Below are 55,559 nucleotides of genomic sequence, written 5' to 3'. Positions count from 1 at the left end.
GTCACATGCAGAAGAAGCCACTTCCAATGCCTGTGCAAAAGATCGTGAAACTTTGTGTGGTAATGTCGAACCGGGTGCCGGGCGCATGATGAAATGCATGCGTGATAACAAGGATAAACTTTCTGCTGAGTGCAAAGCGCATCACGCAAAAATGAAATCACACATGAAGGCGGTGAAAGAGGCCTGTCATGATGATGTCGAAAAAGTTTGCGGCGATGTTCAAGGTGGCAAAGGCCGCATCATCAAGTGCATGCATGACAATAAAGATAAACTTTCTGAAAGCTGCAAAGCTGAAATGGCAAGCGGTAGAAAAATGAGAAAGGGTCACTAGATTCACCCATGCGCGAAAGAAGTTTAAGGCTCAGTCTTTTTGATGCCTTCTTATGTTCACTGATGATTGGAGCTGGCGAGACGTACTTGCCAGCTTATTCTTTATCCATCGGCATGGGGGAAATCTTCGCGGGGATTTTATCCACGCTTCCGATTGTCAGTGGTGCGTTCTTACAGCTGATCACGCCGCGCGGGCTTCAGCGCATTCGTTCACATAAAAATTGGGTTGTGGCTTCGGCGACATTGCAGGCGTTAACATTCCTGCCGTTGATATATTTCTCTGCCACGAAGGCGCCGAATTTTTGGATGCTGTTTTTGATTTTATCCCTGTACTGGGGTTCGGGGTTTGCGGCGGGACCGGCCTGGAACTACTGGATGGGGCGACTGGTGCAGGTGGAAGAGGGCAGTCGTTATTTTGCCAAACGTGCACGAGTTTCCCAGATCGGTATTTTATTGGGCTTAATTGGCGGGGGAGTTGCTCTTCACAACAAAGTGGAGCTGGGACCGTTTTCCTCTGTCTTTACCATGCTCTTTGTTTTTGCATTTTCCTGCCGTTTGCTTTCATCTTTCATTTTGTCGTCACAGTATTTTGATCCCAACTGGAATAAAGAGCCCAAGATTGGTTTCCGTGCTTCGTGGAAAGTGTTCTGGGCGAACACCAGTAAACGACAGTTCTTCTTTTATCTTGCCCCTTTTCAGGCCGCCGTCTTTGTATCTTCACCCTTCGTGACGCCTTATATGCTGGCGCAGGTGAAAATGGACTATGGTGCTTACATGACAGCGATCGGGGTTTTATTTGTCGGAAAGATTCTGACGCTGACGTTGATAGACCGCTTCCGCCAGCAGGCTTCGGGATTTAATTTGCTGATTTTTGGGGCCGGGGCGATTGTTCCGCTACCGGCATTGTGGGCCTTTAGTGCAGAACCTTATTTTATTTTCTTCCTGCAACTGATCAGTGGCATGGCGTGGGCCTTTGTGGAAGTGGGCCTGTCTTTGATTTTCTTTAAAGACCTGAAGCAAGAGGAAAAAGTTCCGATTCTGACAGTATATAATCTATTGAATTCGCTGGCGATCATTCTGGGAACATACATCGGTGGTAAAGTGCTGTGGGTGTTCGGGGAAAATGTTACCAGCTATTATGCCGTGTTTGTTCTGGGCAGTGTTGCCCGGGGGTTTGGCTTTTATCCTCTTTATCGTTATGCAAGAACCCAGGTCTGGCAAGGCGGAGAGGCCAAACCCGCTATGGATTCTACGGAAAAAGCTTCTTAAATTCCCGGTGCAGATTCTTATCCTGATAAGTGTCTTCAGAAACCGCCAGATCGTGTTCTGAATAGCCGGAAAAGATTTTCATCACACTGATGTGTTGTTCTTGAATTTCAAAATAGGCGCGCCACGTGCGATAGGCGATCACAAAGCCCTGGCCTTCAGGTTTTACGCGTTTTTTTCGTGAGTTGTCTGGTTCAAACTCCAGTTGATGCAACAGGAAACTGCGTAATTGTTGCAGCCCCTGAAGTTCCAGCCATTGGATTTCTTGTTGGGCTTCCAAAGAAAAATCAATCACGAACTTTTCAGCGTTCTTCAGCCAATCGGGTTCAATGCCGGGGAATGAATCCGCATAAGCCACATAGGGTTTGATATCCAGAATAGGGCTGCCATCCAGAAGGTCTGCGCCTTCAACAAAGATTTTCAGCTTATCAATGTGTTTGATTTTTACACAGCTAATACCCACCGGGTTGGGACGGTAAGGGGATCTGGTGGCAAAGACGCCCAGTTTTTTCTGACTGCCCCGCGGAGGCAGCACCATCGGATTCCAGTGGTCATTGTGATGAAATAAAAACACCACCCAAATACGCTCGCAGCCTTCAAGGCCGGTCAGGGCTTGCTCAAAATTATGGCCACAATTGAGCTCGATATAGCCTGCGGAATGAAATTCATCAGGCTGTCTGCCGGCTTCGTAGGGGTGCACTTGGGGGCTGTGAAAGGTGCCAATGGCAGTAAACTCTATTTTTGACGCCATTGTCTTAACCATTCAAATCCTGCGACAGCCGCAGTGACGCCGACGTTCAAAGAGTTTTTGCGTCCCCGCAAAGGGATGATGCGAACCTCATCAATGACTTTTAAAACCTCTGGATCAAGACCAAAACGCTCGTTACCTAAAACAAAGGCTGTGGGTTCCATATCAAACGCCTCATAAAGATCCGTGGCGCTGGCTGCGGTTTCCAGGGCGACGATGCGATAGCCCTCGTCTTTCAGTTCCTCCAGGCATTCAAGCAGCTTTGGTGCTTCTTCCCATTCCAGATATTCTTGCGTTCCCATGGCGGTTTTTTCTACCTTCCACTGGGTTGGTAACGGCGTGTACCCGCATAGGTATATCTTGCTGGCACCCAGGCATTCCGCCGTGCGGAAGATCGAGCCGACATTGAATGCTGAACGGATATTGTCCAGTACAAATACCAAGGGAAGTTTTTCCTGAGGCGTGGCGTCCTTATCGTTTTCAATAACCAGAAATTCGTCGTCCTGAAGGTTTTTGTGCAGCAACCTTTCAAACGGGATGGAATAACTGACAAAATGTTTCAGAGTCATAGAATCGGTCAGATGTTTTTCCAAAGGGGAAAGGCGAGAAACATCAGGATTTCCCGAAGCCGAAAGGGCCAGGATCTTGGCTTTAAGCTCCTTCAATGCAGAAGCCTCAAAAGAAAAATCCCCCGAGGATTTTTCCAGCTTTAGAAAAAGCTGATGAATTTCTTCGAGGGATTTCTTGTCTTGAGCTGAAAGGCTCATTATTTCACTCTCTGGCCAACCTGTGCGCCGTCATCTGCTGACAGAACAAACAAGTCGCTGCCACCGGTGCCTGCTGCCAGGATCATGCCTTCGGACATGCCAAACTTCATCTTGCGGGGTTTTAGGTTTACGCAAACCAAAACCTTGCGACCCACCATTTGTTCTGGTTTGTAAGCGGCCTTGATGCCGGAAATGATCTGACGAATCTGACCTTCGCCGATATCCACTTTAAGTCTAAGCAGTTTGTCGGCTTCTTTGATTTCTTCAGCCTCAATCACCTGACCAATGCGCAAGTCCACTTTGTCAAAATCAGCAAATTCAATTTCCGCAGGACGAACTTCCACTGTCGCAGCCGCCGGTGCTGCTGCTGCTTTCGGCGTCGCGGTGGACGCGGCCTTTTTTGCGGCCTGAAGTTCTTCATTGATCTTCTTGCCTTCTTCGATCATCGCCTTCACCTTGTCCGCTTCAATACGGGTTGCGAGATGTTCGTAGTCATTGATCGGGCAGTTGGTCAGAACTTTGTTCAGGTCCGACCACTGGTAAGAGGATTCATTCAAAAGCTTTGCCACCTTGTCACTGTAGTAAGGCAGTACAGGTTTTAAATAAATCGCCAGTAAGCGGAACATATTCAAGGTCGTTGTGATGACTTGCTTGGTTCCCGCGGGATCCGTGTCAAGGGTCTTCCACGGCGCTTTTTCATCGAAGTACTTATTGGCATCATCCGCCAGGCCACGAATTTCAGTCAGGGCTTTGGCGAAATCACGGGCCTCATAGTGGGCGGCGATGGCTTCCGCTGTTTTTTGTGCGTGTGCGATCAGCTTCTTGCCTTCAGCATCCGGCTCGCTCATCACGCCATCCATTTTCTTTTTCAGCATTTGACCGCCACGGGAACCCAGGTTTGTGATTTTACCCACAAGCTCGGAATTCACACGTCCGGTGAAGTCCTCCAGATTCAAGTCAATATCATCCACAGAGCTGTTTAACTTTGTGGAATAGTAATAGCGCAGATATTCCGGGTTCAAATGGTTCAGATAAGTTCTGGCAGCGATGAAGGTCCCTTTGGACTTGGACATTTTTTCGCCATTGACCATCAAGTGACCATGAACAAAAACCTGGTTCGGAGAACGGAATTCCGCCGCCTTCAGGAATGCCGGCCAGAAGATCGTGTGGAAGCGGGCAATGTCCTTACCGATGAAATGATAAATCTCACGGCTTGGGTCCTGCCAGATATCCTTCAGTGTTTTTCCTTGAGCTTTGGCCCATTGTTCTGTCGTGGACATGTATCCCATTGGAGCATCCACCCAGACATAGAAGAATTTCTTGTTGTTTGTTCCCGGGATGGCAAAGCCGAAATAAGGCTCGTCACGGGAAATATCCAGATCCTTCAGATCCTCATTGAACCATTCCAGCATTTTCTTGGAAATCTCGCCAGAGCAGTGCTTGGGAATCCACTCTTCAAGATAAGCCTTAAAGTCATTCAGTTTGAAGAAGATACTTTCTGAATCCTTCAATACGGGGGCATTGCCGCACATTGAGCAATGCACTTCCTTCATATCGCTCGGGGAATAAGTCGAGCCGCACACGTCACAGGAATCACCATACTGCTCTTTGGCGCCGCACTTAGGGCACGTTCCTTTAACGAAACGGTCCGGCAGGAACATCTTGTCGTGATTGCAGTAAAGCTGTTGAATCAACTGCGTGCGAGTGTGATTGCCTTCCTGCATTTTTTTGTAGAAGTATTCACAAAGAAGACGATTTTCCTCCGAGTTGGTGGAACCGAAGTGCGCAAACTGCACCTGGAAGTCCGCAAAATCCTGAGTGTGCTCTTTATAGCTTTGTGCGATCAGGGCTTCCGGAGTGATTTTCATCTCGCGGGCCTTAACCATGATGGGAGTTCCGTGGGTGTCATCTGCGCAGATGAACACGCACTCATGGCCTCTCATGTTCTGAAAACGGGCCCAGAAATCGGCCTGAAGATATTCCACAAGGTGACCCAGGTGGATGTATCCGTTTGCGTAGGGAAGAGCACAGGTGATCAGAATCTTACGTTTGTCGGTCATTTATCGAAACTCCACATTTCCGGCTTCAAGGCTATAGACAGCCTTGACAATCTTTACCTCACCAGAGGCCACAGCGTCACGCAGGATTGCAGAGCGTTCTAGCAGATCATTGCCCAGTCCTTCGGCAGCTGTCAGGTCACCGCAAGAGTCAGAACCCAGCAGTACCACCAGATTGGTGCCCAGTGTGCCGACAGAGTATTCCAGACTTTCCTGAACATTTTTGTCCAGAATCAGCTCACCCGTGCGAACGACGTAAATTTCGCCCAGTTTTTGATCGAAAATGATCTCTGGCGATACTCTGGAATCACTGCAAGTGTAGATTGCGGCATGGGGACGCTGCAAAGTGGCAACACGACGGCGGTCCTTGGCGGAAGCACCATCATTGCGGAGTGTGCCGCGAACAAATCTTGTATTACCATTTTTCAACCAGCCCAGGGATTTTTCTGCCGGAACCGGGCCTGCCTCGCGCGGCAATTTACCATGTGTATCCTGGATATGTTGGGCAGCAGCAGCCACGGCCTCTTTAACTTCGGCGGCATGCGCTTGTGCTTCAGCATCATCGCCAACTTGCACCGGAGTCATCTCTTTTGCGCCGCCTGTACTGGTGGCCTGCGCCGGAGCTTCCTTCACATTGCCTTGAGCATCTTTGAGATAAACTTTGGTTTCCTGATTCGGGGTGCGGTCACGGGTGAACGAGGCGCAGGCCGTCAGGTTTAAAAGCAAGAGTGATGTGAAAAGATATTTTTGCATGGAAGCCTCCGTAGATCTTATTGTCAGGACCTCCATTGAGTTAGGTCAAATTAAAAACAAAAAAACTACCTTCGCTTCCGCCAAGTATCTAGAATGGAAAAATCATCGTTGAAGCGAGGGCCTTATGACATTGCCGATTCTTTCCCCTAGTGAAGTTCAAAAACAGCTTTTACAGCGCCAATACGCCGCTCAGGGGACGTATCTTGCGATGTACAGCTCGTGGCTTGGTGGCATTATCAAAGATCCGGGGTTGATGATGGTGCCGGTGGATGATCATCTGGTCCATCGCGGGGACGGGGTTTTTGAAGCGATCAAGGTCGTCGATGGTCAGGTATTCCTGATGCAGGAACACCTGGAGCGGTTGGAGTCCTCGGCCGGTCAGATAGGGCTGCCGCTGCCACATTCCCTGGCGGATATGAGAAATATTATTTTGGAGACCACAAAAGTTTCCGGCGCACGCTTTGCGGTTTTGCGCCTGTATATTTCCCGTGGGCCGGGGTACTTTACGACGAATCCCTATGATTCCATCAGTTCGCAGATGTATTTGATTGTGACCTCTTTCACACCCTTTACAGACGAAAAATATCTGAAGGGTGTTAAAATCGGGCGCAGCCAAATTGCCCCGAAAGATCCGTGGCTGGCCAGAATCAAAACCTGCAATTATCTGCCAAATGTGTTGATGAAAAAAGAAAGTGTCGATCGAAAAATTGATTTCACCATCGGGATTGACGGGCAGGGGTTTGTAACTGAAGGCAGCACAGAAAATATTGTTCTGATTGATCAGGATAAAAATCTGATCCGTCCCAAGTTGCGCCAGATTTTAAAAGGCACCACCATGATGCGAACCTTTGAACTGGCAGAAAGTCTTCTGGGGGAAGGCCTGTTGAAATCCATTCAGGAGCGCGATCTGACAGAACAGGACATTGCATCTGCATCTGAGGTGATGATGATCGGAACCACCTTGGATGTTCTGCCAGTGGTGGAGTATGAAGGGCAAACGATCGGGGTGGGGCAGCAGGGTCCAGTGGCCTTCCGTCTGTTGCAGCTTCTGCGCGAGGATATGAAAAAGGGGCCGAAAACGACCCCTGTGAATTATTAAACTTCCAGTTGAATTTTATCCAGCAGTTCTGGATCGCTCAGGACTGCTTCGCCACCTTTGGCAATCGCGGTCAGCGGACTTTCCGCTACGCGCACTTGCAGGCGGACTTCGTTTTGAATGCGCAGATCAAAATCGCGAATCAAAGCGCCGCCACCAGCCAGCGTGATGCCTCTTTCGATAATATCGGACACCAGTTCCGGAGGAGTGTGCTCCAGAGCTTTGTGAATTGCATTGATGACTTCCTGAATGCAGCCATTCATCGCAAGACCGACGTCTTCTGAACTGACCTCCATAGAGCGATTCATGCCTGTGTCAGCATCGCGACCGGAAATCGTGACGCTGCGGATGTCTTTTTTAGGAACCGCTGTGCCGATGGTGATTTTTAGGTATTCCGCTGTAGTGTCGGAGATATTCAATTTTTTGTATTTCTTGAAGTAATCAATGATCGCATCGTCCAGACGGTGACCACCCACGCGAACAGCTTCGCAATACACAATATCAGCCAAAGCAATCACGGCAACTTCCGTGGTGCCTCCGCCGATATCGATGATCATGTTACCTTCGGCGGATTTTACGTTCAATCCAGATCCGATCGCAGCCGCCATGGGTTCATCAATCAGGAAAACTTCTTTGGCGCCTGCCGCTTTACAGGAATCAATAACGGCTCTTTTTTCCACCTCAGTCACACCATAAGGCAGAGACACGACGACGCGCGGGCGGGAAAAGACATTTTTAACACCGGGTTGGCTTAGGAAATGTTTTAGCATGACTTCAGAAGTTTCAAAGTCCGCAATCACTCCGTCGCGAATGGGTTTTTGCGCGAAGATGTTTCCGGGATTGTTAGCCAGCTTTTCCTTGGCGTCACTGCCCACGGCGATCACACGTTTTTTGCCCGGACTTGTTTGCTGATAGGCAATCAAAGAGGGTTCATTCAGAATGATCCCTTTTCCGCGCGCTGCGATCAATGTGTTGGCCGTTCCCAAATCTACGTAAAGATCGGCAGCGGTACCGGTATCGTCCTTAAAGAACCATGACAACATATTTACTTACCGAATCCTTTGTGGCTTTCAAATGGGAAGCTGATGAACAGGGAAATGTAAGAGTAGGACTTGTTCAGATCCACTCCCAGCTCTGCGCCCAGATTCACTTCGTTCCAGTCAACATAGTGGAACTCTGTCCCGATGGCGATATTGCTGGCGACGATATTTTCCTCTTTGGTGTTCAGGAATGTAAACGGGATTGCCACATAAGGCACCGTCAGGCCGTAGTCCGTGTCCACGCGCTTGGAAACCATCGGAGCCAGTTGTAGTTGCAGCAGATTTTCGTCCTCGTCGCGAGCCAGTCCCGCGCCAAAGCGCAAGCCCATCGCAGGTTGGTTGTCCACGTCGGGAATTGGAATCCACTTCACGCTGGCAAAAGCATTAAAGTCCACAGCTCCGGCACCCATGCTGATGCGTGCGCTGGTGGATTCGTTGATGGAGGTATCCAGAAAGACGTTGAAGTTTGCTCCGCCGCCCTTGTTTGTCAGGATTTGGGGTTCCGCGCCCAGTTGGTACTTGCCCGGAGCCAGAACTTCCCCGGATTCAGCGATGCTTAAGTACGCATGCGCTTGCGAAGATAAAAACAGAGCAAAAACGAAGTATTTAGCAAATTTCATGGATAAAAACCTTTCGATTCAAAAAATCGTAGCGAGTCGCGAATCGTTTGACAAGACTTTGATCCAAAGAGACTCTGATTAGGTGACAAAATTGCCGATTTCTCTCGTGATCATTACTTTGAACGAAGAGGCGCACATTGAGCGCTGCATTCGCTCGGCCCCTTTTGCAGACGATGTTGTGGTGGTGGACAGTTTTTCGACGGATCGCACCGTTGAGATTGCTCAAAAATGCGGCGCCCGCGTGTTTCAGGAAAAATGGAAAGGTTTTGGTCCTCAGAAGGCTTTTGCAGCGGCTCAGGCGAAAAACGGGTGGATTTTGTCTTTGGACGCCGACGAAGCGCTCAGCCCAGAGTTGGCGGAAGAACTTTGTCAGGCATTTGCCTCTTTGGATCGCGAAGCAGGATATTTGTTCCCCCGCAAGTCCTACCATTTGGGGCGATGGATCACTCATGGCGGGTGGTATCCGGATTATCAGCTCCGTTTGTTTAACAAAGCCGAGTCCCAGTGGAATGCGGCTGATGTTCATGAAAAGGTCGAAGTTAAAAGAAAGCTCAAAGTGAAGCACGACTTGCATCACTGGGTGTTCGACAGTCTTAGCGACCAAGTGGTGACCAATGATCGGTATTCCACCTTGGGGGCGAAACAGCTGATGGCGTCGGGAAAGAAGTTTTCCTACTTTAAGTTCTTCACGAAGCCTTTTTCCAAATTCATTGAAACGTATATCGTGAAACGCGGATTTATGGATGGGCTCCCGGGTTTTATTATCGCGGTGGGGGCGTCTTATTCCCTCTTCCTGAAGTTCGCCAAGATGTGGGAGGCCGAACGTGTTCAGAAAAATTCCAACAGTTAAAGTTCTTTCTTATATTTTGATTTTCATGGTCTTTGCTTTGAAAGCCGAGGCTGTGGCGCCAAAGTACCCAGCGGTCAGGGAAGTGCGTGGGGTGGCGTGGTTGACGGGGAAAGATGGCAAGCGCCTGTCTTTGCGAAGACCTGTCGTGTTGCGTGAAAAAGCTCTTCTTGAAACCTCATTGGATGGGGAAGTTAAAGTACAACTTGATGAAAAGCGAGCGATCACGTTGTTGGGTGCAGGCGAGCTGGCCATCCCGGTGATTTCCTGGGAAAGTGGTGAGGCTCCAGTGGTGATTCTGAAGACCGGGCAGTTGCACTGGCAACAAAAGCTGCAGGACAAGGCGGCTTACAACATTGCTTTGCGTTCGGACCTTTTTGAGTTCATTGCTCCGCCGGGTGATTATGTTTTGAGTATTGATCCGTCCAAGGCCGTGGCCGGGGTGAAGATGTTTGAAGGCTCGATGGAGTTTTCGGCCTTAAACGGCGAAGACAGCGCCAAGGTGCAAAGTGGACAGCAGGTTAGTTTTCAGGGTGTTTTGGAAGGCGGCGAGATTACCTACGATATTTTGCTAAAAGGGAAAAAGATCCCGCGCGGTCGATTGACAGCGGTGACCTCGTTGGACCTCAAAGAATTATCCAAAGCCAGCGAGGCAGAAAAGTTACGCCTGAAAAAAGAGAAGCTTGAAAAAGATCGTTTGGCAAAGGCCAAGGCTTTGGCGGCAAAAGAAGGGGCGATTTGCCAGCGCCCTTCCGGGCGTTTTAACGAGTGCTCATGGACTTGTTTAAGCAACCCGAAGAAAGAGAAAAAGGCCTGTTTAGTGGCGGCTTCGGGTGTTTCTTGTGTGCGTCATCGCTGTAATGCCAACGGGGAGTGGGCCGAGGAAACGGTTCTGGATGCCGAAAAAGGTGGCAGCATCTGTAAGGCGCAGGTTGTCGTAGGTCCTTGTGATTATTAGTACTTTTTAAAATCCTTATTACGGGGTCATTTTCTTGCTTGCACTTTGTTCGGCAAGGCCCTATAAAAGATCTTCCTTTGTGGTGGGTATAGCTCAGTTGGTAGAGCATCGGATTGTGATTCCGAGTGTCGCGGGTTCAAGCCCCGTTACTCACCCCAATTTTCTTTCCTAGGAAATTGAATAAGGTCCTCCAAAAATCATAAATAGCTGAAAATTCAAATCAAGTGGTTTCAATCTCCTTCGAGAGATCGCCTCTATCCGTTCTACAGTCGTCCAGACGACTGTAATCTTACAATTTGCCTGAATGCTCAATAAATAAACATAATCAAATTGTCATATAGGAGTCGATTTATGGATCTTTTGTAGGAATCAAGCGGCAACCATGGCTTTTTGCCTTCTCTTGGTCAGGGCAATCAGTTTAAGACCATTATCGAATCCGTGCCCGCGGGAATTCTGATGGTGAACAGTGATGGACTGGTGGTTCTGTGTAACGCTGAACTGGAAAGGATGTTCGGATATTCCCCCGGAGAGATTGACGGGATTTTACTGGAACAACTCGTTCCCGGTCGTTATCGGCAAAATCACCCGGGCTATCGCAAAAGCTTTATGCAGCATCCAAGCAAACGTCAAATGGGCGCCGGACGGGAACTGACAGCACTGTGCAAAGACGGTCGTGAGATTCCGGTGGAGATTGGCTTAAATCATATCGAGATCGACGGCTTTGAAAAATTCTGGCAGGCGGATTCGGGAATCAATCGCCGCAGAATGGGCTTGGGATTGGGGCTTTCCATTGTCAAACACATAGCAGAGCTTCACGGCGGAACGGTGTCCATCGAAAGTCCCGGGGTCGGTCAGGGAACCGTTTTTCATGTGCGTCTTCCGGTGAACAGCGCGGTCTCTAGCGTCTCGTCTGCATTTCCTTCTTCTAAACGACCTTCTGATTTCTACGAAAACATGGCGGCTCGTGATGTCTCACTGGACGGGTTGAGTATCTTTTTATTGGATGATTCCGAAGACACTCTGGCATTGCTAAAACGTCTTTTGGAAAAGCAGAGTGCGGCGGTGACAGAATGTTCTCTTCCGAAAAAAGCACTGGAGATGCTGAAGGTCGGGGATTATGACCTTTTAATTTCCGATATAGGAATGCCCGAAATGGATGGCTACGAGATGCTAAAGAGTCTGCGCAAATGGGAGAAAAAATTCCACCCGGGAAAACATATTCCGGCGATCGCGTTATCCGCCTACAGTGCAGACGAGGATATTCAAAAAGCCAAAGATTCAGGGTTTCACTTATCAGAACGGCGACAAGTACGAGGGCTTTTGGAAAGACAGCAAAATGAACGGCTATGGACTTTTTACGTTTACTCAAGCAAAAGCCACCTATGACGGAGACTGCCCCGGCTCATCATCAGGCTGGTTTTATCGGCAAAGGCGGTCGTGCGCAGAACCTCTTTGGAAGGTGAACAATGGCGGCTGTATTTGTAGGGTGTACCACCTCGGATCAGGCGAATGCTTGTCAGGATGCCTTCGGGGCCACCAGCCGCACCGGATTCAAATGCCAGAATAGTTTTATCTGCGCCCCGATAGCAGACTCCACGGGTCAGATTGCCAGCAGGCCCTTCTTGAAAGACATAGGCGGTCCCCAAAGAGGCTTGAACACTTTGAAGATTGGCAATTCCAATGGCATGCCCCAGAACGGTTTGTGCTCCTAAATTAAGTTCTTTTTTGTTGTTTAAAAAACCAAAAGTGGAATCCTGATTTGCTGGAGTCGTCACGCAGCCCACGGCCGCTAAAGCAGAAATGAAAATCAGAATTTTGTTGAAAAATGCCATCTTACTTTCTCCTTAGATCTTTTATGTTCCTGACGGAGCCGGTGATAGTCCATCAAAAAAGATCGTAAAGGCGGCCTGTTCCAAAATTTTTGAAGACCTTTGCGGGGACATCTTTGCTAAGCGTGAATTATAGCTTTGCAATCCTGAGGGATTTGACGCTGCAAAATCTCTAAAATGTGCCGCTCAGGTCCAATAAAGGCATGATTTTCCTTGATCATGCTTTCGGGGCTCTATAATTCTGCGCTTCTGATTATGACAGAAACTCAGGAGCTTCCATATTTTGCAAAAAAGCTGACCGAGCTTTTTGAGGTCAAAAAGACCAAGAACAGACGCTATTCTTTGCGCGCTTACGCAAAGTTCTTGTCCATGAACCCGGGCACTCTTTCCGCCATTATGAAAGGAAAGAGAATGGTTCCTCTTCAGGATGCCGCCAACGTGATGTTAAAGCTGGAACTGCCACCCTCCGAACAAGAGCAGTTCCTGCTAAGTCTTGGTGTGAACAAACCACCTGCGGAATCGGCCTACAAGCTGGACGCCAGCAAGTACGGGATTCTTTTTGATGAATGGGAATACTTTGTAATTCTCGCAGTGTTTCGTCTGCCTGACTTTAAAAGCACAACGGCCTGGGTTGCACAGAAAACAGGGATCGCGAAAGATCGCGTGGAAACCTGTCTGCAAACTCTCGAAGAGCTCAGTATGATTGAGCGTCCTTCCGGAGCCCCCTGGCAGCGACAGCATCGGAATCTCTACTCGTCCCATGATATTTCCTCCAAGTCCATGCAACGGGCCCATTTAAACACGCTGGACATGGCCCGGGAACGACTGCCGGTGATTCCGGTGCAAGAAAGAGATTATTCATTTGTCACTGTTGCTTTGGATGAAAAGCGGTTTAAAAAGCTAAAAAAGCTGGTGTTGAAATTCCGCGATGACGTTTTTGAACTCGACGAACAATCCAAGGGCGGAGAGCTTTATCGCGTGGCCTTGCAGTGCTTCCCCATTTTGAACAAGAACGAATAGGAGCCCGAGATGTTAACTGTTTTAAGTATCATTCTGTCCTCTTCTTTGACTTTCGCTGGTGGTGACTGGGTGGGGAATGGTGGAAATGTACTTGAATGTGCCTCAGGATCTCAGGTGCAGCTTTTGGATTACTATGAAGGCCAGCAGCAACGGCACATTCCGGTGAATCTGGGGTCCGGTGTCTCCTATCACGAAAAAGTTCTGTTTGTGCTTTCGCGTTTGGAAGTCATCAATCCCAGCCGGGCGGATAAATATAAAAACTGGTTTGCGACGTTCGATGCGGAAACACAGTGGTTCTCTGAAGGAAAGTTTTTGCCGATTCGCGACTCCGGCGCGGTGATTATTCCCACGGACTGCGAGATCCGCCAGATCGCGATTCAGCGCCCTCAGGATTTGATCATGCCGGGGGATAAGCGCTATCTTGTTGATTTGCGCCTTTGGAATCGTCTTTCTGAACAGGACAAGGCCGGTCTGATTCTTCACGAACTGATTTATCGTGAGGGCATTGAAAATGACCAGTCTTCATCTCCGCGGGTGCGCTACTTCAATCAAATTCTCAGCTCGGTGGCAGTTGCCTCCTATTCCAGTCAGCAACTGATGGAGCTGGTTAGGCAGGTGGGCTTTAGCGAAACGGATTACATGGGTGTCCCGGTAAATATAAAACACGCGACTTACCATGACAGTGGTGCTCTTCGGGGAGCTTTAGGAATTGCCGGGGCCTGGAAAAACATTGGTTTCAGAAACAAATGGATTGGTTTTTTTGAAAGTGGCCGACTGGAGCACATTTCTATGGACTCTTTGGTCGGAATTACCGTGGAACTCTTTGGACAGAAATTGGAGCTGAAAGGCGAAAGATCTTTGGCTCCGGTGTCGCGGATTTCATTCTATGAAGACGGATCTGTTGCCGCGATCCCTTTGGTGGGCTCCATGGAAGTCATCCTGCAAGGGCAAAAGGTGCGAGTTGCCAATGTTCATGGTGCTGTATCTTTTTGGCCGAATGGTCAATTGCAGGCGGGAACTCTTTTGGATTCATGGGCGTACAGTGAAAATGGCAGGACTCAATCGGTGAGCGGGGCTGTAGAGCTGGATGTAACAGGTCGTCTGATTCCTAACTCTTATCATTTGTTCTTAAAGACTAATTCGGCTGAACTTGAGCTGTACCGTCTTCAGATGTGATCACATACACGGTGTAAGATCCGTTGTGAACAGGCAGGCTTAGCAGGAACTGACGTTCGCGGTGTGCCAGTTGGTCCGTGTAGAACTCCAGAACCACTTGATGAGTGTAACGATTTACACGCGCAATAGTCGGCTGGGACACGATAGCATTTTCACCATTCATATCCTGCAGGCTCGGAGTAAAGAAATTATTGGAAGGCGACGGAACAGGTTTGCCATTGATGCAGTCAGCATCAACCAAGGAAAGGATAACTCGAGTTGTGTTCGCTTTTTTGATGACCAGGTTTACATTCAGCCACAATACATCATATGCAGTCCCGCGGGCTGCACAGTGAACTTTTGCCACTTCCGGAGCATCCAACTTAACGGATTGAGCCTGGCTCGCGAATGCCGTCATAAAGATAGCAAGAGACAATAGAATACGCATAAATCCTCCTAAATTTTGTAAAGAGGGGATAACCAGAAATTTGATTGGTATAAAGATTAAAAGACCCGGACAGCGTTCTTCTTGTTGCTGATATCCTTCCACTGCAACGAAACCATTAAAAATGGGTCTGGCATAACTTGACTTCCGTGCCGCATCCTTCGGGCCGCGAATATCTCATTTGTTGTCCGGACAGTTTCTTGCTGCTAGTTTTCCGCGCCTATGTCACCAGCATTATTATCCGTTCGTCAGCCCGTATTTATCATGTCCCTGGTTATTCTTATGCTTACTTTGGGAGGCATTTCTTTAAAGAATCTTCCGATTGATTTGTATCCGGATGTCACACTGCCGACCGTGGTGGTGGTAACCTCTTACGCCGGGGCCGGTCCTCAGGAAATCGAAACCGAAATCACCAAGATTCTTGAAGATCAGGTTTCCACCATTTCAGGTGTGCAGAAGGTGTCCTCCCAGAATATGGAAGGCGTCAGTATTCTTAGTATCGAGTTTTCTTTGAAAACCAATCTGAATTTTGCAGAGCAGGAAGTCCGCGCCAAAGTGCAGAATTCCATGCGGGAACTGCCTGACGATGTGGACGAGCCGGTCATTCGTAAAGTAGGCCCTTCTGATGCGCCGATCATGTATATTTCCCTGCAGGCGGATATGGAAGACGGGAAGCTCTACGACCTGGCCAAAGAAACCATTTCACCGCAGTTTGAACAGGTCTATCAGGTTGGTCAGGTAGAAATTCTTGGCGGACGTAAGCGTGAAATTCATGTCAGCCTGAACCGCGATCGTCTGAACGGAACAGATGTCTCTGCCTCCAGTATTGCAGAGGCTTTGCGCAGCGGTGGTCGTAATATCCCTGCCGGCAAGATTGATGTGGGCGAAACCCAGTTTTCATTCCGCACTTTGGGGCAATATCAGTCTGTGGATGAAATCGGCTCCACAGTGCTGCGTTTGGCTGATGTGTATCATCCGATCACCATTGGCACGGTGGCTAAAATTCAGGATACGTTGCAGGATGAAAAGTCGCGCAGCCGTCTTAATGGCAAGAAAGCGATTAATTTTAGTATCTACCGTCAATCCGGGGCGAACTCGGTCAAGGTCGCCGACGATATCGCCAAAAAAGTGGAAAAGATCAATGCAGACTTCAAAACCCAGGGGGTTGAAGCGCAAATGAAGATCGTTCAGGACACCAGTAAAAAGATTCGCGCCAACGTTTACGACGTGTACGAGTCTATTATATTTGGTGTGATTCTGACGGTTATCGTCGTTTATTTCTTCCTGGGCAGTATGAAGTCCACTTTGATTACCGGCTTTGCCCTTCCGAACTCCCTGTTGGGGGCCTGTATCGTGATGGGGATCTTTGGTTTTTCCATCAATATTATGAGCCTTCTGGCAATGAGCTTGGTTGTGGGGCTTTTAGTGGATGACGCCATCGTCGTGCGAGAAAATATCTTCCGTAAATTAGAAATCGGAATGTCTCCGAAAAAAGCCGCTGTCGTGGGAACCAACGAAGTGACCATGGCGGTTGTGGCGACAACTCTGACAATTCTGGCGGTGTTTGGGCCAATTGGAAATTTGCAGGGGATTGTAGGGCAGTTCTTCAAGCAGTTTGGTCTGACCATTTGTTTTGCCATGATCGTGAGTTTGTTTGACGGTCTGTTTGTGGCTCCGGCTTTATCGGCTTATGTGGCAGGCGAACATTCCCATAAGCCACCGACTTCGCGTTTCGGCCGTTGGAACCAGTCGGCGTTGAAGGCCTTTGACCGCTTTCAGACACGTCTTGAACAGTGGTATGTTCGGACCTTGACGTGGGCGTTGGCGCATCCGATGAAAACGATTCTGGGGTCTATCGGTATCTTCATTTTTTCACTCTTTATTGCCACCCGGGTTCCATTTACTTTCCTGCCTGCGCAGGATAACGGTGAATTCTTCGTGCAGTTTGAACTTCCCCCGGGCGCCAGTCTGGATGGGACGGATGAAGTGGCCAAAGAGATCGAAATCCGTACAAAAAAGTTTTCCGAGATCGAGGATATTCTGACCTTCATTGGCTCCGGTAACGGGGAAAGTCACAAGGGCAGTTTGTATATCCGTCTGGTTCCGTCCAAAAAACGCAGCCTGAATACGACCCAGACCAAACAGGCTTTGCGTGAAGCCTATAAAGGTTTGGAGAAATACAACATCATCGTGACCGACAATCCCGGTCAGCAGAACAGCCGTCAGTTCAACTTGAATATCGTCGGGCAAAATATGAATGACCTGATTCAGTATTCGGAAAAAGTTCTGGCGAAATTAAAAACTGAACCGGGTCTGCAACAACCAGACACCAGCTATCGTTCAGGGAAGCCTGAATTCCAAGTGCAGCTTCAGCGTGGCAATGCGCAAGCTTCCGGGGTGTCTTTGACAGGTATCGGGATGGAGCTTCGTACTCTGATCGAAGGTCAGACTCCGGCTATTTATCGAGAAAATGGGGTTAACTATGATGTGCGTGTGCGTTTGCAGGCGGATCAGCGTGATCTGCGCGAACAGTTCCCCTCATTAAAGGTGCCAAATCTCAGTCAGCGCATGGTGCCGTTGGCCAATGTTTCCACTTTGAAAGAGGCTCAGGGGCCGTCAGTGATTTTGCGTGAAAATCGCAATCGCTATATTCAGCTGTCCGCCGATATCACTCCGGGCGGCAAGGGCCTGGGCGGTGTGATGGCAGAAATTACAGCTTTATCCAAGACAGAATTGAAACCGCCTCCGGGTGTTTCTTTCAGTTTTGTTGGGGAGGCTGAACGTTTTGCAGAACTGATGACCAACATTTTGGTGTCATTGGGGCTGGGAGTGATGTTCATCTTTCTGGTTCTTGCCAGTTTGTATGGTTCATTTATCACGCCATTTACGATTATGTCGGTGATCCCGTTGGCGGCATGCGGGGCGTTTATCTCTTTGTTTGTGACTCGTTCCAGTTTCGATCTGTTCTCGATGATCGGTTGCGTGATGCTGATGGGGCTAGCCACAAAGAACTCGATTCTTTTGATCGATTCAACCATTGAACAGCAAAAGCACGGTGTAAAGCCTGTGGATGCCCTTTTGAAAGCCGGTGAAACCCGCTTGCGACCTATTATCATGACTAGCTTGGCCTTGATTGCCGGGATGGTGCCGGCGGCGATTGGTCTGAATGAGGCTTCTAAATCCCGCACAAGTTTAGGGATCGTTGTCATCGGGGGAACCATCAGTTCGACGTTACTGACCCTGTATGTGATTCCGGCGCTGCATCTTTATGTAGATCGTTTCCAAAATTGGTTTATGCGGAAATACCATAAGATTTTCGGTCACGATGAATCTGAGATCTAAAGAAAAAGGGTGCTGTATGCAGCACCCTTTTTTATTTTAGCAGGTCAGTCCATTGCCAGATGATTTGTGGGGATCACAGCTTTGTCCTTCGGGAATATTTTCCACTGGTGCTGGCGCTTTGTTTAAGGCTGTGTTCTGGCAGCTCGTATTCGGAAGAGCATCAATAGCCTTTCTGAGGCTGATTTCGCTTTGATATCCCACCGTATGTGCGATCTCATCTCCAGCAGGGGAAATCAAACTCATGGTTGGGACCGCACGAATATTGAATTTGCTGGCAATGGCCTGATTTTCCGGCAGGCTGACATTCACACGCACAATTTGGAATGAGCTGGAATTGCACTCCTTTTCAACCTGCGGAAGATAAGCTTCCATCTGATGGCAGACAGGGCAGGTCTCCGTATGGAAGAACAGCAGCTTTGCCGCATTCGGAGCCACAGACTCCAGATTTGTCGGTCCGTTGGGGGTGACAAAGGTGATTTGCTCATGCGTTCCGTCTTCGGAAACAAGGGAAGGCAGATTGGACTGAGTCAGGATAACAAAAGCCACCAAAATCAGGCCGTACCCTGTGGCGCGCTCAATTCGGGGCAAGTAAGGGCGCAGTCTGTTCAGGCGGCCCTGAACCAGATCTCCACCGATTGCCAGGGCCAGGAATGGGACAACGATTCCCAAGGCAAAGCTGGTCATCAAAGCCACGCTTTCACCTAAAGAACGATCTTTCGTGGCGACGTAACTTAGAACACCGCCCAGAATAGGTCCTACGCAAGGAGTCCACGCCAGTCCAAAGGTGGCTCCGAAAAGAAATCCATGCAGGGACTTGGGCAGATACTTTTGTACATTAGGCAAATAAGCCGACCGTCCCAGCCATGACAGCAGGCGGGAACCATCGCTATTTTGAAAGGCCATGCCGGACATCTTCAGACCGTACAGGAAGATCACAATCGCCGACACGATCAAAAGAGGACCTTTGGCTTCCCCTAAGAAGTCAGAAACAAATGGAAGGCTTAGTCCCATCAGTGTAAAGGTCGTCATAAAGCCCAGAGCAAACAAACCCGTGGACTGCAATCTGGCAAAGCGCGAAGCATTCCCAGCCATTAAATAGTTCGCGGCAATGATAGGAACCATTGGCAGCACGCAAGGGGAAAAGAACGTTAACAGACCCGCTCCGAAAACACCTATCAGACTTAGTTCCATTGAATCTCCTCTGCTTGTTTTTGAATTTCATAGGCCATTTCGCGCAGGCGAAAGGCCTTGAATCCTTTGCCTCTCAGTTTTTCCACCAGGGGATTGGCCAGCGTGCAATAACGACCGCGACAGAAAACAAAGACTGTCTTACTTTTCGCGATGGGGGCGGAATTCTTTTTTAAATCCGCCGGAGGAATATGAAGAGCCCCGTTAATGGGAGAGCCGTCAGCATCATCCAGTTCGCGAGCATCCACCAGCACGGCTTTGCCGGACTTTACCAGCTTTAAGACCTCTGCCAAGGAAAGCGAAGTGCAAAGCTCGTCCGGGCAAAGAGCTTTCTCGTCCTGTTGAATCTGCGGATTTAGTTGGAAAGCCAGATTCTGCAAGGCCAGCCACATTTCCAGCACTTTTTCATTCGCCAGACTGTAGATGCGGGACACGCCGTTTTTTTCGCACTTAAGCAGGCCCGCGCGCAGCATCTTCTGAAGATGTTGAGAGGTGTTGGCGATGGATTCCCCGGACTTCACGCTTAAGGTTTCCACTGTGCTGGGGCTGTTGGCCAGCGATTGCAGAATGCGCAGGCGAATCGGAGAGGCCATGGACTGAGAAATCAGGCCAAGGTTTTCATAGACACGGGATCGCCTGCCTTTGCATACGGTGATGATAGATGATGTTGATTCGCCGTGGACTCACGAAAACATGATGGTGCTGCAAAGAACAACGCTGCCAGAACAGTTCGATGTTTGGATGCGGATCCCCACCGTGCAAAGATTCAATAAAGACTATCTGACTGTACGCAGTGAGCGCATGAAGAATCATCTTAAAGAGCGAATGTCTTTGACGGATCCCCAGATCCTGAGTTTCCCGCAAGAATACTATTACACTTATGCCCAGTTGGGTGCTTCACGCTTCCCGGTTTTTGGCGAAAAGCAGAAGGCGCGGCGTGGTCGCAGTTCTTATGGGAACCTGCATTTGGATGGACCTGAAGTTTGGCCGAACTACCATTGGGGATCTTACTTTGACAATCATGAGGCCATCCAAGGCCGTATCGTGAGCTGGTGGAAAGAAAAACTGCTCAAGGAACAAAAGGAAAAGAAGCGAAAGGAACAGAACTCGTGATTGAAAGATACACTCGCCCTGAAATGGGTCTTCTGGGGAATCACGTCCCTTGCGTGTGCGGGACAGTGAATCCGGCAAAGTCGCATCCAGTTCCAGCAAAAGACCATTCTGTTTGTCGATGAAATACATCGCTTTAATAAGGCCCAGCAGGATGTGTTGTTGCCGTTTGTGGAAAAGGGCGATTTGGTGCTGGTCGGAGCCACCACAGAAAATCCTTCTTATGAATTAAATCGCGCCCTTTTAAGCCGTTGTCGTGTGGTGATCTTTGAACGTCTGTCTGACGAGGACTTAAATAAAATTATCACACGTGCGGAAGGCCACTATACCAAGTCACTGGATCAAATCCTGACTGCGGCCGCAAGACAGAATCTGATTGAGTACTCTGACGGCGATGCCCGTCGCCTGATTAACAGTCTGGAAATTCTTTATACGTTCACCAAGGACGAGGATCAGGCGGAACTTCTTGATGTGAACGATATGCGTGAACTGCTTCAGCAGAATCCGTTGGGTTACGACAAGAACTCTGAAATGCACTACGATACGATTTCAGCCTTCATTAAGAGTGTTCGTGGCAGTGATCCGGATGCGGCTATGTACTATCTGGCGCGTATGCTGGATGGCGGGGAAGACCCGATCTTTATTGCCCGTCGTTTGATTGTTCTGGCCAGTGAAGATATCGGCAACGCGGACCCACGGGCTATTTCTGTGGCTATTGCCGGCTTACAGGCGGTGGAAGCCATTGGTCTGCCGGAAGGGGCTATTACTCTGTCACAAGTGACAACTTATCTGGCATCCTGCCCGAAATCCAACGCTTCTTATATGGCTTTGCACAAGGCGCGCGAATTGGTTGAAAAGACCCGCACTCTGCCAGTCCCGCTGCATTTGCGTTCTGCCAAGACTGCACTGGCAAAGGATCTGGGATACGGCCGTGATTATAAGTATCCCCATAACTATCCAACCGGATGGGTGGAGCAAAGCTATCTGCCGGATGAGATCGAGGAAAAGCCGTCTCTGTATGAACCCACGGCGCGCGGTTTTGAGAAGAACATCAAAGAATATCTGAACTGGATGAAGCTGAAAAAAGACCTCAAAGAATAGCCTCGTGTTGTTCCGGTCCGGCGTTTGTTCTAAGCTGGCTGTATGGGTGATCTTTCAGAGTTTCGCGACTTAAGCATCATTAGAAAGTGCAAAGACATTATTCCTATCTCCGAAGGTTGGTCGGGTGATTTGAAGTTTCAACTGGTCCTGGATCAGGAAAGCTATTTGCTGAGACTGACTGCAAAAGATCTGGCGACCAAGAAGGAAGAACAGTTTAAGGCCTCATTGCCGCTCCGGGGACTGGGGCTTCCGCTAAGCACTCCATTGGAGTTTGGGATGTGTCAGTATCGCGGTGAAGACTATTGCTATACTTTATTGTCCTGGGTTCCGGGGCAAAGTGCTGCAGACATCCTTCGTGAGATGTCTGCAGACGGGCAATATAAGATGGGGTGTCAGTCGGGGAAGATCTTAAAGGCCATTCACTCCATTCCCATAGCCAGCAAGTATCAGGAGCTGAACTGGGAGCTCTATTTTAATAGAAAATTGAATCGAAATATTCAACTGTCCAGGGAGTGTCCTGTAAAGTGGGCCGGGCAGGATAAGATTATTTCTTATATCGAGAACAATCGCCGGTTGCTTGCGGGGCGGCCGATCGGTTTTCATCACGGCGATTATCATGTCGGTAATATGCTTATTCATAATCAGCAGGAACTGGGGATTATTGATTTTAACAGGCTGGATCACGGTGATCCTTGGGAAGAGTTCAATCGCATCACCTGGTGCGCGCGACTAAGTCCGCATTTTGCGACAGGTAGAGTTAACGGCTATTTTAGTAACGATGTGCCAGAGGATTTTTTCAGGCTGTTGGCGCTGTATATAGCCAGCAATCAACTGTCGTCAGTGCCGTGGGCAATTCAGTTTGGAGCAGAGCAGGTGCAGGTGATGCTTGCCGAAGTCGAGAGCGTGCTAAGTAGCTATGATAATTTCGGCAAGTATATTCCGGATTGGTATTTGCAAGATTGTGATCTTTAGATGGCTCTTTGAGCGCAGACACTTACGCAGGGTTCAGTTCCTTGGGCAACGTAAGAAAAACGTGTGTTGCCCGGAATTTCCACGCGGTCTCCCGGACGCAGAACAAACTGATTACCGGCAACATTGAAAATCATTTCGCCGCTGATGATGACTCGCACTTCCGCGAAGGGTTTGCGATGGTCAGCCACTTTTTTGTGTGGCTCCAGAACTTGTTCGTAGGGCTCCATGCCTTCGGATTCCAGGATCAGATTTACCTGCTGCTTGTTCGGAACAATGGGTGCCTGCCAACGTGTGATGATCATAGTATATGCCTCTTTCGGGCCTCGTTATCTCAAATCGGCACAGGCATTACAAGTCACGGTGCCGACGAATCTCGCCTTGAAACAGTATCACGAAAAAATATCTGAAATGCGACAGGATAAGAGGCCGGATTCTCAACTTTTTTTGTTTTCTCGTTAAGTCCTCGTATGGATTGACGATACCTCTATTGTAGGAAGGACCCTAGTTATAGGGGAGGGTAATTTGAGCAGTTCAAAAACAAAGTCGACACACGCTGAGCTAGATAACATCCTGAATTTTGTCGATTCCTCTAAGGGTCTTAGAGCGAAGATTCACGAGACTGGCAAAGTGCAAATCCGCCAGGACCTCGATGGCAAAGTGTTTTCCTTCAACACTCAGGAAGTCAGTGAGGTTCTTCACCGTGCAGACTCCGAAGGAAAACCATTTATTCAGGTGAATTTTAAGAACGGAACCAAGGTTCTTCTGACTGAAACTCTTGTGGGCTTCAAGCCGCTGGAGACGCTTGGTCTGGATATGTCCCGCATTCCGAAAGTGGTCACAACACCGGATCTTTTAAGTGTGTATGAGGCTATTGAAGAGTCCATGGGCGCCGATAATGGTCTGGATCATGAGGTGGAAATCCTTAAAAAGGTCTATACCGCCATCGTATCCGGTGGGGAAAAGGTTGGATTCGACCTTAGTTTTGAAAGAGCCTGGTTAAATAGACTTCTGGCGTCAAAATTCAAAGCAAGCGCTTAAAATTCTGTATTTTCAATAACTTAATAATGTTTTTTGTCATAACCGAGGCCCCTGCCTCGGTTATTTATTGAGCAACTTCTGGTGGGTTATTAAATTTTCGAAAAAAAGCTATTGACCTTTTTCGGCCCTTACGAGAAAACAGCTCCACTTCGTTTGGGGGCATAGCTCAGCTGGGAGAGCATCTGATTTGCATTCAGAAGGTCGCAGGTTCGATCCCTGTTGCCTCCACCAAATTTCTCCTCTTATAAGAACTCTTTATATGAGTTCCGCTGTAACGAGATTCTTTTCTTCTTTAGGACGTTTGTCTCGATGAAGAAAAAATAAAAAAGATAGTTGACGAGAAACAAGAAATCGATAAGATTGGTTCCTCGCGCTTCGATAGCGAAGTGATTGAATTTAAAAAATTCGCTCTTTGAAAACTGAATAGCTAGATAAAATAGATTTTTGGGCTCTTTGAATGCTGAGTAATTAGCATTCACAATTTCAAAAAATATTCGAACAAACAATAGCGTAAAAGCTAGCTGTTTGCTTCTAAACAGAATTTAAACTGGAGAGTTTGATTCTGGCTCAGAACAAACGCTGGCGGCGTGCCTAATACATGCAAGTCGAACGGGGAAAGCTTTCGGGTGAGTACTAGTGGCGCACGGGTGAGTAACGCGTGGATAATCTGCCTTGGAGTGGGGGATAACTAGTCGAAAGATTAGCTAATACCGCATAAGACCACAGGAGCTGCGGCTCTAGGGGTCAAAGGTTTTTCGTTCCAAGATGAGTCCGCGTAAGATTAGCTAGTTGGTGAGGTAATGGCTCACCAAGGCGACGATCTTTAACTGGTCTGAGAGGATGATCAGTCACACTGGAACTGAGACACGGTCCAGACTCCTACGGGAGGCAGCAGTAGGGAATATTGCACAATGGAGGAAACTCTGATGCAGCGACGCCGCGTGAGTGATGAAGGCCTTCGGGTCGTAAAGCTCTGTCGCAGGGGAATAACACAATGAATGTACCCTGTAAGAAAGGATCGGCTAACTTCGTGCCAGCAGCCGCGGTAAGACGAGGGATCCTAGCGTTGTTCGGAATTATTGGGCGTAAAGCGGATGTAGGTGGCTTTGTAAGTCAGATGTGAAAGCCCAGGGCTCAACCCTGGAAGTGCATTTGATACTGCGAAGCTTGAGTGTCGGAGAGGTTACTAGAATTGTTGGTGTAGTGGTGAAATACGTAGATATCAACAGGAATACCGGAGGCGAAGGCGGGTAACTGGCCGAACACTGACACTGAGATCCGAAAGCGTGGGGATCAAACAGGATTAGATACCCTGGTAGTCCACGCCGTAAACGATGGATACTTGTTGTTGGAGGTATTGACCCCTTCAGTGACGAAGCTAACGCGTTAAGTATCCCGCCTGGGGAGTACGGTCGCAAGATTAAAACTCAAAGAAATTGACGGGGGCCCGCACAAGCGGTGGAGCATGTGGTTTAATTCGATGCAACGCGAAGAACCTTACCTAGGCTTGACATGTACTGGAAGATTGGCGGAAACGTCGTCGCTCGCAAGAGTCGGTACACAGGTGCTGCATGGCTGTCGTCAGCTCGTGTCGTGAGATGTTGGGTTAAGTCCCGCAACGAGCGCAACCCCTGCATTTAGTTGCCAGCATTCAGTTGGGCACTCTAGATGGACTGCCGGTGTTAAACCGGAGGAAGGTGGGGATGACGTCAAGTCCTCATGGCCCTTATGCCTAGGGCTACACACGTGCTACAATGGTAGTCACAGAGCGAAGCTAAGCCGCGAGGTAGAGCAAATCGCTTAAAAGCTATCTAAGTTCAGATTGATCTCTGCAACTCGAGATCATGAAGTTGGAATCGCTAGTAATCGCGGATCAGAATGCCGCGGTGAATACGTTCCCGGGCCTTGTACACACCGCCCGTCACACCATGAAAGTCGGCTGTACCAGAAGTCGCTGCGCTAACCGTAAGGAGGCAGGCGCCCAAGGTATGGTCGATGATTGGGGTGAAGTCGTAACAAGGTAGCCGTAGGGGAACCTGCGGCTGGATCACCTCCTTTCTAAGGATTATCCGGTCAATCTTCACTAAGACTTGTTCTTAGTAAGTCAAAATGACCCAATCTTAGGTCAACTTACTCTTCCCGAGTAAGTGAGTCCCAAAAATCTATCTAGCTGTTTAGTTTTGAAAGAGTGAAGCCTAACGGGCCGGTAGCTCAGTTGGTTAGAGCACACGCTTGATAAGCGTGGGGTCGGAAGTTCGAGTCTTCCCCGGCCCACCAAGTTCTTCCAAGTGGATGAATGGTGAAACGTTAGAGTTTTACATGAACAAGTTTTTGTTCTTTGACAATTGAATAGATTGATTTAGTTGATTTTTAGCGAGGTTAGTTCCATTTTTTTAAGCTACAAAGGGCTTACGGTGGATGCCTTTGGCACTAAGAAGCGATGAAGGACGTGGTAAGCTGCGATAAGCTTCGGGGAGTGGCACACACACTTTGATCCGGAGATTTCCGAATAGGGAAACCTACCATTTATGGTATCACTCACTGAATACATAGGTGTTTGAAGCGAACGAGGGGAAGTGAAACATCTCAGTACCCTCAGGAAGAGAAATCAATTCCGAGATTCCCCCAGTAGTGGCGAGCGAACGGGGAACAGCCTAAACCTTCTTCATTAATTTGAAGGAGGGGTCGTGGGACCGCGATGTGGGACCGGAGAAGTTAGAGTAACAGTCTGGAAAGTCTGGCAAGATAGGGTGATAGCCCCGTACTCGAAAACTTCGAAGGCCCTAGCGGCATCCCGAGTACCACAGGACACGTGAAATCCTGTGGGAATCTGTGAGGACCACCTCATAAGGCTAAATATTCCTTAGTGACCGATAGTGAACAAGTACCGTGAGGGAAAGGTGAAAAGAACCCCGAGAGGGGAGTGAAATAGAACCTGAAACCGTAAGTCTACAAGCAGTTAGAGCCCCTTAAGTGGGCGATAGCGTACCTTTTGCATAATGAGTCAGCGAGTTATGTTTGCATGCGAGGTTAAGCCGTTGCAGGTGGAGCCGTAGCGAAAGCGAGTCTGAATAGGGCGATTTAGTATGCAGGCATAGACCCGAAACCCGGTGATCTAATCATGGACAGGTTGAAGCGAGGGTAACACCTCGTGGAGGACCGAACAAGTTGAGGTTGAAAACTCTTTTGATGATCTGTGATTAGGGGTGAAAGGCCAATCAAACTGGGTGATAGCTGGTTCTCCCCGAAATATATTTAGGTATAGCGTCAGGTAAAAAATATCATGGAGGTAGAGCACTGAATGGGCTAGGGGTCTTTACCGGATTACCAAACCCAAATAAACTCCGAATGCCATAGATATGTTCCCTGGCAGGCAGACTCAGGGTGATAAGGTCATGAGTCGAGAGGGAAAGAGCCCAGACCAACAGCTAAGGTCCCTAAATGCACGCTCAGTGGAGAACGTTGTGGAGTTACTTTGACAACTAGGAGGTTGGCTTAGAAGCAGCAATCCTTTAAAGAAAGCGTAATAGCTCACTAGTCTAGTGACTCTGCGCGGAAGATACAACGGGGCTAAGCGTGTTACCGAAGCTTTGGATTAAGATATTTTATATTTTAGTGGTAGGGGAGCGTTCTAGTGTAGGATGAAGATTGACCGGTAGGACAGTTGGACGAACTAGAAGTGATCATGCTGACATAAGTAGCGTTGAACTCGGGTGAAAAACCCGGGCGCCGAAAACTCAAGGATTCCTGGGTAAAGATAATCTTCCCAGGGTTAGTCGAGCCCTAAGACGAGGCCAAATGGCGTAGTCGATGGCAAAACGGTTAATATTCCGTTACCTAGCAAAATGTGTTTAAGGAATGACGGTGTAGGATATCACAGCCTCTTATTGGATTGAGGTGTAAGCATGTAGGAGGATCAGTAGGCAAATCCGCTGGTCGTAACTCTGAGGTGTGAATGCGAGGGACTTGTCCCGGAAGTGTGAAAAGCCATGCATCCAAGAAAAGTTTCGTAAATTTAGTTTTGTTAGCTCGTACCGTAAACCGACTCAGGTGAGTGGGGTGAATATCCTAAGGCGATGGGGTGAATTTTGGTCAAGGAACTCGGCAACTTAACACCGTAACTTCGGGAAAAGGTGTGCCCGCGAGAGTGTAAGGATTTACTCCCCAAGCTTTTTCGGGTCGCAGAGAAATGGGAGTAGCGACTGTTTATCAAAAACACAGGTATGTGCAAAGTCACAAGACGAAGTATACATACTGACGCCTGCCCGGTGCTGGAAGGTTAAGAGGATTAGTTAGCGCAAGCGAAGCTGAGAATCGAAGCCCCAGTAAACGGCGGCCGTAACTATAACGGTCCTAAGGTAGCGAAATTCCTTGTCGGGTAAGTTCCGACCTGCACGAATGGCGTAACGACTTCTCCGGTGTCTCGACCAAATGCCTCGCGAAATTGAATTCTCGGTGAAAATGCCGAGTACCCGCAGAAAGACGGAAAGACCCCGTGAACCTTTACTGTAGCTTGGCAGTGATTTTAGAGTTGGCATGTGTAGGATAGGTGGGAGACTTTGAAGCAGTGGCGCTAGCCATTGTGGAGTCAACCTTGAAATACCACCCTTGGCACCTTTGAAATCTAACCTGCTGCTCTTTACGAGCAGAGGGACACTGTCTGGTGGGCAGTTTGACTGGGGCGGTCGCCTCCCAAAAAGTAACGGAGGCGCGCGATGGTCCCCTCAGCCTGATTGGAAACCAGGCGTCGAGTGCATTGGCATAAGGGGGCTTGACTGCGAGACCTACAAGTCGAGCAGGTGCGAAAGCAGGCCAAAGTGATCCGGTGGTCCCGCGTGGAAGGGCCATCGCTCAACGGATAAAAGGTACTCCGGGGATAACAGGCTTATTCCATCCAAGAGTCCATATCGACGATGGAGTTTGGCACCTCGATGTCGGCTCATCACATCCTGGGGCTGGAGCAGGTCCCAAGGGTTTAGCTGTTCGCTAATTAAAGTGGTACGCGAGCTGGGTTCAGAACGTCGTGAGACAGTTTGGTCCTTATCTTCTGTGGGCGTATGAGATTTGAGTAGACCTGTCCTTAGTACGAGAGGACCGGGATGGACGAACCTCTGGTGTTTCTGTTGTCGCGCCAGCGGCAATGCAGAGTAGCTATGTTCGGAATTGATAACCGCTGAAAGCATCTAAGCGGGAAGCAAACTACGAGATTAGATCTCACTGGGGCTTCGGCCCCCTAAAGACTCCTTGGAGACTACGAGGTTGATAGGCTGAAGGTGTAAGTGTGGTAACACATTGAGCTGATCAGTACTAATAGGTCGTGAGGCTTTTTTAATTTTTTCTTCTCAAGCCATTGGTTTGACGAAGATTTCGTTTCAAAGACTTCCTTTTATAGGAACGAGAGACTAGCTCTCTGAATAAGTAAGAGAGTGATTATGGGACTAACCATTAATCGCTAAAAATCAGCTAAATCAATCATTCGATTGTAACTAAAATAAGTAACTTCTCCATTTGTGTTGGAAGTAAGTTACAAAGAACAACGGTTAGTGTAAGAAGCTAACCACTTTGACTTAATAAACGCTTTGCTGGTGTTTATAGCAGAGGGGCCACACCTGATCCCATTCCGAACTCAGAAGTTAAGTCCTCTTGCGGCGATGGTATTGCATGGGCGACCATGTGGGAGAGTAGCACGACGCCAGCTCTTTTTTACTCGAACCCGACTTATGAAAGTAAGTCGGGTTTTTTTATGCCTAAAATGCGGGGAAAACCCTCTCCCGACTCTATTTTGTAATCACATGTTTTTTTAGAACGCTCCAGAAAGCATCATAGTCTTCGATAAAAGGCATGTGTCCCAGGCCTTTAAGTTCTTCCAGTTTTGCGTGTGGAATCAGATGGGCAGTTTGTTTCCCTAATGATGGGTAATTTCCCATTTTCTTTTTCATATTCTCTGGCGCCCAGGCTTTACCAATGGCCGTTCTATCGCGTTGGCCGATAATCAGAACAGTTGGCGCTTTTACATTTTTAAATTCATAAACAACCGGCTGCGTGAAAATCATGTCAGAGGTTAAGGCCGAGTTCCAGGCAATCACCGGATAGTCAGGACCTTGAATCCAGCCTGTGGGAATCTCCAACCACTTGTCATAATCACTTTTCCATTTGCCGTCATAATAGCTGTCCAACTGGTACTGTTTGATTTTTTCGGCAGAGCTGCCCAGTTCCGCACGGTAGTTTTCTTCAACAGGACGATAAGACGTCATCGTCTTCCAGTCCTCAAGACCAATCGGATTCACCAGGAAAAGCTGCGTGATGGAACCCGGGAACATCAACGCCATTCGCGTTGCGACCATACCGCCCATCGAATGACCCAGCAGTTTGTATTTGTCGATTTCCAGATATTTTAAAAGATTCTGAGTGTTCTGCCCCAGAGCATGGAAACTGTATTGATAGTAGCTGGGCTTCGTGGATTTTCCGAAACCGATTTGATCCGGGACAATGATACGGAAGCCTTCCGCTTTCAAAGAATTAATGACTTGTTCAAAGTAAGCGCCCGGAAAGTTCTTGCCGTGCAGAAGAACAATAACGCCTTTGGATACTTTCTCGGGCTTGATGTCCATGTAAGCCATCTTCAGCTCTTGCCCTTGGGACTTGAAGTTGTAGTAGCGAACCGGGAATGGATAGCTGTATTGAGACAAAACCGCATCGAAGCCTCTCGTTACAGCGGCTTCTTCTTGTGGCGTGGTGGACTCTGTTTTACTGGGCTGAGAAGCACAAGCTGAAATCAACATCAAAGCGGGTAGAAAAAAGAGGGGCTTTTTCGTCATAAAAAGTTCTCCTTGGTGATTTTGTCTGAAGAGCCACGGTGAAAGACTCTTCCTTGTTATCGCAGTTATCGTACGCACGGGCTGAAAAACTATTTATCTGCTGGTGGCGGAGTATTTACGGCAGGTGGCGCTGTTGTTTCCTTAGCAGCAGGAGTTGGTGTGGTGGTGCCAGATGTCGTGCCATCTTTTTTCACTGGTGCTTCCGGCGTTTTCTCGGTTGTGACTCTGTTAAGATCATTCATTGTATAAGTGCGACCGATTTCAAAGATTTTGTTTCTGGATTTGATATTAAACAAGCTGGCCTGAATGATCACACCGGGATTTTCATCATCGGGAAGATCCACAATTTCAAGCTCCAGATAGTTGGCGCCTTGTTTGACTCGTTGAATGTTCGGGCGCTCCTTACCCAGAAGCGTGCGGGCGAGGGTGGAGTTCATCCGAATTTCCACGGTGGCAATGTCTTTCCACTCCGCAGGCAGTTGTCCTTCGGCTTCCAGAGTTTGGAAGTCATCATTGATCATTTTTGCCAGTTGCTGTGCCGGAGTCAGTTGCACGCAGGTCTCTGAAGATTTTTTTCCGGACTTTTTCGGAAGATCCAGATCGTCCTTCAGAATTGTATAACCAATCGTAAGGGCGGCCAGAATAATGAGAGTTCCAAGAAGCTTTGCAACCATGATGACTGACTCCAATATAGTGTGGGCCACGACAAAAGGGGCTTAAGTAGTGGCGGGACAATACAACTGCCCCATCTATTATGTGAAAGAACGTCGAGTGCGACAAAGCCTTTACCCCGGACGGACGAAAATCGCTCCTTCAGCCTAGGGTCCCTAAAAAACTAACTCCTTGAAATTGCAGCCGAAAAAGTGTCCTTCGGGGGCCCTTGTCTAAGAGATCGACAGATGAGGCCGGGCAAGGGTCTTAAATTGAAACATAAAAATTCCTGTAATTTCAGCAACTTGTAAAAAACACCCGGTCTTGGCACCGAGATTGGAAGTAAAGGGGTGAGAGAGGTGTGTCTATGAAAACACTCACTAAGATGGCTGCCATTTCCTTCTTTGTAGGACTTTACGTGGGATGTTCCCCGGTGAAGTTCTCTTTGGATGACAGCAAATGTAAAGACTCCGGGTGCGTGGTGGAGAACGGCAAGTACTCCTTTAATTACACGCAAACAGCAGGTCGTGGAAAGGTCGATATTCTGATCGTCAACGACAACTCTGCTTCGATGTCTTTTGAGCAGGCACGCCTGGCCCCAAGATTTAGAAACTTTATTGCGGATCTGGATGCACAGAAGATTGATTACCGTATTGCGATGACAACCACAGATGTCAGCGGCTCCCGCGGTGGAAATCTTATCTATTATAAAGAGGGAACTCCTTATATCACTCCGGCTCACACAGATCGTCTGTCTTTGTTCGATAATACAATTCAGCGCCCGGAGACTTTGGCGTGTGAAAAATTTATTGCTAAGTGGATTCGTGACCGTGGCGGGGATGTGAACTCCATCAACTCTGCGGAGTATTCAACGAAGTATTCCCAGAACTGCCCTTCCGGTGACGAGCGTGGCGTTTATGCGGCAAATCTGGTTGTGAAGAACAATCCTTCCAGCTTTATCCGCAACGATGCCCACTTGGCGGTGATCTTCCTTTCTGACGAGGACGTAAGAAGCGGTCTTTATGGTGATAACGGCTATGTTCTGGATCAAATGGATCAGCCGAACTATCTGATTACGAACGTTAAAAACAGTCTGGGTGCTGACAAGTTCAACTCCCTGAGTGTGCACTCTATCGTTGTTAAGGATGCAACCTGCTTGAATCATCAAAACAGTCAGGCGCTGGATGGATACGGCCCGACAACAGGATTGGTTACAGGAAGTATCGGTAATGTTTACCTGACCTTCGCGTCTGCGGGTTGGGGAGCATCTGCGGATATTTGCTCCTCTGATTATACGTCTCAGCTGGGTCAGATTCGTTCCAAGATCACAGATCGCATCAAGGACATCATGCTGAATTGTTCCAATCCAAGTGATTTGATTGTAACGGTTTCCGGAACTCCGGTGGGTTACTATATGGATGGAAAAACTTTGCGCTTCAATCAGTACCTGTCCCCGGGCACGAGTGTGAATCTGTCGTACAAGTGCGATGCTCTTCAATAGCTTGAAATGAATTTTAAAAAACACCAGGGCAAAGCTGCAAAACAGCTTTGCCGTTTTCATTTTGAGGCAATGATATTTCTAAATGAGACGTTCCACTTTATTCGCCAGATTAAAGTTTATTGATAGGCCGTTTTGGCGATCCGGGTCCTTTAGTCCTGTATTACGTTTCCGATATACTAGCTATGGGCATGTTAGACAGATACAAGAAAAAGGGTGGCTTTTATCAACTTTTGCAACTTCTTGAGACCTCTCCGGCGACAAAGCGAGAGCAGTTCCTTGGGTTGATTGGCGGAGAAAGCCCGGCATGGGAGGAGGCGCTTCGTAAGCGCATCCTGACGATCACACGCGTTTATAGCTGGGATGGTCAGTATTTGGTGGAGATCTTCTCGCGGGTGCAGCCTTTGACATTGGCAAATGCCCTGCATGGCAATCCTCAGGAACAGGTGGATAGCCTGTTAAGCTGCCTGCCGCCGATTTCCAAAAGAAAGATCACTGATATGATGGCGGAGTCGGCACCGACCCCGGCGGAAAAATCGACGTGTATTTCCAAAATGCTTTCAGAGGTTCGTGGTTTTGTTTCCCAGGGTATTATCCGTTTGGAAAAGGTGGACCCGGAACTTCATATTCCCGAAAATATCGAAGAGCTTTTAAGTGTGAATGCTTTTTCCACGCCGACATTTGATCTGTCAGAGACCGCGGCCAAATCGGATACGAAACCCAATATTGTGGGGGACTCTGATCCGGCGGCCCAGCAGGAAAATGAATTCCTTAAGCGCAAAGTAAATCAGCTGGCGGCAGAAGTGAATGCCTTGAAGCATGAAAACTCTGTTTTGAAGGACAAGCTTTCGCAGATCAAAAAGATCGCTTAGGGCATTTAAAGTGCCACTTAATTTCCAAATCATGAAAACCGCTCCATCGTGAGCGGTTTTTTTCGTTTCAGGATGGAACGACTTTGGGTGTTCTTTCAGTTTCCGCCGTTGGGCCTGAATTCTTCACGAAAATGTCGAGACTTTAGACAAAATGAGTTTTCTCTAAACCACCCGAAACCCGCCCCCGATAAGCCTTTCGAAGTACGTGAGGTAGAAAAATGGCAACGCAGTTTTGCAGCGTGTTTATCGGTACGATAGCGGTCTTTTCAATGGTTGCGGGTTCTGTCGCTCAGGCGCAAGTTCCGACAACCGATCTTGAAACCCAGTTTTATCAAGAGCTGGCAAAGGAATCCGGTCAGGATGTTCCTGCTGCCAAAGGTATCTTTGAAGAAGTTCCGGATGGCTTAAGCACGAAGGAAATTTCTCCGGCCTGTGACCCGCGCCGTTTTGAAGACAGTGTGGTGGGACGCAAGTTGACGACAGCTCAATATTATAATGTGGCACGAGCTTACTTTAAAAAATGTTCTGGGGAACTGACTCAGAAATCCTGGACGGGAATGCTGGGACTGTTGAAGTTTTCCAAATATCAATATCCATTCCTGTCCCATCCTCAGGTGAAAGAGTTCACTGTGAAATTGTCAGATGGAACCCGGGTGCCGGGGATTCTGGCTTTGAAACAGGACACGCGCCCGCGTCCATTGGTGATTGTGAAGTGTGGTGTCTTCTGTTCCGCCGCACAAACAGCATCCATGAAAAGTTATCTAATGCACCTGTTTGACCAGTCTCCATTCAACGTTCTGTTGTTGGCGAATCAAACGGGCATGGACTACATCTATTTGAACAAGCGTGTGACTTTGGGCGGCTGGTCCGAAGGCTTTGAAGCAATCGAAGTGGGTAAGTGGATGCTGCAAAAATGGGAGCACAAAGACCGCATTTCCAGTCTGCACTTCATGGGCATCAGCCTGGGTGGTAACGCTGCCGTGCTGGGGGCTGCGTACAATGACAAGTATCTGCTGCCAAGTGGGAACAAAGTCTATAATTCTGTGACAGCAATTTGCCCGGTGATCAGTTTACGTCCGACCTTGGATCATCTTTATGGATCGCAAATTGTGGGGCGTGTATTTGCAAAAATGACCAAGGAGCATTTCACCGAAGCTCGTAATTATATTACGGATGTTCCTGATCTGATCACTGCCGGTAAAATTCCATCCAACCGCAAGGATATGCCGGACTATATTGCCACTCTGGCTTCCACATCCCTGCAACGTCGTGGGATCGCCAGCACACCTTCTGCATTCATGAAAAGCAATAACTTCTGGAACTGGAAGGACGAGGTTAAAACACCTTTGATGGTCTGGGCTTCCAAGGACGATATGGTTGTGAACAATGGCATCAATGCGGAGGTGATGGAGCATGATGATCTCTATGAAAAATCATCTCAGGTCGGTGTATTGAATCTTAAATATGGAAATCACTGTGGCTTCTCTTCGGCCTATGGTGCACAGGCTTCTGCGGCCGTACTGCGCACTTTCGTTCTGACTCACAGTCCGGAATTCGTTGACAGCTACGATACCAAACAACAGTTGCCGTGGACCTGGGGCTTTAAAAAATTAAGCTCTCAGTACGAGCACATTGGCCAGAGCTGGCATTTCTTCTCTAACTCCAATCAGGCAAAAGTGGTCTTCCGCATGTTCAACTGGAATGGTGGCAACGAGTGTGCGGATAAAGGACCGTGGTCCGGAAGCGCTTCTTGTGTCAGTACACGTGAATATTGGATTCCGGTGACAGAGTTGAAACAGCTGGGGGCACGTGTGCCACGCACCGATGCGGAAGCGCAGGCTTTGACCCGTGAATTTAACACGAAAGTGGAATTCCGTATCAAGGGTCATCCTTTGAATGGTACATACAGTAATGACTTCTATATGACATGGAGAAGTCATTTCGAATAATGAAACACAAAAAAGTTCTTATCACCGGCTTTCTGCCATTTTTGGGGGAAAGCCTTAATCCCAGTCAGATCCTTCTTGAAAACATCAAGAGGGATTTGTCGCTTCAAGATCAGATCGACACCTTGTTGTTGCCGGTTTCTTTTCAACAGGCAGGGGCCTTGCTTTTACAGCAACTGAAACAGGGTCGGTATGATGTGGTTCTGATGCTTGGGCAGGCTGGTGGCAGAAAACGAATCTCGCTGGAACAAGTGGCCTTGAATTGGATTGAAACCGAAAAACCGGACGAGGATGGATTTACTCCGCAGCGAGGACCGATTGCATCCCAGTCAGAAAGCGCCTATTTCACGGCCCTGCCGTTGCCACAGTGGCAGAAGCTTTTGGAGGATCAGCAGATCCCGGCAGAGATTTCACTCAGTGCCGGTGGATACGTCTGTAATCATATCTATTTTCAGGTCTCTGCTGCGATTCACCAGCAGGGGCTTGCGACTCAGGCTTGCTTTATTCATGTGCCTTATCTGCCAGAACAAACAGTGGGAAAAGCCACGGGGACCCCTGCTATGGAACTGGACCAGATGGAAAAAGGCATTCGATTGGTCCTTAAAGCTGCTATAAACAAGCCTATCTCAAAATAAACGTCACTGGATTTCATGAACCTTTTCAGAAGTCCCTTCGTCTAAAGATTTAAAGAGGAGGAAAGACATGATGCAAAACCTCGTTATAGCGGTCGTAATGGCCATGACCTTGAGTGCGGGAACAGTATGGGCCCGTGGCGAAGGGCGTGGAGGTCATCACAAAGGCGATGAGATTTCACCGCTGGAAAAACACTTCAGTCCCAAAAACATGAAGGATTTGGGTTTGACGGTGGAGCAAAAGGAAAAGCTTAAGACCATCCGGGAAACCAATCGCGTGGAGTCGGAAAAACTGCGCGAGGAGATGAAGACGGCTCGCAAGGCCTTCAAAGAGTCTTTGCGCACCAGTGCGACGAAAGAGGATGTGACCAAGGCCTATCAGCTGATGCTGGATAAAAAGAATCAGTTGTCCAAAAGTCGTTTGGAATCTTTGCTGACAGCACGGGATATCCTGACGGATGAACAAAAGGCCAAGCTTTTCGGCAAAGCTGAAAAAGAGGACTAGGATTTTTGTGAGTTTTCACGAGGCAGATCAGTTTTCAGAGTTCTACAAGACCCACGCCGCGAAAGTGCGGGGTCTTCTTTTCCGTTTGGCCGGAGAAGTGGCTTTGAATGATCTGACTCAGGAATCTTTTCTGAAGGCCTGGGAAAACCGTCATCGGTTCCGCGGGGATAGTGAAGCGTCCACCTGGCTGTATCGAATCGCCTACAACTGTGCTGTGGATTATCTGCGCAGGAACAAAGGCACAGTGGGCTTGCCACCCGAGGAGCTGGAAGAGCGTCTGGAACAGGATGTATCCAATCGTGAGCTGGTGGAACTGGTGTTGCGATCTTTGGAGGCGGAGTTGCGCGTGGTGGTGATTTTATTTTATCTGGAAGAACAGTCTCTTAAGGATATTTCTTTGGCTCTGGAAATTCCAGAGGGAACTGTGAAATCCCGGCTGAACACAGCCCGACAAAGAATGAATGATCTTTTGGTAAGGAAAGGAGTCAAATTATGAGCGACGATTTTAAGAATTTTCTGAAAGATAATGCCGCTCCGGTTCCGCCTAGTCCTTTGGGGGAAGAGTCCGCAATTTGGCGTAAGATAGAAGATAAAAAACGCAAACGCCGAGGGGCCTGGCTGGTTCTGGTGCCGCTCTTGACAGCTTCATTGGCTTTGGTGGTGATGATCGGCAATCCGCGTCCAGTGACGGTGCCAGAGATTTCAGGGGAAGAGGATTATCTGTATCAGGAATGGCAGGATTTTGCCAAAGAAGTGGATTCGGACTTTGATCAGGAAATGATCATGATGTTTGCAGAAAAGTAAAATGACGCGAATCCAGCCGGAATCGCGTCATTTAGTGGATTGTATTTTTTCTTTTTAATTAGCGGATTTCTGAAAGCGCTCTTCTTAGAGCATCTTCGTCTCTCACACCAATGAAAATCAATTCTGCTCTGCGATCCTGGGCTTTGATGCCTGTGGAATCTGTCGCACCTTTACCAACGGCTTCAACATTGGTGAAACCATTTCTTTCAATAATGGATTTAACAGAGTCCGCACGGGCTTGAGAGATTCTTTGATTGGTCTCTTCAGAGCCGGAAGCATCGGCAAAACCGTGAACCTCAACTTTTTCAACCAGATCCGGATTCTCGTTCAGTACTTTGGCCACCTGGGACAGTTTGCGCTGATCAGCTCCAGAGATCGCATATTGCGAAGAGCGGAACTGAATGGCACTGCCAGCGCCAGCGATCATGTTCATATTGACATCTCTAAGTGCGGATTCCGGGGCTTCCATAATTGCGACAGGGCGGGCAGGCTCTGCTGCGGGTTGATACATAGGCTCTTCCGGTTGTGTTGGTTCTGTGGCTGCTGTTGAACGCACGGATGTTTTATACGCGCCAGGGTTCCAGCCGATTTGCAGATCGATAAGATACATGTTCACCAGACCATCGGTATTGTTGGTCAGGGACTGCGCACGCAGACCCAGACGAGCCAGCCAGCTTGGCGTCATGTTAAACTCTCGGAGCAGTTGCAGGCCCACGAAGTGAGCATCGGCCTGATCCGCCAGATAGTTTTCACCTTGATTATAGAGCTGATTGGCAACCACACCGAGTTGCCAACGGCTGTCGAATCTATAGCGGGCTGCAAATTCCAAAGCTCCGTCAGTGATGGCGGTCTCCTGACTGCCACTGGCTTGAGAAAACTGCTGGTTGTTCACGCCATAACCCAGGTCCATAACCCAGGGGCTTTCTAAATACCATGAACCTAATAATTTGAGTGTGGATGGGGTCCCTTCTGCGGCGCCGTTGGTGTCATAACCTGTATAACCACCACCCAGTCCCAGGAAAGGCAGAACTCCACGGGGAGCCACTTGTGCTTCCTCTTTGGAGAATTCCAATGCACTCGTTGTTGCTGAGTCTTGATTGGCCTGTGCCGTCAGGCCGACACTAAGCAAAGCTGTAAGAATGATCGTTTTCATAAGTCTTCTCCTTTTTTATTGAACGCCTCCAGTATTGACCTTGTGCTTCAGGGGTCAATTTTTTGGAGGAAGAACAGGGGGATTTTGTCGAGATAAATGGAATTGGATATATCCAAAGTAGGGTGAATTACCCTATAGTTGTCGAATGCCACATGTAAGATTTCGCGCCGTTAACAAAGAGCAAGTCCAAAAGTTAAGCCAAACCCTGCCTGCTGAGCTGGCGCCTGCCATGAACACATCCCCGGACAATTTTACCTTTGAGCTGGTGGCCACCCATTTTTTTAGTGCCGGAACGACGACCGAATCATATCCTTTTATAGAGGTTCTTTGGTTTGCCCGTTCTCAAGAGATTCAGAATGAATGTGCGGGAATTATCACCCGTCAGCTGAAGCAGCTGGGATCTTATGAGGATGTGGTGGTTGTTTTCCAGGTTCTGGCCAAAGAAGCCTATTACGAAAACGGCAGTCATTTCTAGGTCTCCCATAAGAAGTGTCAAAAGATTGGACAGCTCTTTGCGGAAACCAAAAGTGCCTTCATTGAGCTTCGTCAGGTATTTCTTTCATAGGGGGGTAGATAGTCCCCGGTTATATTCATTCTGAAGATGCCATCTCTGTAACATGCTTCTTGCTTTACTGGCTGGTGCAAACGAATGGAGATGACATGAAAGCTTCTTTAGTTGGGGCCGCGACGGCCGTACTTATGAGTGTATTGACTGGCAGCTTTGCCGGGGCACAGGTCCCTGCCGCACAAGTGGTGAGCAAAGGTCAGTTGATCGTGGGAAAACAGTACTACATTTCTGCTGACACGCTGAATGTCAGATCCAGTAACTCGACCACGGCGAATAACGTGGTTGGCAAGTTGAACCGCAATGATGTTGTTGAAATCTATGACGTATTAAATGAAGCGTCTCCACTGGTGCAGGTGAAGATCATCAGTTCTTCCACTGTTTCTGCTTATGTGGCTGCGGAGTTCTACGTGTCCAAGGACTATCTAAGTGACAAACAGATCACTTTGCCGACGTCACGTTATTTCGTGATTCAGAATATCGCGACAGAAAAAACCCGTATCTATGAGCGTTGCACGACTTCTCCGGGTTGCGCGCATAAGATGGTTATGGAAACAGACACCGTTGTCGGTCGTCCTGAGGAAGGTGACAAGAATGATCCGAATGCCTACAAAACGTGGGTGGGTCACTCTCGTATCTCCGAATGGGTGAAGTTCTATCAGGATGGTAAAGGCTTCTATCCACGCTGGTACACTCCGGGTCAGTCCCTGAAAGACATCCCAGGTGCGGTGACAGACAGCATGAGCTTGTACATGGGTGCAAGAAAATGGTCCGTTAGAAATGACCAGGGCAAATCCTCCATTCACGGTGCCGATTGTGTAGGAGTTACTGACGGTATAGGAGTTGGGCTACGAGTACGAGTAACTGATGGAGTTATCGAAATAGTTTAGCACGACGCCAGCTCTTTTTTACTCGAACCCGACTTATGAAAGTAAGTCGGGTTTTTTTGTTTTCAGCGTTCTGATGAAAATCTCTTATCTATCTGAGGTAAAAGGTACCTCCTGCCAGTGCACTCTCAACAGGAGGGCCCACACTGATTTGCAGAGGCCTTGCGGTGAAATGATTGCCGCCGGGCAAGTTGGCTGATCGACAAAATCCTACTTGTTATTGTTGTCTGAAGTTTATGAAAACCGTCTCCAGCATACTTGTTGAAGCTCTGGTTTGGATCTTTCTTTGTTTTTTCAAATCAATCGGAGACAGACTGTAGGGACCTAGGAAGGTCCTTTTTTGTTTCAAAAATAGAATATCTATAAACACGATTACGTGTGATCAAACAAAATTTTGACTAAAAATATTCGCCGTGTCTCAGGCTTAAGCATTGGAATATACTGAGTAATCTCATTGAGGTCGAGTCGTGAGAGCTTTTTTGAAAGGGCTGTGGTATCCTAGTTATATCAAATACAGGAGCTTTCTCCTGTTCGCTTTTTAAGTCTTTTTTGTCGACTGATTCAAAAAAAGATCTCTCGGGGATTCACCCGAGCACGGGGAAACAAAATTGAATAGACAAAAGAAAGGGTCGAGATGCGACAGGGTGTCTTATGGCATACGTGTATCTTGCAGCAGCAATTATCTTTGAGGTTTTTGGAACGATCACGATGAAGTACTCAGAGGGGTTTACAAAGGTGCTCCCATCCGTGCTCACAGTAGCATGTCATGGAATCTGCTTTATAAGCCTCACTGTAGCCTTGAAGTATCTTCCAGTAAGTAACGTCTATGCCATCTGGGCGGGCGTGGGAACGGCGCTTATGGCGTTCCTGGGCTTGGTTATTTTCAATGAGCCTCTGCCACTTCAGAAAGTATTGGCAACATCCCTGATTATTCTGGGGGTTGTTATGCTGAATCTGGGGGATGGCAAAAAAACAGAAGAGCAAGTGGCTAAAGTGGAAGCGAATATTCCAGCCATTCCTGCCGCTGTTTCAACAGCTCATTCAGATCAACCTCGCAATGCTGGTTAATCCGTTACGGATAATCGAACAAAGCAAATCGCTGGCTGTAAAAGGATCAAATGCAAAGGAGAGGTGCAAGCCTCTCCTTTGACTATTTTTTCGGAGTTTGGATTTTTTCTTCCACAAATTCACTTAGAGTTTCAAACGGTGTTTCCTTGCGTGAAGCATAATGCAGAAACTCTGTCAGAAGGCCTTTCAGGCGTTCATCCTGCTTGGGGTCCAGTAGCTGTTCTTTGTCGTCAAAGGCAGTGTCCGCCTTCGCAAGGCCGAAGTATTCCGGATAAAGATATGTCCCAAGAATATGAAAAGGTGTGCGGGCGTGAATGTTACCGCGAATGCCACCTAAAGCTCCTGGCGAGGCTCCGATCAAAAGAAACTGTTTCTTTGCCACTGGAAGTGGCTTGATACGGGAAACCCAATCCAGAGCGTTCTTAAGCGTTCCGGGGATACTGCCATTGTATTCAGGGCTGGAGATAATAATGGCATCGGCCATCTGAATTTTCTGAGCCAGCTTTTGCACGCCTTCCGGAATGCCCTTAGAGGATTCCAGATCCCCATCATACATCGGCATCGGGAAATCATTGAACTCACACAGGTCCACTTCGCAAAACGGCAGGCCGCGCACATGTTCTGCGGCGATGCGAATCAATTTTTTGTTGTAGGACCCCTGGCGAAGAGACGCTGCAAAAAGAAATACTTTCATTGGGGACTACTTTTTCAGAATGGATTTTTTCAGGTTCGCAACACCATCATCAGATGGTTTACCCAGCCAAATAGCGAAGACTTTTTCGATAAAGCCTGCCGGGCCTTTGATTTCGGAAACGTTGCCGGCTGTGGTTTCATAGAAAATGGACTCAGAGCCATCTTTCAGTTTTGCCCCCAGAATCGTCAGCGCTTTGCCGTCTTTGGCTTCGCCCCCCTGAGAAACGGAATCCAGGAACTGTTTTACTGCGGCATCTTCCAGACTGATGTTATTGGCCTTCAAGGCCTCTTTGAAGGACTTCTGAACATTGTCCGCATCCACGTCACGCAGGAAGTGCAGTTGGATGGCCACGGCTTGCTGATCTTTCAGGGAGCCCAGAGCTTCCGCGTCTGATTTTTTGAAGCTTTCAGTATTGCTGACGAAAAGCTGGCCGACGTAAACTTTCACGTTAACGAAGACAACTTTTTTTGCGCGCAAACCTGCGCCCACGGAAGTCAGTTTTACGGATTCATCGGCCACTTGAGCTGTGGCGGTATTGGACAGAGTGACTTTTTCAATTTTTTCACCGCTGCCCTCAGGAGTCAGAAGAGCTGCGGAGGCGTGTACGGACAAAAGAAGGGTGGCAAGTCCTGCGATAAGGTGCTTCATGGATGATCCTTTCTCGATATAGTCCAGATAGGATTGGTTGGAGGGGGGGGAATTGTCAACCCGTAAAAGTTTTGTTGGCAGGCGGAACTTCAGTACATTAAGCTTCTAAATACGCGATGTTAGATACCAAAATGCCACCTCCCATGTTCAGACAAAAGCTGGAGCTTCTGATCCTTTCCGGGAATGAAAGGATTTTGAATCGCGCCAAAAACATCGTGTCCCGTTACTTCCTGACATTTCAGCATCTGGCGTTCTCTGAGTTGGAAAAAGGTGTCCCTTCTGAGCTGATGCGTGCGCAGTTGGTGCTGCTTGATCAGCAGGACAGTGAGTCCTTGCAGGATTTTGCGGCGCGGGTCGATCAGGTTTTGCACGCACTTCCGCGTTCCCGTCTGGTGACGGTGATGGCGCCGTCTTCTTCGCGTGAAAATCTGGCGGGCACAGTCAATAATCGCGTGACGCCGCTTTCGCAGGCGGAGTTTTTTCAGACGCTGAAGTTTGAATACCTTTGTCTGCATCGCTGTCGGGCGCAGTATTTCGATATAAAAATCAGTGATCTTTTCCCTATGACGTCCGTAAGCTTTCCGGTGTTCATTCGGTTGTCTTTGAATCAACGTTATGTGGCGGTGACACATTCCAAATCTGTCCTGTCTGATGATCGTTATCAGCGTGTTTCCGCAGCCGGTGGCGTTTATATCCTGCAAAAAGACAGCGATAAATATGCCCAGTACGTTGCCAACTACTATGACACTTCCGGCAAAGGCATGAGAATGCGGGCACGGGCGCAGTTTCTGGTGCTTTATCAGGCGTCCTTGAGTCTGAATGAAATTTTACTTTTTGATTTTAAATCATCCTCGCAGGAAAGTTTTGCGCAGGCCTATGAATCCCTGCAGAAGGCGGGCGAGGAACTGTTGAAAGTTTTTGAAAGTGCAGAGGAGCTTTGGGATCTTTTCCGCGAGTCATTAACCGGGGACTTCTATTGTTTGTGGCGGGCACCGTGGATTGCTGTGTATGCAGCCTTGATTTCCAAACGCAGTGGGCAGGGGAACCCCGTTGTAGTCCTGATGGCGGGTTTGCTGACGGATGTGGGGTTGTTTGATGTCGAGGAAAAACTCAGTCGCGCCTACTTGTTGGGCGAGGGTGGAACGCTGGGGGACAGCTCGGATCTGCCGCAGGCTTTTGGCTATCACCCTGTACTATCCCTGAATCGCTGTCTGGCCAAAGGGGTGCCGGTCAGTGAAGAAATTAAAACCGTGATGGTCTGCACCCATGAGCAGGCTGACGGCAAAGGGTTTCCCAACCAGGTCCCTGCCGATAAGCTGCCGGTGGAAGCTCAGATTTTGATGTTTGCTGAAAAAATCGATCAGGCCGTTCTGACCACGATGCAGGAAACCGGGGTGGGGTTCCGTTTCTTAAAGGAAAAACTTTGGGAGAAGGAAAATCAAAAGGCGGATGTCTTTTCCGCCGATTTTTTAGCGGCCATTGCAGAGTCTCTCATTTAGCTGGAGTCAGGAAGAGAGCTTGCCGGCTTTAAGGGTCTGACCTTCTGCTTAAGGGCAGATTTCGATCAATCCACCCAAGGGCATTCGGGCAAAAATTTCTTCAATCTCAGAGTTGGTGACAGCCATGCATCCTTTGGTCCAATCACGAGGATGACGGATCAGTTTGCGTTTGACCCAGTTATTTGGAAGGCCGTGGATCATAATGCTGTCACCGGGATCTTTGATGCCATTTTTATGGGCTTCGGCTTTGTCTTTGCGGTTGGGGTAGTTAATGCCCAGGCTTAAGTGATACTCACTTTTTAGATTTTTAACCTCAAAGATATAGCGACCTTCCGGAGTCTTTTCGTCGCCTTCTTTCTTTTTGTGACCCATCGGATTGCCACCCAATGCCATAGTGTAAGTGGCAAGGATCTGCTCCTGACGCATCAGATGGATCAGGCGGCGCTTCTTATCAACCAGAATCAGGTCCGCTTCGGCATCAAGGGCCGGACGATCCCAGCGGGCTTTGGCGGCGAACTCTGTCAGGCGGGGGCAGTAGCTGGGAAGTGGGGATTCTTCGAGGCCGATTTCCAGCATTTCTTTTTCTTCCGGACTTAATGCCACCCAGTGGTCTCCATAGACGACAGCACGGGCTTCAGAAAAAGCAAAGAAAGACATCAGAACGCAGCACAAGAGTTTCATGCCCTCCATTTCCCACGAAAGACAAAGTGGCGCAAGGAATTGACACCCTTTGTAAGAAGTAAAATCCTTTGCCCCGGTTGCAGGTTTTGCCTTTAATAAAAGGGCTAAAAAATCCCAAAAACAGAGGAGAGAAAAGTGCTTAAAAAGATGGCGTTGGCCTTGTGCTTGATGACAGTAGGATTCACCGTTCAAGGTCAGGCGAAAGAGTTGACCAACCGTTTGGGTGTGGGGGTGAAAAGTCATTCCGCCTTGAATCTGCCACAACTGGCAGCGACTTATTACTTCGCGCCGGACATGGCTTTGGCGGGTGGTTTGGGTGTTGATACTCAGAAAGATTATTCCAAGTTCGCGTTCAATGCGGGTATTCGCCGCGTGGTTTTCAAAGAAGACAATATGAACTTCTATATGGGCGGTTCTGTGGGCGTTTTGAATGAAGAAATCGCTGGCAATAAAGAATCCGGCTTTGAACTGAATGCTTTGTTCGGTGGTGAGTTCTTCTTCACAGGTCTGGATTCCCTGGCGTTCACTTTTGAAGGTGGTGTGGGTGTTGTTTCCATGGACAACGTTCGTTTCAGAACCATTGCTGACAGCCCGTTCAGTGCCGGTATTATTTTCTATTTCTAAAAAGCTCTTTAAGGAGAAACACTTATGAAAAAAGTTATTCACACAGACAATGCACCTAAAGCAGTTGGTCCGTATTCGCAAGCGGTTCAAATGGGTGATTTCCTGTTCTGTTCCGGTCAGATTTCCATCGACCCGAAAACCAATGAAGTTTTCACTGGTGACGTTAAAACTCAAACTGAGATGGTTTTGAAAAACATCGAGGCGGTTCTGGCAGCAGCAGGCATGAAGTACGGTAATATCGTGAAAACCACGATCTTCCTGACCAGCATGTCAGACTTTGCCGTGGTGAACGAGACCTATGCCAAGGCGTTCACGGAAGCTCCTCCAGCACGTTCGACTGTGGCTGTGGCGGGTTTGCCTAAAGGTGTAAACGTGGAGATCGAAGTCATTGCGCATCGCTAAGTCCCTGCTGAAATCCCGCTCTTTCTGGGCACTGCTTCTGCTAAGTGGAGTGGTGCTTTATCGCTTTGTGGATGAGTATCACAAAGTGCAGGGCGAGAAAATTCAGTCATGGATCAAGACCCCAACCGCTGACTGTGCTGTCGTTTTAACCGGTGGCGCAGGACGGGTGCGGGAGGGGTTTGACCTTCTGGCCAATCAGAACGTCAAGAAGCTGGTTATTTCCGGCGTGTATTCCAATGCGCGTTTGCGCGAGATCATGCCGGTGTGGCCTTTTTACGGCAGCTTAAGTGAAAACGATGTGGTGCTGGACCGTCGTTCTGAAACCACCTACGGAAATGCACAGCAGAGTCTTCCGATTGTGGAGGCCTTGAAGTGCCGGGATATTTTACTGGTGACATCCCGTTTGCATATGTATCGCTCTTATCGGACGTTCCGGGCCACTTTCCCGGAAAACATTTATATCGAAAAGCACGCCATTATCGGCGGACGTTTTGAATCCTCTGTCTGGGAGTCGGGGTTTGAGGCCCTGAAATCCTTCTTTTACTCTCTCTGGGCTTACTAAAACCAGACCTTCGACTTAAGATCCTTTTCTTGTTTTGATCCGATAAAGACCCTAGAAATCGAGGGTGGATCATGACTTCTTTACTGGCGCATATAGACTCGCTAGGAAGATCGGTAACAAAAAATGTGGAGTACACGGCGCGTGTTCTCCTGATGGTCTATCTTTCTCTTCGTGCCACGATCATGGACCGCACTCAGGGGTTCCGTCAGATCGTCGGCGTTATTTCGGCACAAATCTATTTCACAGGCTGGCAGGCTTTGCCGCTGATTTCGGTTCTGGCTTTGGGAACCGGGGCGATCATTCTTTTACAATCTGTCTCTAATCTTTCCATGCTGGGGGGAACCCAGATGATCGGGAACTTCCTGATCGTGATGATCGTGCGGGAAGCCGGGCCGCTGTTGGTGGCACTGGTGGTGATCGCGCGTTCAGGAACAGCCGTGGCTTCGGAAGTCGGGAACATGCGCGCCAATCGCGAAATTGAAGCGTTGGAAAGCATGGGGATCAACCCGCTGAGTTTTATCGTTTTCCCGCGGGTTTTGGGCGGGATTATCAGCGTTCTGGGGCTGGCGTTTTATTTCAACTTCATCGCCCTGATCGGCGGCTTCCTGGTGACGCGTTTTATTCAGGATCTGCCGCTGGCATTTTACACGGATTCCTTGATGCGGGCTTTTGCCAAAGAGGACGTGCTTATTTTCCTTTTAAAGAATGGATTCAGCGGAATGATTATCTTTGTGGTGTGCTGCTATCAGGGCCTGTCCGTGAAGCGCAGTCCACACGAGGTGCCGCAAGTGACGACCCAGGCGGTGGTGAATAGCATCATCTTTGTGGTTGTCTTTAATCTGATTGTTACAGCTTTGTTTTATCTAAATCAACTTCGCAGTTTAGGGGTGGTCTGATGAAAATCGAAAGTCTTAAATTTGAAGGCGTGTCTTTTACTCATGAAGGGCAGGAGCCTATTGTACAGAATGTGGAATTCGATTTTCCCATGAATGAAATTCTATGGGTGAAGGCTGAAGAAGGTGCCGGCAAAAGTTCTTTGTTGCAGATTCTGGCGGGCTTACAGATCCCGCAATCCGGGAAGTATCTGATTAACGGTGAAAATGTCGTGGACATGTCCTTTGAGGAGTTTTTGCCATATCGTTTGAAGATCGGTTATTCCTTTGATTACGGCGGACTGATTAACAATCGCACTTTGTATGATAATTTAATGCTGCCACTTTTATATCATAAGGTTTTAACGCCAGAAGAGTCGAAAGCTCGCGTGGAGGCGATGATCAAGGAATTTGGCATCGAGAAATTTGCCCAGGAAAGGCCGGCGCATGTGCCGGGCCGTATTCGCAAACTGACATGTCTGATGCGTGCCGTGGTGATGCAGCCGGAAGTGTTGTTGCTGGATGATCCGAGCGTGGGGCTGGGGCAGGACAGTGTTTATATTTTTGCAGATCATATTCATCGCTTGCGCAAGGAAGGCTGGCTGAAACATGTTTTCATCAGCTCTTACGATGAAAAGTTTATGAATCTTTTCAACTATCAGATCATTCACCTGGATGAAGGCCAATTGTACTTCCAGGCAGTGGACCCTGAGAAAAGAGTTGTTCACCTATGAAAGTAAAATTCAACAAGTTTGAAAGAGTGGCGGGCTTGTTCGTGATGCTGGCTATCTGTGGGGTGATCCTGACAGGGGTCAGTGCGGCGATCAAGCAGGGGTGGTTTGAGCCCAAGGTGCGCTACACAACAACTTTTGAAAACGCCGATGGTATCCATCAGGGAACTTTGGTGCAGATGGCGGGCTTGCGGGCCGGGGAAGTGGAAACTGTGGAGCTGGAAAGCGACAACCGTATTCGGGTCAGCTTCTATGTTCTGGGGAAATTCCAAAACCGTGTGCGCGAAAACAGCACTGTGCAGTTGATTCGTCCGTTTATTATCGGGGAGCGTGTTCTGGAGCTGACCGTGGGTGGTGAGGAATATGATGTGATCCCTGATCTCAGCGCCATTAAGTCCCTGGAGACGGTGGATCTGATGACGCTGATGAGTGGTAAACATCTGAATTCGTACTTAAGTAAACTGGGTGGAATTTTAGAGAGCGTGCAGGTTCTGGTCGATGCATTTGCCGACAAAAGCCGGGCCGAAAGTTTGGTGCGGGTGATCGACCGTATGGACCCTCTGGTGAAGAATCTGAACACCATGTCCATGGAAGTGATCAAGCTTTCCAAGCAGGCCACGCATGATGATGGAGTTCAGAAGCTGGTGGGAAATCTTGCCGTGACCACGCGTGAGATTAATAAAATTCTGCCGGAGTTGAATGAAGCCAACCCTGCCATGGCCAAGGATCTTGCTGTGATGACTCAGAATCTGGCAGTGATGACCCGCGCTTTGGGACCTGCGGTGAAAGAGGTTGAAGGTGAACTTCCCGGGGCCAGTGTGCGTCTGGTGCAGGCTCTGAATGAGACAGTGGTGGTGCTGAAAGCCATGCAAAAAAGCTTCTTCATGCGAAGCAGTGTGAAAGAAGTTAAAGAAGAAGAACAGGAACGAGTTCCTGCCAGTCAGAAGTAAGAAGCGTCCCACTCCGGGACGCATTACAACTCATCAAAATAATTTAATTACTCTTTAGCAATACTCTGGACGGCACGATAAGACTTATGCTCGTAAGGGCAAGGGGAAAAATCACTATGCGTCTGTTGTTTCAGATCGTCGCATTGCTGTGTTGTGGTTCATCTGTCTGGGCTGAAAGCGGCAAGATGGTGTCTGTGGCCTTTACTCGGGGGCGTCCACCCTATGTTTTCACGGAAAAAGGACAGCTGCGCGGGATCGAGATTGATCTGACTCGCGAAGTGTTGACCCGTTTGGGGTACAAGCTTAAAGCCGAAGCCCTGTCACCTTATCGTATCGAGGCGGAAGCCAAACACGGGAAAAATTTTGATGTGGTGATCGGAGCGCCGTTTTCAAGCGATGGTGCGCGCTTTTACAGCAAGCCTCTGGTGAAATTTGAAAATGTCGCGGTGGTTTTGAAGTCGAAAAAAATCCAATTAAAATCTGTCAAGGACATGAACGGCTTGAGAGTCGGAGCCTGGGTGAATGCCGGGGACAGTCTGGGGCGGGATTTTCATCGCCAGTACTCTCCGCGTATTTCCGGGGAGCCTGTGCGGAACTATAAAGAGTTTTCCAAACAGGACGAGCAGTTCCGGGCCTTCTGGGAAGATAAGATTGATGTGCTGATTATGGATCGCTATATTTTTGGCTGGTTTCGCATGACTCAGGCATCCGATGCTGATGTTCTGCGAGATGTAGAGACTTTTTCGATTTTCCCGGACCCAAAATCCACATCTGTGGCCTTTGGGGATCAGAAAATGCGCAGTGCTTTTGAACTGGAACTGGGGAAAATGCGCGAAAGCGGTGAATACGATCGGATTGTACAGAGTTATGTCGGAGAAAAGCTTGCCGCCATGTTTAAAACCACAGAAAAAACTCACTAACATGCTTGTGTGCGGCTTCCCAGCCGCCTTATGATTCTAGGATGCTGGTTGGGCATCTATTCCGTCATTTTATTTTTTCCAAACGAGCCGGGGCGCTGGTGCGCCGTATTGCGTGGCTTTCGATGGTGGGAATTTCTATCAGTGTGACGGCCTTTTTGGTGGTGCTGTTTGTGATGAACGGTATGAATGGTAGCATTCGTCAGCGCATCTTGGGGCTGGAACCGCATTTGTATGTTCAAGTTGCGGGTGTGGGAACATCACAAGGGCTTGAAAGTCATCCGGTCTTTCAGCGCCTGAAGGAAAACCCTGAAAATCGCGCTTATGTTTATGAATCCATGGATGTCATTATCCGCAGTCAGGATGGGCAGTTCCGTGGTGGAATTGCGCGGGGTGTGACTCGCGAAAGTCTTGAGCACTTTATTGAACAACTGCAAAAGTCAGATCGCAAGAGCGGGGATCGCAGCTCTCCAGCTTATTTCTGGGACCCACAGGATGTGCCTGGGCAGGGTGAAGTTGTGGTTGGCGTGGATCTGGCGCAATCACTGGGGGTTTTTGAAGGGGATTTCCTGACAGTGGTGTCTCCGTCGGGTTTGTTGTTGCCTCCGGGAGAAACACCTAAGTTTGAACGGGTGCGCATTAAACGTATTGTCACCACCAGTCTGCCGGACCTGGATAGCCAGTACATCTATTATCAAAGGGGTGAGGCGTTAAATGCCCTGGTTGGTGAGGGGATGCGCAAGAGCGGTATAGAGGTCTGGTTACACAACGAAAAAGATGTTTTGTCTGTTCGCGATGATCTGGCGAAGTTTGAAGGCGTCAGTGTGGAAACGTGGATGGATCGCAATTCAGCTTTGCTTTATGCCCTGAAGCTGGAAAAGCTGACCATTGGAATTTTCCTCGGGCTGGCAGGAATGATCGCAGCCAGTTCCATCATGAGCGTGCTGGCTCTGCTGTTGTCACAGAAAAAACGGGATATTGCAATTTTGCGCGCTATTGGTTTTTCGGCTCGTCAGACGGTGATGACGTTTACCCAGATCGGGTTTTTCCTGGCGTCGATCGGTGTGGTGACCGGAACTATTTTAGGAACGGGCATCAGTTTGTATATCCAGTACAATCCGATCAAGTTTTTGCCTTCGGATATTTACTATGATTCTTCCATTCCGGCGCTGGTGGATTTCTGGCTGGTGCTTGGGGTTCTGGCGGTCAGTGCGCTGATTGCGTGGTGGGGATCTTATATTCCAGCAAGAACGGCTGCCGAAGTGCAGCCGTCCGATGCTTTGCGAATGAGATAATTTTTAAAAACTAAACGCTGACCTGATGGTCACGAAGAGCGTCTGTCAAAGATGTTTTAAGATCTGTGCTGGCTTTGCGTTTACCGATGATCAAAGCGCATGGCACGCCATAGTTACCAGCTGCAAATTCTTTCATCTGAGTTCCCGGGATCACAACTGAATTTGCAGGAACGCGGCCTTTGTATTCCACTGGAGCTGAGCCTGTCACATCAATGATCTTGGTGCTGGCAGTGATCGTCACGCCCGCGCCCAGGACAGCGCCTTCTTCAATCACAGCACCTTCAACCACGATACAACGGCTGCCAATAAAGGCATTGTCTTCAACAATGACCGGAGAAGCCTGGATAGGTTCCAGAACGCCGCCGATACCCACGCCTCCGGAAAGATGCACGTTTTTGCCGATCTGTGCGCAGGAACCCACTGTGGCCCAAGTGTCCACCATCGTACCGGAACCCACATACGCACCGATGTTCACGTAAGAAGGCATCAGGATCGCGCCTTTTTCGATGAAGCAACCTTTGCGGGCTACGGCTGGAGGAACCACGCGAACGCCGTCCTCTTCGCTCCACTGTTTGGTGGGAATTTTATCATAGAAGGCCAGATCCCCCGCAGACATCGCATCCATTTTTTGAATGCGGAAATAAAGCAGGATGGCTTTTTTGATCCATTCATTGGTGATCCATTGACCGTCCTGTTTTTGGCAGACGCGCAGGCGACCGGCATCCAGGCCTTCGATAGTTTCAAAAACAGCTTTCAATTCCTGAGTGCTCAGTTGATCAATGCTTTTTCCGCCTTGAACATCAGCAAAAATCTGGATGACTTCTTGTTGCATGGGGTCTCTCTTTCTATTTAAAAACTATTCCAATACTTTTAGGGATTCCAGGATCGCCGGGACGTGAATCTCGATGATCTTTTCCGCGGACAGGCCGCGTTCGATTTCGTAAGTCAGCGTCGGGCAGTTTCTTTCCAGACCGGAATACGTTCCCAGACAGCCCGGAGTCGGGTAACCAATATCGTCGTCAATCTTATAACCTGTCATTTGCGCCAGCACTTCTGCGACCTTGCGGCAATCGCCATTTACGTTCAAGACCGGATGCCAGGAATGCAGGGAAAGAACATAGATCGGTTTTTTCTGATCCAGATAAGTCATCAGGCCGTGATTTTCTTTTTCACTTCCGGCAAAAGGCCCCGGATGATAGCGCGGCGTTTTGACTTCCGGAGACCAGTCTTTCGTGGGCAGGTTGCGATTCAGATCCACACCATTGCCATTGCCACGGGTTTTGAAGATGACGCCTTCAAGATTAAACTGCGGGACCAGAGTCAGATTCAGTTTGTAAGGGAAGGCTTGCATAAAGTGCTTCAAAAGCTCTTGTGCTGCGATGACGCCTTCAACTTCGTCGCCATGGACACCGCCCAGAATCAGCACTTCAGGGCCGCCATTGTCAAAGTGATAAGCCGGGACCGGAAGACCTTTGGAAGTGTAAGTAAAAATGGAAGTTTTCATGACAAAGTATCCTTCTTGGGCCATCATCTTAGCACGAGGTTTTTGTGGAATACATCAATAATGAATTGTGTCTTGGCCCGTTAAAAAAGCCGCTTTTGCCCCTTGTGGCAAACTATATGCGTCCGATCTATGTTTATGATCTGGATTTTATCGCGCAAAGATTCAATGCCATGGCTGCGGCTTTGAAAGGGGTTCGCCTTTTCTATGCCATGAAAGCCAATTCAAATCCGGGTGTTCTGCAAAAACTCAAATCCCTGGGGGCTGGGGCGGATGTGGTTTCTTTAGGGGAAATCAAACGGGCTTTGGAATGTGGTTTTCAGCCTCAGGATATTGTTTATAGTGGTGTTGGAAAAACCAAGTTTGAAATCAGTGAAGCCTTGAAGCTGGGTATTTATCAGATCAATGTGGAAAGCCTGCCGGAGTTGGAGCGCATCGGAAAGATCGCGCGCGAAATGGGAAAGAAGGCCGCGGTGGCTTTGCGTCTGAATCCGGATGTGGATATTAAAACACACCCCTATATTGCGACGGGCTTGAAGGACAATAAGTTCGGAATGGAACTGTCGTTGGTGCCAGCATTGGTGGATTGCCTGAAAAGCTTTACTGACTCGATTTCTTTGGTCGGTGTGAGCTTACATCTGGGGTCACAGATGCTGGAGTTCTCGGGATATGAGGAAGCCCTGCAGCGTCTGAAAAAAGTTTTTCTGCAACTTAAGAAAGAGTTTCCGGATCTGAAAAAATTCGATTTTGGCGGTGGGCTTGGAATTTTCTATGATCGTGCGGATCTGGAATTGGAGGAGTCTCTGTTGCGTCAGTATGCCGAGATCACACTGAGGACCCTGGCCGATTTGAACTGTGAGTTGCAGTCAGAACCCGGGCGTTGGCTGGTGGCTCATTGCGGGGCTTTGATCACTCAAGTTCAGTACATCAAGGAAACATCGGCGAAGACTTTTGTGATTGTCGATGCGGGAATGAACCATTTGATACGTCCGTCCTTGTATGAGGCCAGTCATCGTATTGAGCCGCTGAAGAAGGGCCCTGCGGCGGCGGTGGTTGATGTTGTCGGACCGATTTGTGAGTCCTCGGACTTTTTTGCCAAAGAGCGATCTTTGACGACTGTGCAAGAAGGTGATTTCCTGGCGATCATGGATTCCGGGGCGTACGGGTATTCGATGGCCAGCATCTACAATCTTCAGGAACTTCCGCTGGAAGTTTGTATTTAGAAATTAAACATCCACAACAGAGAACGCGTCGGCTTTGGCGGGTTTCAGAATTCTTTGTGCCATTTCAGTGAAGTGTGCAGACGAATCCGTGGTCATGATGTTGATTTTGCGGGATTCACCGCTTTGATTTTTCCCCAACCGTCCACTTTGCATATCGCGTGACAGCCAGCGGGCAATGGCTTCTCCGGAATCGACCAGTTCAATTGAACTTCCTGTGACTCGTGCGATGGAGTTTTTCAAAATAGGATAGTGAGTGCAGCCCAAAATTAAAGTGTCGATATGTTGTTGCAGCAAAGGGCTTAGGTAACGGAAGACAATCAGGTTTGTCACCGGATCAGAATCCCAGCCTTCTTCCGCCAACGGAACAAACAGCGGGCAGGCCTGATCAAAGACTTGGGCTGATGGGTCGATGGCGTGAATTTTATGGGTATAGGCCTGGCTGTTGACGGTGGCACGTGTGGCCAGAACGCCGATGCGTTTTCCACCGGAAAGTTCCAGCGCCCGTTGCGAACCGGGTTCGATCACATTGTAAATGGGAATGCCATCGATCTCTTTTTCAGAGACCTGACTGGAGGCCGTGTTACACGCAATCACGATGGCCTTCACATTTTGTTTTTCTAAAAACTGAATGATCTGTTCAGAGTACTTGCGAATCGTTTGGGGGGATTTGGAACCATAGGGCAGGCGAGCCGTGTCTCCGACATAGAGAAAGCTCTCTTGCGGGAATTGCAACGCCAGTTCCTTCAGAACTGTCAGTCCGCCAATCCCTGAGTCAAAGACACCTATAGGTCGAGAATCCTGATCCGCCATCGTCTTAGTTTTTCACTCCATGTGCGCGAGATTCAGAAATACCATTGGAAGACATTTCCATAAAGAGGGCTTTGTCTTTAATTTCAGCAATGCTGGTCGCGTTGATGTAGCTCATGCCGCTGCGGATGCCGCCAGTGACTTCCAGAATGACATCTTTAACGTGTCCCTTAACACTGACCTGAGTGGATTCACCCTCGGGAGCCATGCCCTCTGGAACGCCTCCGCGCCAGGAATCCTGAGCGGAGCGGGATGCCATGCCACGGTATTGCTTTTTGCCATTTTTGATTTCACCCGGAGTTTCAATCGTGCCGGAAAGCATGCTACCCAACATCACAGTGCTGGCGCCGGCCGCAAAGGCCTTGACCATATCACCGGAAGTGCGAATGCCACCGTCGGCAATGACGGGAACGCCATAGGATTCACCGATTTCCGCGCACAGAGCAATCGCAGTCAACTGTGGAACGCCACAGCCAGTGATAATACGAGTGGTGCACATGGAGCCCGGACCGATACCCACCTTGATGGCATCAGCACCGGCTTCGATCAGATCACGAGCGGCATCGGGTGTTGCCATGTTCCCTGCAATCAGATCGACCTGTGGGTATTGGTCTTTCAACCATTTCATGGTTTCCATCATCTGCACAGAGTGGCCATGCGCGATGTCGATAGTGATAATGTTCACTCCGGCATCCACCAGGGCTTTGGAGCGGGTTTTGAATTCTTCGCCCACGCCGACGCTGCCAGAAATAATCTTTACACCGTTTTCTTTCAGACGGCGGGCTTGCTCGGCTTGTTCTTCGATGGACAGGAAGCGGTGAAGAATTCCCAAGCCACCCAACTGGTTCATGGCAAAGGCCATGTCGTATTCGGTGACCATGTCCATGTTGGCGCTGACAATAGGGGTTTCGATAGAGAAGTTTTTGGTGATTTTGGAAGTCAGATGGGGATCGCGGCGAGAACGCACGTCAGAGCGGGCCGGGATGATCAGCACGTCGTCGAAAGTAAGTCCCTTGCCTCTGTTTTTGATGTCTTTCCAGTTAAACATGAGCGTCATGTCGCTTTACCTCAC

The 55,559-nt window shown here is 48.6% G+C and carries 55 protein-coding genes, 3 tRNA genes and 3 rRNA genes (2 of these 61 only partly in view); 39 read left to right on the top strand and 22 right to left on the bottom strand.

The annotated features are described in order from the left end of the window. Both EZJ49_RS11880 and EZJ49_RS11875 read left to right on the top strand, forming a co-directional pair. Positions 1–331: the 3' portion of a cysteine rich repeat-containing protein gene (locus EZJ49_RS11880; protein ID WP_262552357.1), read on the top strand. It extends 47 nt beyond the left edge of the window; the window shows 331 of its 378 coding nt (coding positions 48–378); its start codon lies off the left edge, out of view; the stop codon is at positions 329–331. A gap of 8 nt (positions 332–339) precedes the next feature. After that, on the top strand, positions 340–1,599 hold the full coding sequence (locus EZJ49_RS11875) for an MFS transporter (RefSeq protein WP_262552356.1): 1,260 nt from the start codon (positions 340–342) through the stop codon (positions 1,597–1,599). On the opposite strand, the gene tsaA is transcribed toward EZJ49_RS11875, so the two are convergent. Genes tsaA through EZJ49_RS11855 form a run of 4 tightly spaced genes read right to left on the bottom strand, consistent with a single transcriptional unit; the run spans position 1,580 to position 5,921 of the window. Next, the gene (gene tsaA, locus EZJ49_RS11870) at positions 1,580–2,347 is read right to left on the bottom strand and encodes a tRNA (N6-threonylcarbamoyladenosine(37)-N6)-methyltransferase TrmO (protein ID WP_262552355.1); all 768 of its coding nucleotides are present in this window, start codon (positions 2,345–2,347) and stop codon (positions 1,580–1,582) included. The genes EZJ49_RS11875 and tsaA overlap by 20 nt on opposite strands. Beyond that, positions 2,332–3,111 carry an RNA methyltransferase gene (locus EZJ49_RS11865; RefSeq protein WP_262552354.1) on the bottom strand — a complete coding sequence of 260 codons (780 nt, stop codon included), beginning with the start codon at positions 3,109–3,111 and terminating at the stop codon, positions 2,332–2,334. The genes tsaA and EZJ49_RS11865 overlap by 16 nt, the downstream gene beginning before the upstream one ends. Continuing rightward, positions 3,111–5,171, bottom strand: a complete 2,061-nt coding sequence (gene metG / locus EZJ49_RS11860) for a methionine--tRNA ligase (RefSeq protein WP_262552353.1) — start codon at positions 5,169–5,171, stop codon at positions 3,111–3,113. Before metG ends, EZJ49_RS11865 begins: the two co-directional genes overlap by 1 nt. Next, positions 5,172–5,921, bottom strand: coding sequence for a carbonic anhydrase (locus EZJ49_RS11855; protein ID WP_262552352.1), 750 nt, complete (start codon positions 5,919–5,921; stop codon positions 5,172–5,174). A 124-nt stretch (positions 5,922–6,045) separates the two neighbouring features. Between EZJ49_RS11855 and EZJ49_RS11850 the strand changes: the two genes are divergently transcribed. Then, complete coding sequence (locus EZJ49_RS11850) at positions 6,046–7,020, top strand: aminotransferase class IV (protein ID WP_262552351.1); 975 nt, start codon at positions 6,046–6,048, stop codon at positions 7,018–7,020. On the opposite strand, the gene EZJ49_RS11845 is transcribed toward EZJ49_RS11850, so the two are convergent. Both EZJ49_RS11845 and EZJ49_RS11840 read right to left on the bottom strand, forming a co-directional pair. Further along, the gene (locus tag EZJ49_RS11845; protein ID WP_262552350.1) at positions 7,017–8,060 is read right to left on the bottom strand and encodes a rod shape-determining protein; all 1,044 of its coding nucleotides are present in this window, start codon (positions 8,058–8,060) and stop codon (positions 7,017–7,019) included. The two genes, EZJ49_RS11850 and EZJ49_RS11845, sit on opposite strands and share 4 nt — an antisense overlap. A gap of 2 nt (positions 8,061–8,062) precedes the next feature. Further along, positions 8,063–8,677 carry a hypothetical protein gene (locus EZJ49_RS11840; protein WP_262552349.1) on the bottom strand — a complete coding sequence of 205 codons (615 nt, stop codon included), beginning with the start codon at positions 8,675–8,677 and terminating at the stop codon, positions 8,063–8,065. A 91-nt stretch (positions 8,678–8,768) separates the two neighbouring features. Here EZJ49_RS11840 and EZJ49_RS11835 point away from each other — a divergent pair, with 91 nt between their 5' ends. The 4 genes from EZJ49_RS11835 (at position 8,769) to EZJ49_RS11820 (ending at position 11,868) form a co-directional block, all read left to right on the top strand. Beyond that, positions 8,769–9,527, top strand: coding sequence for a glycosyltransferase family 2 protein (locus EZJ49_RS11835; RefSeq protein ID WP_262552348.1), 759 nt, complete (start codon positions 8,769–8,771; stop codon positions 9,525–9,527). After that, on the top strand, positions 9,502–10,482 hold the full coding sequence (locus EZJ49_RS11830) for a hypothetical protein (protein WP_262552347.1): 981 nt from the start codon (positions 9,502–9,504) through the stop codon (positions 10,480–10,482). Before EZJ49_RS11835 ends, EZJ49_RS11830 begins: the two co-directional genes overlap by 26 nt. An 82-nt stretch (positions 10,483–10,564) precedes the next feature. Further along, positions 10,565–10,640 (top strand) — tRNA-His (locus EZJ49_RS11825). A 232-nt stretch (positions 10,641–10,872) separates the two neighbouring features. Continuing rightward, positions 10,873–11,868, top strand: coding sequence for a response regulator (locus EZJ49_RS11820; RefSeq protein ID WP_262552346.1), 996 nt, complete (start codon positions 10,873–10,875; stop codon positions 11,866–11,868). On the opposite strand, the gene EZJ49_RS11815 is transcribed toward EZJ49_RS11820, so the two are convergent. Then, positions 11,844–12,314, bottom strand: coding sequence for a hypothetical protein (locus EZJ49_RS11815; RefSeq protein ID WP_262552345.1), 471 nt, complete (start codon positions 12,312–12,314; stop codon positions 11,844–11,846). The two genes, EZJ49_RS11820 and EZJ49_RS11815, sit on opposite strands and share 25 nt — an antisense overlap. Positions 12,315–12,530: 216 nt before the next feature. Between EZJ49_RS11815 and EZJ49_RS11810 the strand changes: the two genes are divergently transcribed. Continuing rightward, positions 12,531–13,331 carry a DUF4423 domain-containing protein gene (locus EZJ49_RS11810; protein ID WP_262555953.1) on the top strand — a complete coding sequence of 267 codons (801 nt, stop codon included), beginning with the start codon at positions 12,531–12,533 and terminating at the stop codon, positions 13,329–13,331. Between the two features lie 9 nt (positions 13,332–13,340). Then, positions 13,341–14,507 (top strand): hypothetical protein, encoded by a 1,167-nt coding sequence (locus EZJ49_RS11805; protein ID WP_262552344.1) that lies wholly within the window; start codon positions 13,341–13,343, stop codon positions 14,505–14,507. Here EZJ49_RS11805 and EZJ49_RS11800 read toward each other — a convergent pair. After that, positions 14,467–14,934, bottom strand: coding sequence for a hypothetical protein (locus EZJ49_RS11800; protein ID WP_262552343.1), 468 nt, complete (start codon positions 14,932–14,934; stop codon positions 14,467–14,469). The two genes, EZJ49_RS11805 and EZJ49_RS11800, sit on opposite strands and share 41 nt — an antisense overlap. Positions 14,935–15,153: 219 nt before the next feature. Here EZJ49_RS11800 and EZJ49_RS11795 point away from each other — a divergent pair, with 219 nt between their 5' ends. Beyond that, positions 15,154–18,273 carry an efflux RND transporter permease subunit gene (locus EZJ49_RS11795; RefSeq protein WP_262552342.1) on the top strand — a complete coding sequence of 1,040 codons (3,120 nt, stop codon included), beginning with the start codon at positions 15,154–15,156 and terminating at the stop codon, positions 18,271–18,273. 36 nt (positions 18,274–18,309) lie between these two features. Here the strand turns inward: EZJ49_RS11795 and EZJ49_RS11790 are convergent, their stop codons facing one another. Next, positions 18,310–19,464: a cytochrome c biogenesis protein CcdA gene (locus tag EZJ49_RS11790; RefSeq protein ID WP_262552341.1), complete on the bottom strand. Its 1,155-nt coding sequence runs from the start codon at positions 19,462–19,464 to the stop codon at positions 18,310–18,312. Further along, positions 19,455–20,054, bottom strand: a complete 600-nt coding sequence (locus EZJ49_RS11785; RefSeq protein ID WP_262552340.1) for an ArsR/SmtB family transcription factor — start codon at positions 20,052–20,054, stop codon at positions 19,455–19,457. The genes EZJ49_RS11790 and EZJ49_RS11785 overlap by 10 nt, the downstream gene beginning before the upstream one ends. Positions 20,055–20,115: 61 nt before the next feature. Here EZJ49_RS11785 and EZJ49_RS11780 point away from each other — a divergent pair, with 61 nt between their 5' ends. The 3 genes from EZJ49_RS11780 (at position 20,116) to EZJ49_RS11770 (ending at position 22,644) form a co-directional block, all read left to right on the top strand. Then, entirely contained in the window at positions 20,116–20,574 is a 459-nt protein-coding gene (locus tag EZJ49_RS11780; RefSeq protein ID WP_262552338.1) for a hypothetical protein, read from the top strand. Positions 20,575–20,643: 69 nt separating this feature from the next. After that, positions 20,644–21,672, top strand: coding sequence for a replication-associated recombination protein A (locus EZJ49_RS11775; RefSeq protein ID WP_316963680.1), 1,029 nt, complete (start codon positions 20,644–20,646; stop codon positions 21,670–21,672). 42 nt (positions 21,673–21,714) lie between these two features. After that, entirely contained in the window at positions 21,715–22,644 is a 930-nt protein-coding gene (locus EZJ49_RS11770; RefSeq protein WP_262552337.1) for an aminoglycoside phosphotransferase family protein, read from the top strand. Here the strand turns inward: EZJ49_RS11770 and EZJ49_RS11765 are convergent. Then, complete coding sequence (locus tag EZJ49_RS11765; protein ID WP_262552336.1) at positions 22,641–22,946, bottom strand: cupin domain-containing protein; 306 nt, start codon at positions 22,944–22,946, stop codon at positions 22,641–22,643. The genes EZJ49_RS11770 and EZJ49_RS11765 overlap by 4 nt on opposite strands. Positions 22,947–23,166: 220 nt before the next feature. On the opposite strand from EZJ49_RS11765, the gene EZJ49_RS11760 reads away from it, so the two are divergent. The 6 genes from EZJ49_RS11760 (at position 23,167) to rrf (ending at position 29,380) form a co-directional block, all read left to right on the top strand. Next, positions 23,167–23,682, top strand: coding sequence for a hypothetical protein (locus tag EZJ49_RS11760; protein WP_262552335.1), 516 nt, complete (start codon positions 23,167–23,169; stop codon positions 23,680–23,682). 155 nt (positions 23,683–23,837) lie between these two features. Continuing rightward, positions 23,838–23,913, top strand: a tRNA-Ala gene (locus EZJ49_RS11755). A gap of 313 nt (positions 23,914–24,226) precedes the next feature. Continuing rightward, positions 24,227–25,740: ribosomal RNA gene (locus EZJ49_RS11750) — 16S ribosomal RNA — on the top strand. A 142-nt stretch (positions 25,741–25,882) separates the two neighbouring features. Then, positions 25,883–25,959 (top strand) — tRNA-Ile (locus EZJ49_RS11745). A 114-nt stretch (positions 25,960–26,073) separates the two neighbouring features. After that, positions 26,074–29,014 (top strand): 23S ribosomal RNA (locus EZJ49_RS11740). A 249-nt stretch (positions 29,015–29,263) separates the two neighbouring features. Further along, a 5S ribosomal RNA gene (gene rrf, locus EZJ49_RS11735) occupies positions 29,264–29,380 on the top strand. The 16S, 23S and 5S rRNA genes sit together here with 2 tRNA genes alongside, the layout of an rRNA operon. Before the next feature lie 79 nt (positions 29,381–29,459). Here rrf and EZJ49_RS11730 read toward each other — a convergent pair. Both EZJ49_RS11730 and EZJ49_RS11725 read right to left on the bottom strand, forming a co-directional pair. Beyond that, positions 29,460–30,500 (bottom strand): alpha/beta fold hydrolase, encoded by a 1,041-nt coding sequence (locus EZJ49_RS11730; RefSeq protein WP_262552334.1) that lies wholly within the window; start codon positions 30,498–30,500, stop codon positions 29,460–29,462. Between the two features lie 89 nt (positions 30,501–30,589). After that, on the bottom strand, positions 30,590–31,174 hold the full coding sequence (locus EZJ49_RS11725; RefSeq protein WP_262552333.1) for a hypothetical protein: 585 nt from the start codon (positions 31,172–31,174) through the stop codon (positions 30,590–30,592). Between the two features lie 344 nt (positions 31,175–31,518). Here EZJ49_RS11725 and EZJ49_RS11720 point away from each other — a divergent pair, with 344 nt between their 5' ends. The 7 genes from EZJ49_RS11720 (at position 31,519) to EZJ49_RS11690 (ending at position 37,408) form a co-directional block, all read left to right on the top strand. Then, the gene (locus tag EZJ49_RS11720) at positions 31,519–32,652 is read left to right on the top strand and encodes a hypothetical protein (RefSeq protein ID WP_262552332.1); all 1,134 of its coding nucleotides are present in this window, start codon (positions 31,519–31,521) and stop codon (positions 32,650–32,652) included. Positions 32,653–32,840: 188 nt separating this feature from the next. After that, on the top strand, positions 32,841–33,521 hold the full coding sequence (locus tag EZJ49_RS11715) for a cell division protein ZapB (RefSeq protein WP_262552331.1): 681 nt from the start codon (positions 32,841–32,843) through the stop codon (positions 33,519–33,521). 218 nt (positions 33,522–33,739) lie between these two features. After that, positions 33,740–35,470, top strand: a complete 1,731-nt coding sequence (locus tag EZJ49_RS11710) for an alpha/beta hydrolase family protein (RefSeq protein WP_262552330.1) — start codon at positions 33,740–33,742, stop codon at positions 35,468–35,470. Beyond that, positions 35,470–36,102 carry a pyroglutamyl-peptidase I gene (locus EZJ49_RS11705; protein WP_262552329.1) on the top strand — a complete coding sequence of 211 codons (633 nt, stop codon included), beginning with the start codon at positions 35,470–35,472 and terminating at the stop codon, positions 36,100–36,102. Before EZJ49_RS11710 ends, EZJ49_RS11705 begins: the two co-directional genes overlap by 1 nt. A gap of 67 nt (positions 36,103–36,169) precedes the next feature. Then, positions 36,170–36,604, top strand: coding sequence for a Spy/CpxP family protein refolding chaperone (locus EZJ49_RS11700; RefSeq protein ID WP_262552328.1), 435 nt, complete (start codon positions 36,170–36,172; stop codon positions 36,602–36,604). 7 nt (positions 36,605–36,611) lie between these two features. Then, a complete protein-coding gene (locus EZJ49_RS11695) occupies positions 36,612–37,100 on the top strand; it encodes an RNA polymerase sigma factor (protein WP_262552327.1) in 489 nt (162 codons plus the stop codon). Then, the gene (locus EZJ49_RS11690) at positions 37,097–37,408 is read left to right on the top strand and encodes a hypothetical protein (protein WP_262552326.1); all 312 of its coding nucleotides are present in this window, start codon (positions 37,097–37,099) and stop codon (positions 37,406–37,408) included. The genes EZJ49_RS11695 and EZJ49_RS11690 overlap by 4 nt, the downstream gene beginning before the upstream one ends. A 58-nt stretch (positions 37,409–37,466) precedes the next feature. On the opposite strand, the gene EZJ49_RS11685 is transcribed toward EZJ49_RS11690, so the two are convergent. Beyond that, positions 37,467–38,561 (bottom strand): OmpA family protein, encoded by a 1,095-nt coding sequence (locus EZJ49_RS11685; protein ID WP_262552325.1) that lies wholly within the window; start codon positions 38,559–38,561, stop codon positions 37,467–37,469. Positions 38,562–38,706: 145 nt separating this feature from the next. Here EZJ49_RS11685 and EZJ49_RS11680 point away from each other — a divergent pair, with 145 nt between their 5' ends. The 3 genes from EZJ49_RS11680 (at position 38,707) to EZJ49_RS11670 (ending at position 41,081) form a co-directional block, all read left to right on the top strand. After that, the gene (locus EZJ49_RS11680) at positions 38,707–39,036 is read left to right on the top strand and encodes a DUF1904 domain-containing protein (RefSeq protein WP_262552324.1); all 330 of its coding nucleotides are present in this window, start codon (positions 38,707–38,709) and stop codon (positions 39,034–39,036) included. Positions 39,037–39,221: 185 nt separating this feature from the next. Beyond that, positions 39,222–40,016, top strand: coding sequence for an SH3 domain-containing protein (locus EZJ49_RS11675; RefSeq protein WP_262552323.1), 795 nt, complete (start codon positions 39,222–39,224; stop codon positions 40,014–40,016). Positions 40,017–40,664: 648 nt separating this feature from the next. Then, a complete protein-coding gene (locus EZJ49_RS11670) occupies positions 40,665–41,081 on the top strand; it encodes a DMT family transporter (protein ID WP_262552322.1) in 417 nt (138 codons plus the stop codon). An 82-nt stretch (positions 41,082–41,163) separates the two neighbouring features. On the opposite strand, the gene EZJ49_RS11665 is transcribed toward EZJ49_RS11670, so the two are convergent. Beyond that, entirely contained in the window at positions 41,164–41,775 is a 612-nt protein-coding gene (locus tag EZJ49_RS11665; protein ID WP_262552321.1) for an NADPH-dependent FMN reductase, read from the bottom strand. Between the two features lie 6 nt (positions 41,776–41,781). Further along, entirely contained in the window at positions 41,782–42,423 is a 642-nt protein-coding gene (locus tag EZJ49_RS11660; RefSeq protein WP_262552320.1) for a chalcone isomerase family protein, read from the bottom strand. Between the two features lie 143 nt (positions 42,424–42,566). Here EZJ49_RS11660 and EZJ49_RS11655 point away from each other — a divergent pair, with 143 nt between their 5' ends. Then, positions 42,567–43,922, top strand: coding sequence for an HD domain-containing protein (locus tag EZJ49_RS11655; protein WP_262552319.1), 1,356 nt, complete (start codon positions 42,567–42,569; stop codon positions 43,920–43,922). Positions 43,923–43,970: 48 nt separating this feature from the next. Here the strand turns inward: EZJ49_RS11655 and EZJ49_RS11650 are convergent, their stop codons facing one another. Further along, positions 43,971–44,603 (bottom strand): murein L,D-transpeptidase family protein, encoded by a 633-nt coding sequence (locus tag EZJ49_RS11650; protein WP_262552318.1) that lies wholly within the window; start codon positions 44,601–44,603, stop codon positions 43,971–43,973. A 135-nt stretch (positions 44,604–44,738) separates the two neighbouring features. Between EZJ49_RS11650 and EZJ49_RS11645 the strand changes: the two genes are divergently transcribed. The 8 genes from EZJ49_RS11645 to EZJ49_RS11610 all read left to right on the top strand — a co-directional run bounded on the left by EZJ49_RS11645 (position 44,739) and on the right by EZJ49_RS11610 (position 50,956). Beyond that, a complete protein-coding gene (locus EZJ49_RS11645; protein ID WP_262552317.1) occupies positions 44,739–45,227 on the top strand; it encodes an organic solvent tolerance protein in 489 nt (162 codons plus the stop codon). Positions 45,228–45,251: 24 nt separating this feature from the next. Next, a complete protein-coding gene (locus EZJ49_RS11640; RefSeq protein WP_262552316.1) occupies positions 45,252–45,629 on the top strand; it encodes a RidA family protein in 378 nt (125 codons plus the stop codon). Beyond that, positions 45,616–46,191, top strand: a complete 576-nt coding sequence (locus EZJ49_RS11635; protein ID WP_262552315.1) for a YdcF family protein — start codon at positions 45,616–45,618, stop codon at positions 46,189–46,191. The genes EZJ49_RS11640 and EZJ49_RS11635 overlap by 14 nt, the downstream gene beginning before the upstream one ends. Positions 46,192–46,262: 71 nt before the next feature. Then, positions 46,263–47,087: an MlaE family ABC transporter permease gene (locus EZJ49_RS11630; protein ID WP_262552314.1), complete on the top strand. Its 825-nt coding sequence runs from the start codon at positions 46,263–46,265 to the stop codon at positions 47,085–47,087. Further along, a complete protein-coding gene (locus EZJ49_RS11625) occupies positions 47,087–47,797 on the top strand; it encodes a cell division ATP-binding protein FtsE (RefSeq protein WP_262552313.1) in 711 nt (236 codons plus the stop codon). Before EZJ49_RS11630 ends, EZJ49_RS11625 begins: the two co-directional genes overlap by 1 nt. Beyond that, positions 47,794–48,744, top strand: a complete 951-nt coding sequence (locus EZJ49_RS11620; protein ID WP_262552312.1) for an MlaD family protein — start codon at positions 47,794–47,796, stop codon at positions 48,742–48,744. Before EZJ49_RS11625 ends, EZJ49_RS11620 begins: the two co-directional genes overlap by 4 nt. A 116-nt stretch (positions 48,745–48,860) precedes the next feature. Then, on the top strand, positions 48,861–49,664 hold the full coding sequence (locus EZJ49_RS11615) for a substrate-binding periplasmic protein (RefSeq protein ID WP_262552311.1): 804 nt from the start codon (positions 48,861–48,863) through the stop codon (positions 49,662–49,664). Between the two features lie 41 nt (positions 49,665–49,705). Beyond that, entirely contained in the window at positions 49,706–50,956 is a 1,251-nt protein-coding gene (locus tag EZJ49_RS11610) for an FtsX-like permease family protein (protein WP_262552310.1), read from the top strand. Between the two features lie 10 nt (positions 50,957–50,966). Here EZJ49_RS11610 and EZJ49_RS11605 read toward each other — a convergent pair whose 3' ends face one another. After that, positions 50,967–51,788: a 2,3,4,5-tetrahydropyridine-2,6-dicarboxylate N-succinyltransferase gene (locus EZJ49_RS11605; RefSeq protein WP_262552309.1), complete on the bottom strand. Its 822-nt coding sequence runs from the start codon at positions 51,786–51,788 to the stop codon at positions 50,967–50,969. A gap of 24 nt (positions 51,789–51,812) precedes the next feature. Continuing rightward, on the bottom strand, positions 51,813–52,460 hold the full coding sequence (locus EZJ49_RS11600) for a succinylglutamate desuccinylase/aspartoacylase family protein (RefSeq protein ID WP_262552308.1): 648 nt from the start codon (positions 52,458–52,460) through the stop codon (positions 51,813–51,815). A gap of 44 nt (positions 52,461–52,504) precedes the next feature. Here EZJ49_RS11600 and lysA point away from each other — a divergent pair, with 44 nt between their 5' ends. Next, the gene (gene lysA, locus EZJ49_RS11595; RefSeq protein WP_262552307.1) at positions 52,505–53,680 is read left to right on the top strand and encodes a diaminopimelate decarboxylase; all 1,176 of its coding nucleotides are present in this window, start codon (positions 52,505–52,507) and stop codon (positions 53,678–53,680) included. 3 nt (positions 53,681–53,683) lie between these two features. Here lysA and murI read toward each other — a convergent pair whose 3' ends face one another. The 3 genes in view from murI to EZJ49_RS11580 are tightly spaced (at most 4 nt apart) and all read right to left on the bottom strand, a layout consistent with a single transcriptional unit that may run on beyond the window. Continuing rightward, positions 53,684–54,490, bottom strand: a complete 807-nt coding sequence (murI, locus tag EZJ49_RS11590) for a glutamate racemase (RefSeq protein WP_262552306.1) — start codon at positions 54,488–54,490, stop codon at positions 53,684–53,686. A 4-nt stretch (positions 54,491–54,494) separates the two neighbouring features. Then, positions 54,495–55,544, bottom strand: coding sequence for a guanosine monophosphate reductase (locus EZJ49_RS11585; RefSeq protein ID WP_262552305.1), 1,050 nt, complete (start codon positions 55,542–55,544; stop codon positions 54,495–54,497). Beyond that, a protein-coding gene (locus tag EZJ49_RS11580) for a hypothetical protein (RefSeq protein WP_262552304.1) crosses the window boundary here: on the bottom strand, positions 55,528–55,559 show its 3' end. 649 nt of this gene lie beyond the right edge of the window; 32 of the gene's 681 nt are visible here — the last part of the coding sequence; its start codon lies off the right edge, out of view; the stop codon is at positions 55,528–55,530. The genes EZJ49_RS11585 and EZJ49_RS11580 overlap by 17 nt, the downstream gene beginning before the upstream one ends.

The organism is Bdellovibrio bacteriovorus (assembly GCF_025558485.1).
Classification (GTDB): Bacteria; Bdellovibrionota; Bdellovibrionia; order Bdellovibrionales; family Bdellovibrionaceae; genus Bdellovibrio; species Bdellovibrio bacteriovorus_G.
Note: the sequence above shows the minus strand (reverse complement) of the source record. Positions and strands in the feature narration are given on the sequence as shown.

Bases quoted from the DNA above. Each gene is read 5' to 3' on its own strand.
- EZJ49_RS11875 (WP_262552356.1), top strand. From the start codon at position 340: ATGCGCGAAAGAAGTTTAAGGCTCAGTCTTTTTGATGCCTTCTTATGT.
- tsaA (WP_262552355.1), bottom strand. From the start codon at position 2,347: ATGGCGTCAAAAATAGAGTTTACTGCCATTGGCACCTTTCACAGCCCC.
- EZJ49_RS11865 (WP_262552354.1), bottom strand. From the start codon at position 3,111: ATGAGCCTTTCAGCTCAAGACAAGAAATCCCTCGAAGAAATTCATCAG.
- metG (WP_262552353.1), bottom strand. From the start codon at position 5,171: ATGACCGACAAACGTAAGATTCTGATCACCTGTGCTCTTCCCTACGCA.
- EZJ49_RS11855 (WP_262552352.1), bottom strand. From the start codon at position 5,921: ATGCAAAAATATCTTTTCACATCACTCTTGCTTTTAAACCTGACGGCC.
- EZJ49_RS11850 (WP_262552351.1), top strand. From the start codon at position 6,046: ATGACATTGCCGATTCTTTCCCCTAGTGAAGTTCAAAAACAGCTTTTA.
- EZJ49_RS11845 (WP_262552350.1), bottom strand. From the start codon at position 8,060: ATGTTGTCATGGTTCTTTAAGGACGATACCGGTACCGCTGCCGATCTT.
- EZJ49_RS11840 (WP_262552349.1), bottom strand. From the start codon at position 8,677: ATGAAATTTGCTAAATACTTCGTTTTTGCTCTGTTTTTATCTTCGCAA.
- EZJ49_RS11815 (WP_262552345.1), bottom strand. From the start codon at position 12,314: ATGGCATTTTTCAACAAAATTCTGATTTTCATTTCTGCTTTAGCGGCC.
- EZJ49_RS11810 (WP_262555953.1), top strand. From the start codon at position 12,531: ATGCTTTCGGGGCTCTATAATTCTGCGCTTCTGATTATGACAGAAACT.
- EZJ49_RS11805 (WP_262552344.1), top strand. From the start codon at position 13,341: ATGTTAACTGTTTTAAGTATCATTCTGTCCTCTTCTTTGACTTTCGCT.
- EZJ49_RS11800 (WP_262552343.1), bottom strand. From the start codon at position 14,934: ATGCGTATTCTATTGTCTCTTGCTATCTTTATGACGGCATTCGCGAGC.
- EZJ49_RS11795 (WP_262552342.1), top strand. From the start codon at position 15,154: ATGTCACCAGCATTATTATCCGTTCGTCAGCCCGTATTTATCATGTCC.
- EZJ49_RS11790 (WP_262552341.1), bottom strand. From the start codon at position 19,464: ATGGAACTAAGTCTGATAGGTGTTTTCGGAGCGGGTCTGTTAACGTTC.
- EZJ49_RS11785 (WP_262552340.1), bottom strand. From the start codon at position 20,054: ATGGCCTCTCCGATTCGCCTGCGCATTCTGCAATCGCTGGCCAACAGC.
- EZJ49_RS11780 (WP_262552338.1), top strand. From the start codon at position 20,116: ATGATAGATGATGTTGATTCGCCGTGGACTCACGAAAACATGATGGTG.
- EZJ49_RS11770 (WP_262552337.1), top strand. From the start codon at position 21,715: ATGGGTGATCTTTCAGAGTTTCGCGACTTAAGCATCATTAGAAAGTGC.
- EZJ49_RS11765 (WP_262552336.1), bottom strand. From the start codon at position 22,946: ATGATCATCACACGTTGGCAGGCACCCATTGTTCCGAACAAGCAGCAG.
- EZJ49_RS11730 (WP_262552334.1), bottom strand. From the start codon at position 30,500: ATGACGAAAAAGCCCCTCTTTTTTCTACCCGCTTTGATGTTGATTTCA.
- EZJ49_RS11725 (WP_262552333.1), bottom strand. From the start codon at position 31,174: ATGGTTGCAAAGCTTCTTGGAACTCTCATTATTCTGGCCGCCCTTACG.
- EZJ49_RS11720 (WP_262552332.1), top strand. From the start codon at position 31,519: ATGAAAACACTCACTAAGATGGCTGCCATTTCCTTCTTTGTAGGACTT.
- EZJ49_RS11715 (WP_262552331.1), top strand. From the start codon at position 32,841: ATGTTAGACAGATACAAGAAAAAGGGTGGCTTTTATCAACTTTTGCAA.
- EZJ49_RS11710 (WP_262552330.1), top strand. From the start codon at position 33,740: ATGGCAACGCAGTTTTGCAGCGTGTTTATCGGTACGATAGCGGTCTTT.
- EZJ49_RS11705 (WP_262552329.1), top strand. From the start codon at position 35,470: ATGAAACACAAAAAAGTTCTTATCACCGGCTTTCTGCCATTTTTGGGG.
- EZJ49_RS11700 (WP_262552328.1), top strand. From the start codon at position 36,170: ATGATGCAAAACCTCGTTATAGCGGTCGTAATGGCCATGACCTTGAGT.
- EZJ49_RS11690 (WP_262552326.1), top strand. From the start codon at position 37,097: ATGAGCGACGATTTTAAGAATTTTCTGAAAGATAATGCCGCTCCGGTT.
- EZJ49_RS11685 (WP_262552325.1), bottom strand. From the start codon at position 38,561: ATGAAAACGATCATTCTTACAGCTTTGCTTAGTGTCGGCCTGACGGCA.
- EZJ49_RS11680 (WP_262552324.1), top strand. From the start codon at position 38,707: ATGCCACATGTAAGATTTCGCGCCGTTAACAAAGAGCAAGTCCAAAAG.
- EZJ49_RS11675 (WP_262552323.1), top strand. From the start codon at position 39,222: ATGAAAGCTTCTTTAGTTGGGGCCGCGACGGCCGTACTTATGAGTGTA.
- EZJ49_RS11670 (WP_262552322.1), top strand. From the start codon at position 40,665: ATGGCATACGTGTATCTTGCAGCAGCAATTATCTTTGAGGTTTTTGGA.
- EZJ49_RS11665 (WP_262552321.1), bottom strand. From the start codon at position 41,775: ATGAAAGTATTTCTTTTTGCAGCGTCTCTTCGCCAGGGGTCCTACAAC.
- EZJ49_RS11660 (WP_262552320.1), bottom strand. From the start codon at position 42,423: ATGAAGCACCTTATCGCAGGACTTGCCACCCTTCTTTTGTCCGTACAC.
- EZJ49_RS11655 (WP_262552319.1), top strand. From the start codon at position 42,567: ATGTTCAGACAAAAGCTGGAGCTTCTGATCCTTTCCGGGAATGAAAGG.
- EZJ49_RS11650 (WP_262552318.1), bottom strand. From the start codon at position 44,603: ATGAAACTCTTGTGCTGCGTTCTGATGTCTTTCTTTGCTTTTTCTGAA.
- EZJ49_RS11640 (WP_262552316.1), top strand. From the start codon at position 45,252: ATGAAAAAAGTTATTCACACAGACAATGCACCTAAAGCAGTTGGTCCG.
- EZJ49_RS11630 (WP_262552314.1), top strand. From the start codon at position 46,263: ATGACTTCTTTACTGGCGCATATAGACTCGCTAGGAAGATCGGTAACA.
- EZJ49_RS11625 (WP_262552313.1), top strand. From the start codon at position 47,087: ATGAAAATCGAAAGTCTTAAATTTGAAGGCGTGTCTTTTACTCATGAA.
- EZJ49_RS11620 (WP_262552312.1), top strand. From the start codon at position 47,794: ATGAAAGTAAAATTCAACAAGTTTGAAAGAGTGGCGGGCTTGTTCGTG.
- EZJ49_RS11615 (WP_262552311.1), top strand. From the start codon at position 48,861: ATGCGTCTGTTGTTTCAGATCGTCGCATTGCTGTGTTGTGGTTCATCT.
- EZJ49_RS11610 (WP_262552310.1), top strand. From the start codon at position 49,706: ATGCTGGTTGGGCATCTATTCCGTCATTTTATTTTTTCCAAACGAGCC.
- EZJ49_RS11605 (WP_262552309.1), bottom strand. From the start codon at position 51,788: ATGCAACAAGAAGTCATCCAGATTTTTGCTGATGTTCAAGGCGGAAAA.
- EZJ49_RS11600 (WP_262552308.1), bottom strand. From the start codon at position 52,460: ATGAAAACTTCCATTTTTACTTACACTTCCAAAGGTCTTCCGGTCCCG.
- murI (WP_262552306.1), bottom strand. From the start codon at position 54,490: ATGGCGGATCAGGATTCTCGACCTATAGGTGTCTTTGACTCAGGGATT.
- EZJ49_RS11585 (WP_262552305.1), bottom strand. From the start codon at position 55,544: ATGACGCTCATGTTTAACTGGAAAGACATCAAAAACAGAGGCAAGGGA.